The following is a 54,095-nucleotide window of genomic DNA, read 5'->3' as shown; positions in this document are numbered from 1 at the left end:
GTCGCAGCGGTGGGGGAGGCCTGTCGGCACACCGACCGGTCACCGAAGGCACTCACTGCGGCTGCCGCTGCGGCTGCGCAAACGGTGGCAGCCGCAGCGGCTTCAGCCCCTCGTGATTTCCGGGCCATTCTCGCCGCCCAAGGCCCAGGCGCCGCAGCCGGGGCTGGTGGGGGCGCAGCAGCCGGTCCTCGCCCTGATCGGGGCGGCCCCACACCGTAAAGCACGGGTATCTCTCTTTTAAACAAAACAGCACAGACATGGACGAACTGATTGAAGCCATCTGGCATAGCGAAGACGGTCAGAGCATCCGGGACATCATCCAGCGATTGCAGCAACATGGCGCAGATCTGAATACGCCGAATCCCTATGGACGGACGCCCGCACACCTGGCGGCTCAGAAGGGCCATGCGGAAGCCATTGCTGCCCTGGGTGTTGCCGGTGCAAACCTGAATGAGGTGGACCACTATGGAAGGACAGACGCCCATCGACCTGGCGGGAATCCATGAGCATGAGCTCGTGTTCAATGCCTTGTTCGTCTACAACCAGAGTCGGCTCATGACGGCGGTGGTCGATGCCCTTGGGGACAGCGCCGACACATCCGCCCGCAATCTGGCAGGTGACCTGAAGTGCCCCGTCATGCTCGAGGCGTACACCACGCATGGCGAGACGCGCCCTGTCAGGCTGCCCGACGGCGCCGTGAATGCCGCGACGGGACGCCCTGTTCCCGGGAGCGTGCTATCCGCATTGGCCGCGCGCAATTGCATGCGCCCGGATCTGGACGGCGACCTTGGTCGGCCGCCCCCTACCGACCCCCTCAACCGGAATCGCTTCACTGAAGCCGATGCAGAAACCTATCTGGCTTCTGATGCGTTCCTTCTCGGGGATACCGTTCGCGTGGCCCTGGTCGGCGCCGTGTGGGAAGCCTGCGAGCGCACCGACAAGACACCCGCGGCGATCGCTGCGGCAGCGACAACGGCCGCAGCCTCAGTCGCAGCACCAGCGGGCCCTGTTGCAGCGCCTGCCAGTGCCGCCAGTACCGCCGTTCCTCAGTACCAGGCCATTCTGGACGCCAGCGCCGCACGAAGTGCATCCGGGCCGCAAGCTGGTGCAGCAGGCCCTCGCCGCGATCAGGGCGGCGCCGCCATGTGACTGCTTGCCCCTGCCCGTCAATCCGTTCGACCTGCATGGCGTCTGAAGCTGTGCCGCCCTGCACACCTGGCGGCCGGCATAAATTGGCAGCAAAACTCAAACCCTCTGCCAAAGCGGCCCCACTGCACACGCCTGCGGGCCACCGCTCGGCAGAGCAACCGCAACGCTGAGAAGGCAGGAATGAACGAAGAACTGGCGGATGCCCTCCGCACTGGCGATACGGCGACGGCTCTGGCACTCATTGTTCAAATGCAGGCTGCTGGAGCAAGTTTGAACGTGGCAGCGCCGAATGGAATCACTCCCACCCACCTGGCTGCCGAGCATGGCCATTCTGAAATGATCGCCGCACTTTTCGCGGCGGATCCGGAACTGGCCGTGAACGCGCTAAACGACGAAGGGTGGACGCCCGCCCACCTCGCAGCTCAGCGCGGCCATGCGGGAACGATCACCGCCCTGCATGCAGCAGGGGCGGATTTGAACGCGACGGGACCAGATGGATGGGCCCCCGCCCACCTCGCTGCTCAGTACGACCGTGCGGGAACGATCACCGCCCTGCAGGGGGCAGGTGCGAACTTGAACGCGGCAGATCTGCATGGATGGTCCCCTGCCCACTTGGCGGTCGAGTTTGTCAGCGAGGCAGCAATCACCGCTTTGCATGAAGCAGGCGCGAATCTCGATGCGGCTGGTCCGAATGAACGAACACCCGCCCACATGGCGGCTCAGGACGACCATGCGGGAATGATCAGCGCCCTGCATGCGGCCGGCGCAAATTTGAATGCGATAGGACCGGAAGGAAAAACCCCCGCCCACCTCGCTGCAGAGCATGGCTGCGGCGAAGCGATCACTGCGCTGCATGAGGCTGGTGCAGATCTGAACGCGCGAGATGAGCACGGGCAGACGCCCATCGACCTGGCGGGAATCCATGAGCATGAGCTCGTGTTCAATGCCTTGTTCGTCTACAACCAGAGCCGGCTCATGACGGCGGTGGTCGAGGCCCTTGGGGACTGCGCCGACACATCCGCCCGCAATCTGGCAGGTGACCTGAAGTGCCCCGTCATGCTCGAGGCGTACACCACGCATGGCGAGACGCGCCCTGTCAGGCTGCCCGACGGCGCTGTGAATGCCGGGACGGGGCGCCCTGTTCCCGGGAGTGTGCTGTCCGCATTGGCCGCGCGCAATTGCATGCGCCCGGATCTGGACGGTGACCTCGGTCGGCCGCCCCCTACCGACCCCCTCAACCGGAATCGCTTCACTGAAGCCGATGCAGAAACCTATCTGGCTTCTGATGCGTTCCTTCTCGGGGATACCGCTCGCGTGGCCCTGGTCGGCGCCGTGTGGGAAGCCTGCGAGCGCACCGACAAGACACCCGCGGCGATCGCTGCGGCAGCGACAACGGCCGCAGCCGCAGTCGTAGCACCAGCAGTTCCTGTTGCGGCGCCTGCCAGTGCCGCCGGCGCTGCCGTTCCTCAGTACCAGGCCATTCTGGACGCCAGCGCCGCACGAAGTGCACCAGGGCCGCACGCTCGCACAACAGGCCCTCGCCGCGGTCAGGGCGGCCCCGCCATGTGACCCGCGCGGGCGCTCGGAGCGCGCGCCGCTAGGTCAAGCGCTCGGAGCGCTTGCTCGCGTGGTCCCGGCTGGTGGCCAGCATGCGAATGAGCGCGCGGTTGGCGTGCTCCAGGCTCACGTCGTGCCGATGGCAGATGGCGGGCACGCGGTGCAGCTGGCCGGGCTCGCCCAGCGCGCGCGCCACATCCAGCAAGGGGTGGTAAGGCCCGTCGTGGCGCAGCAATGCGTCGAACACGCGGCCGGCCAGCGGCAGGCGGTGCAGCAGGTCGCCCAGGGGCTGGTGGAGCAGGCGGTCGAGCTGGGCCAGCAGCGCGGTGGTGTACACCTCGCCACGCAGGTTGTCGTCGGAGCCGGTGGCCAGCAGGTGCTGGGCGAGGCGTGAGCGCATCACCATGGCGTAGCGCACGGGGTGGAGGTCGCGGTCGGGTTCGCTGCTGGGCAGTTGTTCCACGAGCCAGCGGCCGAGTTCGCGGAAACCCAGCATCATCAGCGCGTGGCGCAATGAGGCGATTTCATGGCGCAGGCCGTAGGCTGCCGAGTTCACGAGCAGCAGGATGCGGTAGACCAGCACCGGGTCTTGCCGCACCAGGCGTTCCAGGTGTTCGAGCGAACCGTCTTCATCTTCGGTGGCGCGCAGCACCTGGCGGATCACGTCGCCGTCGTAGTTCAGGGGCTGGTGGCGGTGGGCGTACAACACATCGGTGTCGGGCCAGCCGAGCACGCCCCAGGCACCGGCCTGGTCCAGGCACTGGCGCGCCAGCGTGGCACTGGTGATGCCTTCCACCAGCTGGCCATTCAGCCCCGACGGGGGCGCTGATTCGGCACCGAGGCGCAGCAGGTTGCGCGTGTCCACCGGGGCCACGCCCTGCCCTCGCACCGCTTCCAGATCGGTCCGGCGCAGCAACTTGTGGCCGCGCCTGGCAGCCGCTGTGAGGCGGGCGAGTGCTTCGGGGTCTTCGTACCAGGTGCCGGGCACTTCCAGCCAGGTGTTGTGCACCGGCGGGCAGACCATGGCCTGTTGCAGCAGCTTCGGGCTTTCCACCGCGAGGATGAGCACTGGCGCGCTGGCGGGCCAGTCGTCGCCGAGCGCCTGCATGAGGTGCGTGGCATCGACCGATTCCGGGTGCACCGCGCGCACGCCCAGGCGCACCGCCGCCAGCTCGCGCGAGCGGTTCCACACGGGCTCGTAGCCCAGCGCAACACTGTCCAGAACGGTGTGACTCAGCATGAACAGAACGCCCTCATCCGATCGCAGAGAACAGCGAGAGGCGCTGCACCTGCGCATACGACTTGATGGCAGCTTCCAGACCCAGCTCCTGCGATTTGAAGTCCGAGAGGCCTTGCACCATGTCCATTTCTTCCAGCCTGGCTTTCTCGGCTTTCAGGTCCACGCTGCGGTCTTCCATGAGGCCATTGAGCGAATCGGCCCGGTTGAGCCACTCGCCGGCGCGGCCGCGCGCCAGCAGCACACGGTCGTGGCCTGCGTCGAGCTCGGTCATGGCGCGCGCCAGCTGCTGCGACAGCGCACCACTGTTGCCGGCGGTGCCGCTGCGCAGCGCGTCCACCGCGCTCTGCACCACCTGGAAAATATCGGTCGGTCCGCTCACCGGTGCCACGTCGATGCTGTCGCCGGCGGCGGGCGTGCCACGCATCTGCAGCGACAGGCCGTCGAAGCTGACGGTCGCGCCCGCCACGTAGGGCACACCGGTGTGGCCGGCCACCGGCGTGCCGGTGGTGGTGTTGGTCACGGTGTACTGCAACACACCGGCCACGTCGGCGATGTCGATGCGATAGTCGTCGCCGGTGAGCAGGGTGGGATCGGCCACCGCGCCCATGTCGGTGCTGAGGCCACCGGTGTTGCCCGGGTTCAGGCCGATGGTGAAGCTGCCATTGCCTTGCGGCACGCGCATCCAGATGGCCTCGCCATCGAGCGCCTGCGGCAACGAGGCGGCTCCCGCTGCGGCCTGGCCGCGCTGGCCCTGAAACTGCACACCGGAACCACTGGGGCCATAGAGGTCCACAAACGGCGTGGCCGCACCACCCAGGCCGCCATACAGCGTGCGCCCGGCGTTGTCCTTGCGGTTGGCCACGCTGATGAGCTGTTCGCGCAGGCCTTCGAGCTGTTTCGCCACGTCTTCGCGTTCGCTGGCGGTGAAGGTGGCGTTGCCGGCGGTCACGAGCAGGTCGCGCACCTTGATGATCAGCTCGCTCGATTCGGCCAGGCCGCTCTCGGCCTGCTGCAGGCTGGTGGTGGAAGCGTCGAGCGCGCGCAGGTCGGCCTGGGTGCGCGAGAGGCGGTTCGCGGCGGTCTCGGCCAGCGTGGCGGCCACCGGGTCGTCGCTGGGTCGCAGCACGCGCTTGCCGGTGGCCAGGTTTTCCTGCAGTTTGGAGAGCTCGGCCTGACGCCGCGTGAGCAGCGCCACGGTGTTGTCGTAGGCGTTGGCGGTGGAAACTCGCATGGTCTTCTTCCTTATCGGCCGATCGATTGCAGGAGGCTGTCAAAGGTGTTTTGCGCAACCTGCAGGAACTTGGCCGAGGCCTGGTAGGCCTGCTGGTATTGCAGGAGCCGCGCGGCCTCTTCGTCCAGGTTCACGCCGGCCACGTTGGCGCGGGCGGTCTCGGCGGTGGTGGCCACCTGGCTGGAGAACTCTGCCGCGAACTGCGCACCCTGCACGCGCGTGCCCACATCGGAAAAAAGGCTCACGTAGCCATCGGCCAGCGCCACGCCTTCAAAGGTGGCGCGGTCGCGCAGAGCAAGCATGGCGGTGGCGTTGCCGGCGTTCTGGCTGGTCGAGCCCGGCGGCGCTGCACCCACGCTGAAGCTGTCGCCGGCGGTGGGGCTGCCGCGCAGGGTGAGGCTCCAGCCGTTGAAGACCAAGGCCTCGCCGGGCGTGAAGTTGTAGCTCGCCGGCGGACCCGGGTTGTCGGGCGCGGGGTTGCCCGGGCCGAGGCCCGTGGCGGTGAAGCTGCCATCGGCAAGGAAGGTGATGGTCACCGGATCGGTGAGGTTGGCCGATGCGCTGCTGGCGTAGAGGCTTTCCACGCTCAGGCCGGAGTTGTTGCCGGTGCCGGGCGTCACCAGCACCGGGCTCGCGGCGGCCAGGCGATCGGGCGAGCCGATGGCGAGCTGCAGGTTGCGGGCGGCGGCCTCGAAGGGTCGCACCCGGAAGCTGTCGCCCGGCACGGCGCCAGCGGTGTCAAGGTTGAAGGTGAGGCCATCGACCTCGGTCGGCAGTGCGGGCACCGACGTGACGTTGCCGTCGGACAGGCGCACCACGCTGACGCCCGCCGCCTCGAAGCGCACTTCGTAGTCCGACGCCATCAGCGCCGCCGGGTTGCTCACGCTGGCGCTCACAGCGCCGGTGCCACCGTTGGCGGCCGCGGCAGTGCCCTGCGTGGCTGGGAGAGGCACAAAGAAATTCTGGCCCGGGTTGCCCTGCAGATCCACGCCCAGCGCGTGCTGGGCATTGACGGTGCTGGCCGTGGCCAGGGCCATGCGGCCCAGCAGGTTCTGCACGTCGACCAGATCCTTGTTGAGGAAGTTCATCAGCCCTGAGAGCTCGCCTCCGCCCAGCGTGGCGCTGTCGATCGGCGTGGTCACGCCACCCTGCACGAACGCGATGCCGACGCGCGAACGGTCGGCCGGGTCGCGGGTGACGGCGAGCTGGTTCGCGGTCTGGCCCAGCACCAGAGGCTGGCTGCCGCCTACAAACACGCTGACGGTGCCGTTGTTGGCCTGCACCGTGCTGATCTGCACCTGTTTTCCGAGGTCGCGCAGGAGCTGGTCGCGCTGATCGAGCAGATCGTTGGGCACATGCGTCTGGCCGCCGGCCTCGGTGATGCGCTGGTTGATCCGGGCCAATTCCTTGGCCATGGCGTTGATCGAATTCACCGAACCACCGACCTGCTGCTGCGTGCTGGCGGCCAGCGCATCCAGCGTACCTGCGGTGTTGCGCAGGCGAGAGGCAAATTCTTCAGCGCGCGCAATGGTGACCACGCGCGCCGTGAGGTTGCCGGGCGAGGACGACACATCGCTCCAGGCATTGAGCATGTCGTTCATGGCAGCACCCAGGCCGCCGGTGCCGGTGGGGAACGCGGCCTCCAGTTGCTCCAGTCGGGCCAGGCGCAGCGCATCGGACGCCGCCACCGCGCCGCTGGTGCGCGCCTCGCGGGTCAGGAATTCGTTGTGTGCGCGCTCCACCGTGGCGATGTCCATGCCCTTGCCGAAGTAGCCATTGCCCATCTTCTGGTAGCCGGACGATACGAGCTCCACGTTCTGCCGCGAATAGCCCGCGGTGTTGACGTTGGCGATGTTGTGGCCGACCACCTGCAGGGCCGCCAGGTTGTTGGTGAGCGCGCGGGTGGCGATGTTCAGCGATGACATGAATGACGTGCCTCTTTCAGCCCTGCGCGCGCTGCAGGTTCAGGGTGGTGTTGATGGCGCGGCTCAGTTTGGCGGCGTATTGGGGATCGGTGGCGTAACCCGCCTTCTGCAAACCGCTGGCAAAGCCCTGCACCGAACCGAGCTGCTCCATCACCTGGCCGTAGCGCGGGCTCTGGCTGATGAGCTGGGCGTAATCGCGAAAGGAATCGGCGTAGGAGTCGTAGGCGCGGAACTTCGCCGTGACCTTGCGCGCCTCGCCATCGATGTATTCGGTGGTGGTGATCTCGGCCACCTTGCCCTTCCAGTTGCCCGTGGCCTTGATGCCAAAGAGGTTGTGCGATGGCGCGCCATCGGCGTGGCGGATTTCGCTGCGGCCCCAGCCGGTTTCGTGACCGGCCTGGCCAATCATGAAGCTGGCCGGAATGCCCGATTCGCGCGCCACTTCGGCAGCGGCCGCGCTGTGCTCTTCCACAAACCCGGCCTGGCGCGGGCCGGCGCTGGCGCGACCCACGGTGCTGGCTTCACCGGTCTTGGGCAACGGGCCGGCCTCGGCATCAACACCTTTCATCTGGCGCGCCAGCTGGCGTTCGATGGCTTCCGAGAGCCCGCCCGGCAGGCCCGAGAGCTGCACCGAAAACTGCTGATCCAGCAAGTCCGTGCCCATGTCGCTGCCTTCGCCATCCATCAGGCCCGACTTCTGCGTGGCCTCGCGCATGCTCTTGATGAGCTCGCGCATGAACAGCGATTCAAACTGCTTGGCGGCTTCCTTGAGCGCGGCCTTGTCGTTGCCCTTGCCCGAGCCGTAACGCAGCGCGTTCAGCGCTGTCGGGTCGGCGGCGAGGCCTTGCGGCGTCAGGGGCGACATGCTCATGATCAGATCACTTCGAGCTCGGCGTTCATGGCGCCCGATGCCTTGATGGCCTGCAGGATGGCGAGCAGGTCCTGCGGTGTGGCGCCGAGCGAATTGAGCGCGCGAACCACGTCGGAGAGTTGCGGCGCGGCATCGATCTTGATGAGCGAGCCCTTGTCCTGGCTGATCTGGATGTTGGCCTTCTCGGCCACCACGGTCTGCCCACCGACCGACAGCGGATTGGGCTGGCTGATGACGGGCGTGGAGCTGATGCTCACCGACAGATTGCCGTGCGACACCGCGCAGGCGCTCAGGGTGACGGCCTGGTTCATGACGATGGAGCCGGTGCGCGAATTGATGATGACGCGCGCCATTGGCACGGCGGCATCCAGCCGAACCTCTTCCACCCTGGCCAGAAATCCCACGCGGGCCGACGGATCGGCCGGCGCACGCAGGCGCACCACGCGACCGTCCACCGCGCTGGCCACGCCGGCCCCCATGGTCTTGTTGATGGCGTCGGTCACCCGGCTGGCGGTCTGGAAATCGTTGGTGCTGAGGCCGAGGTCGATGGTGTCGCCGAGCGCAAACGGTGTGGCCACCGCGCGCTCCACCTGCGCGCCGCCGGGCACACGCCCCGCGCTCAGGTGGTTGATCTGGACCTTGCTGCCTCCAGCCGAAGCACCCGCGCCGCCGACCAGCAAGTTGCCTTGTGCGAGCGCATAAATTTCACCGTCCGCGCCCTTGAGCGGCGTGGTGATGAGCGTGCCGCCACGCAGCGACTTGGCGTTGCCGACAGAGGAGACGGTGACATCGATCGTCTGGCCCGGCTGGGCGAAAGCGGGCAGCTGCGCCGTGACCATGACGGCCGCCACGTTCTTGAGCTGCATGTTCGCACCCGGCGGCAACGACAGGCCGAGTTGCTGAAGGTAGTTGTTCAGGCTCTGCGAGGTGTAGGGCATCTGCGTGGTCTGGTCGCCCGTGCCGTCGAGACCGACCACCAGGCCGTACCCCGTGAGCTGGTTGGAGCGCACGCCCTGCACCGACGCTATTTCCTTGACGCGGATGGCCTGCGCCGCGGCAGGCAAGGCCACCGTCAGCAAGAGCAAAGCCAGCGTGCGCATGAGAGGAGAAAAGAGTTTCACCGCGAGGTTCCTATGACGAGAGGCCGTGGTCCATTGTGGTTCTGGGTCAGAACGGCAGAACCGTCAAAAAGAACCGTGCCAGCCAGCCAATTGAGAGCGCTTCGCCCTGCGCGCCGCGCCCGCGCGACTCGATGCGTGCGTTGGCCACCTGCGTGGAAGCCACCACGTTGCCGGGCCGGATCTGTTTTGGATCGACCGTGCCGGAGAAGCGCAGCACGTCCACGTTCTGGTTCACGCCGATCTGCTTTTCCCCCACCACCAGCAGGTGGCCGTTGGGCAGCACTTCCTGCACCGTGGTGGTGATGGAGCCCGAGAACGTGTTGGCGCTCTGCGTGCTGCCGTCGCCCGAGAACTTGTTCGACGAATTGGCGCCCACATCGAGCTTGCCCAGCAGCGAACTGCCCGGGCTGATGAAAGGAATGGCCGACACGCCGGCAGCGGCCTCACCACTGCGGTCGATGGAGGCCGACGAGCTCTGGCTGGCGCTGATGCGCTCGGTGATCTGGATCGTGAGCGTGTCGCCAGGCAGGCGCGCGCGCGGGTCTTCAAACGCCGGCCGGTAGCTGGCCGCCTGGAACAGGCCACCGCTGGGCGACACCGTGGTGGCGGGCGCGGCAAGCGTGGGCGCCTGCGCATACCGCACCGGCGCAGCGGGCACCAGATCGACCTGAGGCGTGCGCTGCAAGGTCTCGCAACCCGTGGCGAGCACGGCGAGCAGCAAAGTGAGGGCAATGCGCATGGCGGGTCCTTACAGCTGGCTCAGGCGCTGCAGCATCTGATCCGAGGTTTGAATGGCCTTGGAATTCATCTCGTACGCGCGCTGGGTCTGGATCATGGTCACCAGCTCCTGCACCACGTTGACGTTCGACGTCTCCACGAAGCCCTGCATCAGGGTGCCCATGCCGGCCGAGCCGGGAGCGCCGTTGATGGGGTTGCCCGAAGCCAGGCTTTCGGCATACAGGTTCTGGCCCATGGGTTCCAGGCCGGCCGGGTTGATGAAGCTGGCCAGCTCGATCACGCCCACCTGCTGCGGCGCGGCGTTGCCGGGCATCTTGATGGTGACCACGCCATCGCTGGAAACGGTGATGCTCTGCGCTTCGGCTGGCACGGTGATGCCGGCGGTGAGCGGGTAGCCGCTGGAGGTGACGATGCGGCCTTGCGCATCGGGCTTGAAGCTGCCATCACGCGTGTAGGCGGTGGTGCCGTCGGGCATTTCCACCTGGAAGAAGCCGTTGCCGTTGACGGCCAGGTCCAGCGGGTTGTCGGACTGCTGCATGCTGCCCTGGCTGAAGTTGCGCGTGGTGGCCACAGTGCGCACACCCAGGCCCACCTGCAGACCGGTGGGCAGCTCGGCCTGCTCGGCCGAATTGGCACCCACCTGGCGCAGGTTCTGGTACATGAGGTCTTCAAACACCGCGGTGGCCCGCTTGAAACCGGTGGTGGACACGTTCGCCAGGTTGTTGGAGATCACGTCCAGCTGCATCTGCTGCGCCTGCATGCCGGTCTTGGAAATCATCAGGGAATTGATCATGGTGTTTCTTCCTTGTTCAGCCGTTCATGCTGAGGAGTTGGCTGGCGGTCTTGTCATTGGTTTCGCCGTTCTGCAGCATCTTCATCTGCACCTCGAACTGGCGAGCGACGGCGATCATGCCGATCATGGCTTCCATGGGATTCACGTTGGAGCCTTCGATGGCGCCGTCCTGCAGGCGGGCCACATCGCTGGCGGGCAGCGGGTCGCCCTCGACGCCGCGAAACAGGCCGTCCGCGCCGCGTCGCAGCGGGTTGTCTTCATCGGGCACCACCATCTTCAGGCGCCCCACGGTCTGCGGCGGTTCTTCGCCCACGCGGGTGCTCACGGTGCCGTCGGTGGCAATGTCCACGCGCGCACCTTCGGGCACCACAATCGGTCCGCCGTCACCCAGCATCGGCATGCCCTGCGGGTTGACCAGGGTGCCGTCGGTGTTGACTTCAAGCGCACCGGCGCGAGTGTAGGCCTCGGTGCCGTCGAACGCCTGCACGGCGAAGTACGCATTGCCCTGCGCGGCCACATCGAGGTTGCGCCCGGTCTCGGTGACCGCACCCGGCAGGTTGGAGTGGCCCGCCGTGGCCTCGAGTGCAAACACGCGCGTGGTCGCACCGTCGCCGCGCACCGGCACGGCGCGAAAGGTAGAGAGCTCGGCACGGAACCCGGGCGTGGACGCGTTGGCCAGGTTGTTGGACAACACCTGCTGGCGATGCTGCGCAGCGTTGGCGCCGGTCATCGCGGTGTAGATCATGCGGTCCATGCGGGGCTCCTTGGATTCGATTCAGGTCAGGCGTGCATCAACGCATGTTGAGGAGCGTGCTCAACACCTGGTCCTGCGTCTTGATGGTTTGCGCGTTGGCCTGGTAGGCGCGCTGCGCGGTCATCATGTTCACCAGCTCGCCGGTGAGGTCGACGTTGGAGTCTTCCAGCGCGCCAGCGCGAATGCCACCGAAGTTGCCGGAGCCAGGTTCGCCGCGCACCGGTTCACCGGAAGCGAAGGTGGACGACCAGTTGCCACCGCTGGAGGGCGAGAGGCCCTGCGTGTTGCGGAAGTTGACCAGCGCCACCTGGCCGGCCGCGCGCGTCTCGCCGTTCGAGTAGCTGCCGGTGACCACACCGCTCTCGTCGATGGTGAGGCCCACGAACTCGCCCGGGTAGTAACCGTCCTGGTCGAGGTTGTGCACCGCGAAGCTGGTGCCGTACTGGCTGGCCTGGGTGAGGTCGAGCGTGACCGGGAATGTGACGGTGGGATCGTTGGGCGAGGCCAGGGTGATCGTGGGCATCGGCGTGATGGAGGCCGGGTCGAGCGAACCATCGGAGTTGAAGTTCAGCTCCAGCGGAGGGGCGAAGGGCGTGGGCGCTCCGCCGTTGACGGTGGTGTAAACCTCCCAGGTGTTGTTCGCCGTCTTGGTGAACGCCAGGCCCACCGGCACTTCCATGCCTTGCGGGTCGTAGGCCACGATCGAGGTGCCGTAGGTGGTGATGGGGGTAGGCGGCGTGACGGTGGAAGCAATCGGCGCGCGGGCGTCGAGGTTGAACTCGGCCATCACGTTGCTGGTCTGGCGCGCCGGGATCGGAGCGCCGGTGGGCAGCGAAAGCGGCTGGCTGTCGAAGCTCAGGCGGTTGCCATCGGAGTCGGTCGGATAGCCCATGAGGCGGCCGCCCTGCTGGTTGATGATGTTGCCGTCGGGATCGAGCTTGAACATGCCGGCGCGGGTGTAGGCCATCGTGCCGTTGGGCTGCGTCACCTCAAAAAAGCCGTTGCCGTTGATGGCGAGGTCCAGGTCGTTGCCTGTCACGGTGATGTTGCCCTGCGTGAACAGCTGCGACACGGTGGCCACCGTCACGCCGATGCCCTTGTTGCTGCCACCAGCGGCATTGACCGAGCTCGCGTAGAGCTCGGCGAACTCAGCGCGCGAGGTCTTCATGCCGACCGTGTTGGCGTTGGCGATGTTGTGACCGATGACGTCGAGGTTGCGGCTGGCGCTGTTCAGACCGGAGAGACCTTGCTGGAATGCCATGGTGATGTCCTTGAGGGGGAAACGAGGTGAGAAATGGGGTGAGGAATACGGATGGGCCTGGCGTTCACATGAACGCGAGAACCTGGTCGTAGGTGCGCGAGCTGCCGTCCTGCAGCAGCATCTGGATGGAGCCCGATGAGAAGCTCACCGAATCGACCGACAGGCGTTGCAGCGCCAGCGCGCTGACCGACTGGCTGCCATTGAGCGCACGCACCTGGAAACCCTTGACGGTGGCCGGGTCGATGCCGGCGGCATTCCAGTCGAAGCCGTGCAGGCCGGCGTTCATGGCGCCCATCTCCAGCGTGTCGATCACTTCGCCGTTGGTGCCCATGATGTCCACGCGCACTTCGGTGGCGTTGGCGTCGAGCGAGAAAGCGGCCTTGGCGTTGTCCCCCTTGAAGGCGAGCGTGGAGCCGGGCAACAGCGCTTCGCGGCCGATCAGCGAGGTGCCCTGCAGCTGCGTGGCCGAGGAGAACTGCGTGGCCATGCCCTTGAGCGTGGCATTGAGTTCCTGGATGCCGCTGACCGTGTTGATCTGCGCCATCTGAGTCGTCATCTGCGCGTTGTCCATCGGGTTCAGCGGATCCTGGTTGTTCAGCTGCGCCACCAGCAGCTTCAGGAAGCGGTCTTGCGAGGCCGCCGGGTCCATGTTGTTCTTGGCGGACGTGCCGGTGGTGCTGCCCGGCGTGGTGCCGAGCGAGGTGAGGTCGAGGGGCTGGATGAACATGGTTTATTGACCCATCTGCAGGGTCTTGAGCAGCAGCGACTTGGCCGTGTTCATGACCTCGACGTTGTTCTGGTACGAACGCGAGGCGGAGATCATGTTCACCATCTCCTCCACCGGGTTCACGTTGGAATGGGTCACGTAGCCTTCGCCATCGGCGCTCGGGTGAGCGGGCTGGTATTCGCGGCGGCCTGGCGTCTGGCTCTCCACAATGTCCTTCACGGACACGCCGGCATTGCCCTGCCCGCCCATGGGCTCGGTCTGGAACAGGATGTGGCGCGCCTTGTAGGTCTGGCCGTCCGGCCCGGCCACCGCGTCGGCGTTGGCCAGGTTGCTGGCCACCACGTTGAGGCGCTGAGACTGCGCGCTGACCGCGCTGCCCGAGACACCGAAAATGGAAAACATCGACATGGCTGGTTCCTTTCAGGTCACTGGCCGGTGATGGCGCTGAGCATCGTCTTGACATGCCCGTTGATGAAACGCAGCGTGGATTCGTAGCGCACGCTGTTGTCCACGAAGCTGGCACGCTCGCGGTCGAGATCGACCGAGTTGCCGTCCTGGCTGGGCTGGGTCTGCACCGTGTAGGCCAGATCGGGTTTGCCGCCCTGGCCACCGCCGAGGCTCATGTGCCGCGCATCGGTGGCGGCCACGCTGGAACCACCCAGACCGCCGGAAGCGTTCTTGAGCGCCTGCGCAAAGTCGAAATCGCGCGCCACGTAGCCCGGGGTGTCGGCATTGGCGATGTTGCTGGCAATCACCTGCTGGCGCTGCGAGCGCAGCAACAGGGCGTTGGCATGGAAGTCCAGCTTCGCGGTCATCTGTTCAAGCATGTTCACCTCTGCACGGGTTGGGTGGCCGGTACCGGGACCGGGGCGTGAAGGAATTATGGAAATCTTGAGGGTCGGCAATGCGCCGAACAAGCGCCGCTTTGCAAGGCATTTCCCGCCTTTGCACTGGCCCAGCCGCGCCTAAAGTGCTCCCCTGACCCCCGCCAGAACACCCCAGGAGATGCCCATGTCGAACGCCGTTTGCACCCCACGCCGCGCCGCCCCTGGCGCGAACTGGCCTGGCCTGCTGCTGGCGTTCCTGTGCCTTTTCCTGTTCCTGTTCGTGGGCAACGCGGCCCGTGCCAGTGAAGCCGGGGTGCTGGAGCAGACCGCACGCGACTGGATTCAACCCGCCCTGGCCGCCGCCCTGCCTGCCGATGGCACCGCCCCGCTGCGCACCGAAGTGGATGTGGGCTCGCTCGACAGCCGCCTGCGACTGGCCCCCTGCGACAAGGTGGAAGCTTTCATGCCGCCGGGCTCGCGCCTGTGGGGCCGCAGCCGCATCGGCCTGCGCTGCGTGGAAGGGGCGCGCCGCTGGAGCGTCTATCTGCCCGTGACCGTGAAAGCATTCGGTCCCGCCTGGGTGCTCAAGCGTCCCGTGGGCGCGGGCGCCACCCTCACTCAAGAAGATGCCGAACTGTCCGAAGTGGACTGGGCAGCCCACCGTGCGGGTGTGCTGGCCGCGCCGGAACGCTGGGTGGGCCAGGAGACTGCTTTTGCACTCACCCCGGGCCAGGCGCTGCGCGAGCACATGGTGCGTCCCATGAAGGCCTTTGAAGCCGGCGCGCAGGTGCGGGTGATGGGGGGCAGCGGTGGGTTTCGCATCAGCGCCAGCGGCCAGGCCATGACCACCGGCCTGGTGGGCCAGAACGCCCGGATTCGATTGCCCGGCGGCAAGGTGGTCAATGGCCTGGTGCAGGCCGACCAGACCGTCGAGTTGGCACTTTGAGCCGGGCATCTGCCACCTGCTCCGGGCCGTGACGGATTGCGCAAGACTGCGCAGCAAATATGTTTAAAGTTCGCTCAACCCCGGTCGATAGTTTCATGACATTGCCCTGAAACCAGGGTCTGGAGCGTGAAATGAAAGTCGATTCTTCACCCGATTCGTACATTGGTTCCGTCGCCGGCGGCCCGCAGAAGGCGGCCGACAAGCCCGTCGCCGGCTCGCCTGCCGCCACTGGCGCTGCCTCTGGCGCGCCTGCAGCGGCCGGCGTCACCGTGACGCTATCGCCTTCCACCGTCTCGGCCATGGGCCCGGGCGGCGGCGGTGAAGTGTTCAACGCCGAGAAGGTGGAAGCCATGAGGCAGTCGATCGCCAACGGCACGTTCCAGGTGAACGCCGAAGCCATCGCCGACAAGATGCTGGCCAATGCGGCCGAAATGCTGTCAGGGGCACGAGCCTGATTTTTTAAACCGAGCCATCGCCATGAACCACTCGCCTGCGAACAACGCCCACCCCTGGATCGCCACGCTGCAAGCCAGCCTGGACACCCTGGAAACCGCGTTGCTCAAGGGCGATGCGACTGGCGTCGAGCTGGCCAGCGCGACCATGCAGTCGGTGCTGCAGCAGGCCCCCAAGACCAGCGAATTCGCCGCGCCCGGGAGCACCCTGCGGCACGACATGCAGAACGCCGCCCAGCGCTTCGCCCAGTTGCGCTCGGCCGTGCTGCGCGCCAACGCCCAGAGCGAACGCGCCGTGGGCAGCCTGCTGCCCCAGCAGGCCCTGCAGCAGCAACCCACCTACGGCCGCATCGTCAAGCCCAACGCCATGGGTGGCGCAGGCCGGGGTTTCCTGCGCGCCTGAGCGGTACCTTCTCCATGAAAAAACGGCCCCTTGAGGGCCGTTTTGTTTTTCTGGGGACACGGGTCAAAGACAGTCACGCCAGCCCATCCAGATACCCCTCGATAGCCTCGTTCACCAACTCCGCGTGGGTGATCGGCCCCATGTGGCCGAGCCGGTCGAAACGGCGCATCTCCACCTGAGGCAGCGCTGAGCCCAGCAGGCGCGCCACGCCATGCGCCGAGGCGGTGGACCGCTCGCCCACCATGTAGAGCACCGGCACCTGCAACCCTCGAAACGCCGCCAGCGGTGTGGGCTCGGTGATCAGCGCGTGGGCCCAGCGGCGCACCGCCCGGACCGAAGCGGCCATGGCGGGTTTGCGTTCTTCGGGGGTCTTCTGCCAGCTGCCGGGGGCCATCCAGTAATCGATGAAATGGCGCGCGGCCGCGTCCTCGTCGCCGGCGTCCAGCGCGGCGGCCGCCGCAGCCACCGCATGGCGAATGCCGTCGGCCTCGTTGGGGGAGGGTCGCTCGGCCTCCAGCAGCGAGAACAGCGTGGGTTCGTACAGCACGAGGGCGCGCACGCGCTGCGGGTTGGCCAGGGCGGCGATCAGTGCAATGGCCGCGCCATACGAATGCCCCACCAGCACCAGCGGAGAGCCAGCCCGCTCGAGCGCAGGCTCCACGAAGTCCACTTCATCGCGCAACGAGATGGTGCGGTCGGACGACCAGTCCGGGCTTTTGCCCGAGCCGTACGAATCGGGCGCCACCACCCGGAAGCGTGGCGAGAGGCGATCCATGAGGCTGCGCCACTGGCTGGACGAACTGGCATTCGAATGCAGGCACACCACCCCTGGGCCGTCGCCAGCCTCTCGGAAGAAAGGCTGTGGCCGTGTCATGTTCAACGGTTCTGCTGGACCCAGCGGTTGAACGCGTTGAAGAGCGGATAACGCGCGTTCTGGTCGTTCACGCCAGCCCACACGAAATCCAGATGGACCTCGCTCACGAACACCTCATCCAGCGTGTCGGGGTTGATGGCCACGAGCTGCAGGTAGGTCTTGTTTTCTCGCGGGACGCGCTTGAAATGCACCCACAGGAAAGGCTTGTAGGCGCGGTAGAGCTTGTTCAGGCCGATCGGCTCGTTCAGGCTGGGCACCTGCTCCTGCAGGCGGTTGGCGATCACGATCTTCTGCAGATCGTCGTAGCTCACCACCTGGTCGAAGTAGCCCAGGGCGCGCATCTGGTCCACGGCGTAGGTGCCGCCACCCGATACGAAGGCCATGCCCTTGTGCTGTGCGAGCGCAAACTTGCGGGAAGTGACCACAGTGGCCTCGATGACGGTGCCCTTCTCCGACTTGATGAGTCCGGTTTGCGGGTCGACGGGCGCCACCTTCAACTGGGTGCCGCAGCCGGCAACGAGGAGGGAGACGAGTGCGAGGGCGAAGAGGTGCAAGCGCATGGAAACCTTCATTCAAAAGACACTGCCAGCGTGGTCAGCGCTCTGGATTATCTGGCAGCACCCTGGCCGGCGCGCGTGCGAAACAGCACGACCTAGCCTCGGGTTTCCATGACCAGCTGCGTCTGCGACACCACCGCACACAGCTTGCCCTGGGCGTTGGTGATGCGGGTCTCCCAGACCATCGTGGTGCGGCCCCGGTGCAGCGCCACGCTCTCGCCCTTCACCGTGGTGCCCACCTTGGCCCCCGCAATGAACTTGGTGCTCGAATCCGTGGTCGTGGTGTGGTGACCCGGTGCCAGATTGATCACCGTGCCGACCGCACCCAAGGTGTCGGCGAACGCCATGTAGGCGCCGCCATGCATGATGCCGCCGGCGGTGCACAGGTCGGGCCGCACCTCCAGCTCGGCCACCACGCGGTCGGGCGCCAGTTCCAGCAGCCGCACGCCCATGAGGCCAGGAAACAGGGGATCGAGAAGTTTTTGAAGGGCCTGAATGTCGATCATGGAATGCACGTTGGCAACGTGAGTGTTGAAGAGAACCGGGAAGGGATGCGGTGTCAGAGCCAGCGACGCGGCACCGCGCGCCAGGGCATGCGGTCCCAGAGCGCCTGGCCCCACCAGCCTCCTCCCAGCAGGCCGGGTACCACCGGCTCCGGCGCACCCAGGGAACGCAGGCGCACTTCCACGTCCGTCAGCCCCAGCTGCCGTGCGGCCTGCACCGGCGTGACACCGTCGAACTCGGAATGCAACAGCGGATTGGCTCCCTCGTCCAGCAGCAGGTGGGCCACCGCCGGCTGCCCCGCGAGGATGCAGGCCACCAGCGGCGTCGAGAGAAACTCGGGGTGCGCGTAATCGAGGTCCACGCCATTCCTGGCGTGGTAACGCACCAGCTCGATCTCTCCTTCGCACGCGGCGTTGAACAGTTCCTTCCAGTCTCCACCCGACATGCAGCTTCCTTTCGCTTCAGCACCAGTCCAGGAAAATTTCGCTCACTCTAAAGGCAGAGGCGAGTGACTGCAATGGGTGAAGGTTCAGGCGGCGGGCTGGCCGCGCGGCTCAGTGCTCGCGCAGTTTGGCCCGAAGTCTTGCAATCGACTGGCTGTGCAGCTGGCAGATGCGCGACTCGGTCACGCCGAGCACGGCGGCGATTTCCTTCAGGTTCATGTCGTGCTCGTAGTACATGCTCATGATCTGCTGCTCGCGCTCGGGCAGCACCTTGATGGCGGCCACGAGCGCGGTGCGCATGCGGTGGTCCTGCAGCTTCGCCGATGGGTCGGCCTCGTGGTCGCCCATGTGGCGATCCAGGAAGCCGTCGTCGTCGTCGCCATTGCCACTGATGTCTTCCAGGTACACCAGCTGGGTGCCGCGCACCTTGGCCAGCAGGTGCTGGTAGTCGGGCAGGGTCATGCCCATTTCTTCGGCAATCTCGCTCTCGCGCGGCACGCGGTGCAGCTTCTGCTGCAGGCGGTTCACGGCCTGCTCGATGTCTTTCTGGCTCTTGCGCGATCCGCGCGACATCCAGTCGCCTTCGCGCAGTTCGTCGATCATGGCGCCGCGAATGCGCTGGCTGGCAAAAGTCTCGAACTGCACGCCCTGCGTGGGCTCGAAGCGCGCGATCGCTTCCGTCAGGCCGATCATGCCGACCTGGATCAGGTCGTCCAGCTCCACGCTGGGCGGCAGCTTGGCGATCATGTGGTGGGCGAGGCGGCGCACCAGCGGGCTGTACTTCTTCAGCTGGTCGTCGCGGTTGAGGGTCCCTTTGGCGGTGTACATCTTCAGCTCCACAGAGGTTGGGTCGCACTCGCTCGACCCGCTTGCCATCCACCCGGCACAAGGCCGTGGTATCCGTTGTTGTCGTTGCCTGTCTTGCGGCCGCGCTCGATGGCACCGGCCTGCACGCGCCGCGCCCAGCTGGCGGCAGGCCAGGTATCGAGGGCCAGGCCCAGGTGGCGTTGCGCGGTGTCGGCCACGGTGTTCACCACCAGTTGCAGCGCGGCCGGCGCGCCGCTGGCCAGTGGCGCGAGCACCGGCGCCAGACCTGCCGTGTGCAGCAGCTTGACGGCGCCATAAGCGTCGATGCTGGATTGCGGCTGCTCGATCACCGGCACCAGGGCGCGAGCACCCAGGCCCGGCAGCAGGCCGGCAAGATCGAACGCCGGGGCAAACAGCAGCACCAGCACACCCGAGGCGAATGGCGCCAGCAAGCGCGACACCGCCGCCTGCGCACCGGCGGCTTGCGCGGTTTCGCGCAGCGTCAGCAGCCCCTGGGCGCCGGGCATCACGAGCCAGTCGGCGCCGTCGGCCGAGCGCTCCAGATTCGCGATGGACGCATCCTGCAATGCGCGCAACAAGCCCAGGTGGCTGCCATCGCGCGATTCGCGGGTGGTGGATTCGTGGGCCGTGGCATCCACCACCACGACCGCGCGACCCTGGGCAGCCAGCGTGCCGGCCAGGGTGCACAGCCACTCAAAGGCGCGCGCCGGCTGGGCCGGGCTGGCCACGGGCACCAGGGCGGCACTGCCCGTGGGCACTTCGGCGCGCAGGCCAGCGGCCTGGTCGAAGCCGGGTTCAAACATGCGAAGCCCCCAGCGTGATGCCACTGGCCGATGCCGGCGAGAAATAGAAACCCATGTCGGTGGCCTGAGGGTCGTAGGCGGATTTGCCCTGCGTCACCATGGACTGGCGCACCAGCGCGGCGGCGTCGGCGTTCTGCCAGTCTTCCGGCACGCGCTGGCCGTTGGCCACGCCGCGCAGCGTCACGCCATGGCGAATCAGCGCGTCCAGCGCCGGGCCGAGCTTGACGGCTTCGTCCACCTTGGAGAGCACCACACCATGCAGCTTGCTGGACTTGAAGGTGGTGAGCACCTCGTCGAGCGTGTCGCCCTGGGAGCCGGCATTGAGCACCAGGGTCTTCTTGACCGAGGGCATGTCCAGCAGGTCGAGCATGTCCTGCACGCGCTGGTCGCGCTGGCCCAGGCCGGCGGTATCGATGATGACCATGCGCTTGCCCGAGAGCAGGTTGAGCAGGTCCTTGAGCGCGGCGCGGTCCTGCGCCTGGTGCGCCACCACGCCGAGCATGCGACCGAAGGCGCGCAGCTGTTCGTAGCCAGAAACGCGGTAGGTGTCGAGCGTGACCAGACCCACGCTGCCCGCGCCGAACTGCTTGACGCACTGGGCCGCCAGCTTCGCCGCGGTGGTGGTCTTGCCCACACCGGTGGCGCCGATCAGCGAGATCACGCCACCTTCATCACACAGGCCTGCACCGGGTGCCGCCACCTTCACATTGCGGGTCACCACGTCCATGAGCCAGCGCACCGCTTCGGGCGCGGCGGCATCGGCCGGCACGCGTTCGAGCACGGCGCGCGACATCGCGGGCGAAAAGCCAGCGCGAATCAGCTTGAGCATGAGGTTGGACTGGATCGGGTTCTGCCGCGACGAGCCCAGCCACGCCAGCGTGTTGAAGCGCTCCTCGATCATGTCTTTCAGAGCCGAGAGCTCCACCGCCATGCGGCTGTCCTCCTGGTTGCCGAAGCGGGTCGACGGCTGCGAGTCTTCCCAGGCGGGCTCGGGGTTCGCACGGGTGCGGATCGGCTGCGGGGCGCGTGGCAACAAGGCTTCCGGGTCGTTGAAGCGCGGCACGGGCACGCTGATGGGCTCGGCGGCGGGCATCGGCGTGGGTGCCTGCTGCACGGGTGCGGGCTGCGCCACGGCGGCGCGGCGGGGCGGATCGAAAGGCTCGGGCGCGGCAGCGCTGGCGCCGTCGTGCAGCGCGGCGCGGCGCTTGCGCAGCATGCGTTCACGCACGTAGTCCTGGAACGAGAGCGTGCTCATCGCCATCGCCTCGGTGTCGCTGGACACGGAGTCGGTGGTGGCGGGCGTTGCCATGGGCTTGGCGCGGGCAGCCGGTGCAGGGCGCTGGGCCGGCGCAGGCGCGGCACCGTGACCGGACAGCGAGGCCAGGCTTTCCTCGGCGGCGGCCATCACCTCGAAGCCTTCACCGGTGGATCGCGTGGAGAGAATGACGGCGCTGTCGCCGAAAGACATGCGCGCCTTGGCCATGGCCTCGCGCGAGGTGGGGGCGGTGAAACGCTGGATGTTCATGCTGCGAGTTCTCCAAGAATCGGGCCGATGCGGATGAGGTGGGTTTCAGGAATTTCGCTGTGCGCCAGCACCTGCAGGCGCGGTGCCGCCCGGCGCAGCAGGCGCGACATGGCGTTGCGGATGGCGTCGGGCACCAGCAGGCAGGCGGGCACGCCCTTCTCTTCCTGCCGGTTGGCGATGTCGGTGGCGGACTTGCTCAGCATCTCGGCCACGCCGGGGTCAAGAGCGCCGTTGGCGGCTCCGGATAGGGCCTGCATCAGGAGGCGTTCCAGGCCAGGTTCGATGGCAATGACTTCCAGTTCCTTGACCGGGCCATAGATCTGCTGAACGATGGCCGGTGCCAGGGCCATGCGCACACGGCGGGCCAGCTCGACCGGGTCGGTGGTGGCGGTGGCGTGCTCGGCCAGCGATTCGATGATGGTGCGGATGTCGCGCACATGCACCGACTCTTCCAGCAGCAGCTGCAGGACTTTCTGGAAGGTGGCAACGGGGACCATCTTGGGCACGACTTCTTCGATCAGTTTGGGGGCCAGGCGGGTGACGTGTTCAACCAGGTCCTGGGTCTCCGTCCGGCTGAGCAATCGCGCGGCCTGGACTTGCATCAAGTGTGAAAGATGCGTCGCCAGCACAGTCTCGGAATCAACCACCGTAAAACCGGCCATTTGCGCGCTCTCGCGCTGCTTTTCATCGATCCAGTGCGCCGGCAGGCCGAAGGCCGGGTCGGTGGTGGGTGTGCCGATCAGCGGCGTACCGATGCCACCCGGATCGATGGCCAGGAACATGCCGGGGAACACCTCGCCCTCGCCCACCACCACGCCGCGCAGCGTGATGCGGTAGCCGCTGGGGCGCAGCTCCAGGTTGTCGCGCACATGCACGGCCGGCGGCAGGAAACCGACTTCCTGCGCGAACTTCTTGCGCACGCCCTTGATGCGCGTGAGCAGGTCGCCCTGGCGCGTCTTGTCGACCAGGGCAATGAGGCGGTAGCCGAGCTCCAGGCCGAGCAGATCCACCGGCTGCAGGTCTTCCCAGGTGGCTTCGCCGTCGCCTTGCGGTGCAACCACCTCGGGCACGGGCGCGGGCCGGCTTTCGACCTGGTGGCGCCACCAGGCGAGCGCGCCGAAGGCGGCCGAGAACATCAGGAAGAACAGGTGTGGCATGCCGGGCACCACGCCGAGCGCGAAGAGGACGGCGGCCACGATGCCGAGCACCTTGGAGGACAGGAACATCTGTTCCATCACCTGCACGCCCAGGTCGGCGTCCTTGCCCACGCGCGACACCACCATGGCCGCGGCCACCGAGATCAGCAGCGAAGGAATCTGCGCCACCAGCGCGTCGCCCACCGCCAGCAGGATGTAGCTGTCGGCTGCCTGGCCCATCGAGAGCCCGTGCTGCATCATGCCGACGGCGAAGCCACCAATGATGTTGATGATCAGGATCAGGATGCCGGCGATGGCATCGCCGCGCACGAACTTGGAGGCACCGTCCATGGAGCCGAAGAACTCGGCTTCTTCGCCCACTTCGGCGCGCCGGCGCTTGGCTTCCTTCTCGTCGATCAGGCCGGCGTTCAAATCGGCGTCGATCGCCATCTGCTTGCCGGGCATGGCGTCCAGGGTGAAGCGCGCCGACACCTCGGCGATGCGCTCGGAACCCTTGGTGATCACCACGAAGTTGATCACCACCAGAATCACGAAAACAATGAAACCGACCGCGAAGTTGCCGCCGATCAGAAAGTGACCAAAAGCCTCAATGACCGCGCCAGCCGCGCCGGGGCCGGTGTGGCCTTCGAGCAGCACCACGCGGGTGGACGCCACGTTGAGCGAGAGGCGCAGCAGCGTGGTGAGCAGCAGCACGGTGGGGAACACCGAGAAATCGAGCGGGCGGCGCATGTAGGCCGCCACCATCATCACCACCAGGGCGAGTGCGATGTTGAGCGTGAAGAAGGTGTCGAGCAGCCAGGTGGGCAGCGGCAGCACCATCATGGAAAGAATGGTGATGACCAGCATGGGCGCGGCCAGGCCACCGGCCCAGGACGCATTGCGCCGGAACCATTGCTGCACGGGTTGCAGAAAGTTCATTCAGAGGCCTCCGGGGCGGGTTTCTTGAAATGCGGATCGAGTTCGGGCGGCACCTGCGGCGTGGGCATGTCGCCAGGCATGGCGCCCACGCCCTTCATGGCGGCCTTGAGCTGGTAGACGTAGGCCAGCACCTGGGCGACGGCGGTGAAGAGGGCCGATGGAATTTCGTTGTCGATCTCGGCGTGGGCATACAGCGCGCGCGCCAGCATGGGCGACTGCAGCACCGGCACCTTGTGCTCGCGCGCCACGTCGCGGATCTTCATGGCGATGAGGTCGGCGCCCTTGGCGATGACGCGCGGCGCGTTCATGGACGCTTCGTCGTAGCGGATCGCCACGGCGTAGTGGGTCGGGTTCATCACCACCAGGTCGGCCCTGGGCACGGCACCCACGCTGTTGCGCTGGGCCATTTCGCGCTGACGCGCGCGCCGCTGGGACTTCACATGCGGGTCGCCTTCGGCTTCCTTGTGCTCGCGTTTCACTTCGTCGTGCGACATGCGCAGGCGGTGGTTGTGCAGAAACTTCTGCGCGGGCACGTCGATGACGGCAAAGAACACCACCACCATCAGGAGCAGGCCCACGCCGAGCGTCATCCAGCTGCCAAGCTGGCCGAGCGCGGATTCGAGGGGCTGCATGACGAGGGTGCCGAAACGTTCGACGTGCGAGGCGATGAACTGCCAGGCGACGACGCCGACCACGGCGGTGATGCCGGCGAGCTTGGCGGTGTCGACCAGTTGCTGTCTGGAGAACAGCCGGCCGATGCCGGCGAGTGGGTTGATGCGATTGAGGTCGGGGACGATGGGCTTGGTGCTGAGCGCCCAGCTGCCCGAGGCCACCACAGCCGCCATGGCGATGGCGAGCACGATCAACCCCAGAGGCAGGTAGAGCATGAGGCCTTGCGAGAAACCGTCGACCAGGCGTTGCAGGGCCAGCTCGGGCTGCTGCAGGGCCTGATGATCAAAGGTCAGCTGGTTGCGCAGGCTGGTGCGAAGCTTTTCGAAGCCCATGGGCGCGAAGGCCAGCAGCACCAGGGCACCACCGCCGAGCACGGCCAGGTTGGACAAATCTTTGGAACGCGCAACCTGGCCATCGTCGCGGGCCTTTTTCAGGCGCTGCGCGGTGGCGGGTAAGGTCTTGTCCTGACTGGAAGATTCCATGGCTCGGTTTCATGCGATCGATGAAACCGATTCTGGAAGTTGGGGCGGAAAACTAAAGGGGAATAAGACGGGGTACGGGGGCTCTTTTCTGGCCTGCACCTCGCTGGCTCGCGGACGTCAGGCGCTCTGCGCTCTTTAGAAGCCCAGGCTGGCCAGCAGGTCGTCTACCTGCTTCTGGTCGCTCACCACGTCGGTGCGACCTTCCGGGTTGACCACTGGACCTGCCAGTTCGATGGCGTGGTCCTGGCCCGGCTGGCCTGCAGGTGCCGACTGCAGCAGCAGGCTCAGCAGTTGTTCTTCGATGGTGCCGGCCAGTTGCACCACGCGGGCGATCACCTGGCCTGTGAGGTCGTGGAAATCCTGCGCCATCATGATGTCGGTCAGGCGGGCGTCAGTCTTCTCGCTGGTGGCCACCATCTCTTCCGACCATTCCAGCAGCTCCGGCATGGCACGCGCCAGGCCGGGCACGCGGGTGATGGTGGCGCTCAGCTGGCGGCCGCGTTCAGCAATCAGGCTCTGCTCGGATTTGGCCAGCTCGACGTGGTTGAGCACTTTTTCGGCGGCCTCGCCTGTGAGCCGGGCGATGTACGAGAGGCGGCTCTGCGCGTCGGGCAGCTGGTCGACCGTGCCCTTGAGCTTGTCGGTGTAGCCCAGTTCCTTCAGGGCCTCATGCAGCTGGCGGGTGATGGAGCCGAGCTGGTGGAACATGGCGGGGCTGCCTGAAGCAGCTTCTTCTTCGCGGTGGTTCATGGTGCGGTGCTCCCTCAAAGGCCGAGCTTCTTGAAGATGTTCGCGAGCTTGTCTTCCAGCGTGGCCTTGGTGAAGGGTTTGACGATATAGCCGGCTGCGCCGTTCTGCGCGGCCATCACGATGTCTTCCTTGCGGGCTTCGGCCGTGACCATAAGCACCGGCAGGTGCTTGAGCTTTTCGTCCTTCTTGATCTCGGCCAGCAGCTCGAAGCCGTTCATGTTGGGCATGTTGATGTCGGAGACGACGAAGTTGAACACCCCGTTGCGCAGCTTCGCCAACGCGGCAACGCCGTCTTCGGCTTCGTCGGCATCGGCATGGCCAATTTCCTTGAGCAGGTTGCGCACGATGCGGCGCATGGTGGAGAAGTCGTCAACGATCAGGAATTTCATCGGGCTGGTCATGGAAGCCTCCGTGGGAGGAAAGAAACGGGGGGAATCGGGGCGGGCATCTCAGGCGCCAGGCCGTGTGGGGGTTTTCGTCAGTTCAACGGGAATCTGAAGCGCGGCGGTCTCGGGGGCATCGCTGACGGCCTTCGACTCAGCCACGGGGGTGGGTTTGGGTGTCGGTGTCGGGGTGGTTGCCGGGGTGGGCGCCACCACGGGGGCGGCTGGCGCCGTGCCTTGCAGCATGCGTTCCTCGGCGTCACGCGTCATCACCACGATGCTGATGCGGCGGTTGATCGGGTCGTTGGGTGTCTCGGGGCGCAGCAGGCGGCTGGAGGCCAGGCCTTCCACGCGGCGCAGCTTGTCGGCGGGCAGCCCGCCAGCCACCAGCTCGCGGCGCGAGGCATTGGCGCGGTCTGCAGAGAGCTCCCAGTTGCTGTAGCCACGCTCGCCACTGCCATAGGGTGTGGAGTCGGTGTGGCCGGCCACGGCGATGCGGCTCTCCACGTCGCCGAGCGCGGTGCCGATGGCGCGCAGGATGTCGCGCATGTAGGGCTTGACCAGTGCCGAGCCGGTGTCGAACATAGGGCGGTTCTGCTGGTCCACGATCTGGATGTGCAGGCCATCGGCGGTCTTCTCGAGCTGGATCTGCGAACCGTATTCCGCGAGCTTGGGATCGTTCTTGATCAGGCTGGCGATCTTTCTCTCCAGCGCATCGGTGCGCACATCGTCCTTGCGCATCTGCTCAGCCCGCGCCATCTGGGCGCCGAGCATCTTGGCCGCGCGTTCGGAATCGCCGCTGTCCATCTGGCCAAAGGCCTTGCTCAGGTCGCGTCCGCCACCGGGCAGGATGCTGCTGCTGTTGCCGGTGCCGGGGCCGCCCATGAGTGAGACCTTGACCGGGTTGGCAAAGTAGCTGGCGATGCCCTGCAACTCGCCCTTGGCGGTGGAACCCAGCAGCCACATGAGCAGGAAGAACGCCATCATGGCGGTCACGAAGTCAGCGTACGCAATCTTCCACGCGCCACCATGCGCCGCATGCCCACCCTTCTTGATGCGCTTGACGATGATCGGTTGAAGTTTTTTGCCGTCCCCAGCCATGATGCAATTCCCTGATGCCTTACTTCTTCTTGACGTGGGTTTCGAGTTCGCTGAAGGTCGGTCGCACGTCGGCGAACAGGACCTTGCGACCGAACTCGATGGCGGTGAGGGGTGCGTAGCCCTGCATGCTCGAGAGCAGCGTGGTCTTCACGCACAGCAGTTCCTTGGCGCTTTCTTCCACCTTCTGGTCCATCAGGCCCCCGAGTGGCTCGAACACACCGTAGGCCAGCAGAATGCCGAGGAAGGTGCCCACCAGGGCGGAGCCGATCATGGCGCCCAGCACGGCGGGCGGCTGGCCCACCGAGCCCATGGTGTTCACCACACCGAGCACGGCGGCCACGATGCCGAAGGCGGGCAGGCCACCCGCCAGGCGGCCGATGGCGGCCACCGGCGCGTGGGCTTCCTGGTGGTGGGTCTCGATCTCCGCGTCCATCAACGACTCGATCTCGTGCGCGTTGAGGTTGCCCGACACCATCATGCGAAGGTAGTCGGTGATGAACTCGACCACGTGGTGGTCGGCGGCGATGGTGGGGTACTTCTTGAACAGCGCCGATTCGTGCGGGTTTTCCACATCCTGCTCGATCGCCATCAGGCCTTCCTTGCGGGCCTTCTGCAGGATGTCGAACTGCAGCGCGAGCAGTTCCATGTAGCGGGCCTTGGTGTAGCGGCTGCCTTTGAAGCAGGTGGCCAGGCCCTTGAACGAGGCCTTGACCACTTTCATCTGGTTGTTGATCAGGAACGCACCCAGGGCGGCGCCCAGGATGGTGGTCATCTCGAAGGGCAAGGCCTTGAGCACCACGCCGATGTTGCCGCCGTGGAGTATGAACACCCCAAAGATGCAGATCATCGAGACCACGAAACCAATGATGACGAACATGTTCTTGAACCTGAAAGGGGACGCAACGCCATCGGACGCGCGTGACTTGGAGGGTTTCCTTTTCTATCGACCAACTCTAGGGGCGATTGAGTCAGCCCATAAACGCGAAATGGACCCACATCGGGGTCCATTTCAAGTTTTGGATATGGGTGCCGTTCAGTGCAGGCGGAGACCGCCGTTGGCGTTGCCCTTGCCGGCGCGTGCGGGTGGCTGGCACAGGCCGCAGACGAAATGCCGGTTCTCGTAGGGCTCGGTCACGAAGTGGCCACCGCAGCAGGAGCACTTGGTCAGCGTGAGCATGCCGTTGTCGACGAACTTCACCAGGCGCCAGGCGCGGGTGACGGAGAGCAGCGGCTCGATGGCGCTGGCCTGCATCTGTTCGCTGTAGAGACGGAAGGCCTTGATGACCGTGTCGATCTCTTCGAGCTCACTCGTCTTGGAGAGGTACTCGTGGATGTTGAGGAACAACGAGGCGTGGATGTTGGGCTGCCACGTCAGGAACCAGTCGGTGGAGAAAGGCAATTGGCCCTTGGAAGGTGATTTGCCGGCCACTTCCTTGTACAGGCGCAACAGGCGTTCGTAGGAAAGGCTGGTTTCGTACTCCAGCACCTGGAGGCGCGCACCGAGCTGAATCAGGGAAACCGCGCGTTCGATGTCACGCGATTCGTTGAGGATGCTCTTGCCTGCGGCCATGGTGGGCTCCTGGAGAAGAATGAGAAAGTGAGAGAAGGCAGATCAGTTGGCGGTGGCAGCCATGGATTCGGCGAACTTGCCGGCCATCAGGATGCTGGCGTGCAGTTGCGTGGTGGTGCTGTTGTCCACCTTCTTCACGTTGTGGCTGGTCAGCAGGTTCCACACCAGGTCGTCGTCCACACGGAAGCGGCACAGCAGCATGTTGCTCGACGCGATCTTCAGCAGCTGCGCGGTGGAGAGCATGCCCAGCAGGTCGGCGGCTTCTTCGGTGACGCCCAGGCGGTAAAGGGCTTCGGCGCGGTCCTTGCGGATCAGGTTCTGCGCCAGCATGAGGTAGGTCAGATTGGCTTCGCGGATTTCGGCCAAAAGTTGTTCGCTGTCCATGTGGGGCTCCTTCGGTGGAATCTGGTTGCTGGCGAAGTGCCTGCTGTTTGCTGATTCGATGTGTGTAATTGTGTCGAGCGGTAAAGATTCTTGAATCGGCGAAACGCTGTAAGCGCTGTCAGGTGCGCAATGTGGCGTTGTCAGCGCAATGCCTACACCTTTGGTTCTCAGTTCCGGCCCTTTCGTGACGGCTTGCACGAACCAGAGGCCGAAAGAGGCGAACTGACAGGCTCCGCACGGCCTGTTCGGGGCAATGAAAAACAAGCAGCGCTAAAGAATCCCTGCATGTCACCGAAATTGAAACCAACGAACTTCTAAAACAGGTTCGTCGTCCGGCAAGTGCAAGCGGCGAGACGGTGACAGACCCCCGGGGGGTACGCCGATGAGATACGCCCAGCTCCGGTCATGGCGGCCAGCCTTCTGGCTGGCGTTGAGATTGGCAGCAATGCCGGATTACTTTTTATTCACCTTTAGGAGTTAGTTATGACGACCATCAACACGAACGTTCAGTCCCTGAATGCACAACGCAACCTGGCCACCTCGGCCGGTTCGCTCTCCACCTCCATGCAGCGCCTGTCTTCCGGCCTGCGCGTGAACAGCTCGAAGGACGACGCCGCTGGCCTGTCCATCGCCACCCGCATGGACGCTCAAGTGCGTGGCATGAACGTGGCCATCCGCAACTCCAACGACGCGATCTCTTTCGCACAGACCGCCGACGGCGCGCTGGGCAAGATCGGCGACGCGCTGCAGCGCATGCGTGAACTGGCTGTGCAGGGCGCCAACGGCGTGAACCAGACCGGTGACCTGGCCAACCTCGACGCGGAATACCAGCAGCTCGTGGCCGAAGTGACCCGCCTGGGCACCACCACCCGCTTCAACGGCACGGCCGTCTTCGGTGCCGCCATCACCTTCCAGGTGGGCGCTGACGCAGCGGACACGATCGCCGTGGCTGCCACGGCCGCCCCCACCATCGCCGGTGCTGTGGCCACGACCGCTGGCGCCACCGCCGCCATCGGCCTGATCGACACCGCCCTGGACACGGTCAACACCAACCGCGCCACGCTGGGTGCCGTGCAGAACCGTTTTGAATCGGTGGTGAGCAACCTGCGCATCGCGTCGGAGAACCAGGCTGCTGCCCGCGGCCGCATCATGGACGCCGACTTCGCCACGGAAACCGCCAACCTGTCGCGCGGCCAGATCCTGCAACAGGCCGGCACCGCCATGGTGGCCCAGGCCAACCAGCTGCCCCAGGGCGTGCTGGCCCTGCTGCGCTGATCGGTTTCCCGATCCGCAAAAGCGCCGCGCGCCTGCGCGTGGCGTCCCGGGCGGCGAAGCACACCGTTGCTTTCGCCGCCTCGGGCTTTGCGGGATGCACAGACCGCATGCAACCGCGTGCGGTGCGTCCATCCTGAGGAAGCGAACATGGCCACCATCTCATCTCCCGGCATCGGCAGCGGCCTCGATGTGCAAAACATCGTGTCGCAGCTGGTCGCGATCGAAAAAGCGCCGCTCAAGCAGCTGGAGACACAGGCCACCTCGTTCAAGACCAGGCTCTCGGTCTACGGCACCATCAAGTCCCAGGTGTCGGCCCTCGGCGACGCCGCAGCCAAGCTCTCCACCTCGGCCGGCTGGAATGCGGTCACCAGCACCTCATCCAACCCCTCTGCCGTGAGCGTCACGGCCGCTGCGGGTGCCGCCGCCACCGGGCTCACGCTTGAGGTGCAGCAACTCGCGCGGGCGCAATCCACCGCGTCCACCGCCGTGGCCACCGGCAGCGCCATGGGCGCAGGCACCATGACCATCTCGCTCGGCACCTGGGCAGGCGGCGCCTTCACCGCTGGCACCGGCACGCCGGTGAACATCACCATCAACCCCGGCGAGGACACGCTCACCACCATTGCTGCCCGCATCAACGAAGCCGGCGCCGGCGTGAGCGCCACCGTGCTGCGCGACGCCTCGGGCGAACGCCTGCTGATGCGCTCGTCCACCACCGGTGAAGCCAACGGCTTTCGCATCGAGGTCGCAGAGTCCGGCGGTGCCGGCCTCTCTCGCCTGGCGTACGACCCGGGCGTGGCCACTGGCATGGGCCTCACTCAGACAGCGCAGAACGCGCTGGCCACCATCAACGGCGTAGCCGTGGTCTCGGCCACCAACCGCATGACCGACACCCTGCCCGGCCTCACCGTGCAGCTCTCGCAGGTGACGACCGCACCGGTCGAGATCGACGTGAGCATCGACCCCGAAGGTGCGCGCAAGAACATTCAGGCCTTTGTGGACGCCTACAACACCCTGACCAAGACGCTGGCCGATGCCACCAAGTTCGATCCGACTTCCAAGGCGGCGGGCGCGCTTCAGGGCGATTCCACCGCAGTCGGCCTGCAGAACGCGCTGCGAAGCATGATGCGATCGGTCAGCGCCAGCAGCCCGTTTTCGCGCCTGGCCGATGTCGGCATCGAGGCCAAAAGCGGCGGCGAGCTGAGCATCAACGCCACCCGGTTCGACGCTGCCCTGACCACCAACTATGAAGGCCTGCGGCAGTTGTTCACCGTGGCCAACGAGAGCCCCACCGCACAGGGCTTTGGCCTGAAGATCCGGACCTTCGCGCAGGGCCTGATCGACTCCGACGGCGTGGTCAGCGCCCGTTCGGAAGCGATCCAGAATGCGCTGACGCGCAATGGCAAGGAGCAGGACAAGGTGAATGACCGCGCCGCGCGCGCCGAGGTGCGCCTGCTGGCCCAGTACAACGCCATGGACGCCAACGTGGGCAGGCTCAGTGGGCTGAACGCCTTCGTCACCCAGCAAATCGCGCTCTGGAACAAAAACACGGCTTGACGCGGAGCACCCCCCTGCGCCGCTTACGCGGCTTCCCCTCTCTCTGACGCGCCTTCGGCGCTTGGAGGGGGGACGACAGCTTGCGCCGGCGCAGCCGTCCCTTGCTGTCTCTGGATAGGGCTGCTGCATGTCGACGGGAAGACAAACATGAACTTTTCGCCTCCATTTCATCGCCCGGAACCTACAGTCGCGCGGTCGCTTGCCGATACTGAAAGGTATCAAGCACAAGGAACCGAAGCCATGTTCACCTCTGTCAGCACACGCGCCTCATCGGCCTACAAACGGGTTGCCGCCGAGACCGGCGTGCAGGGCGCCGACGCGCACCAGCTGGTGGGCCTGCTGTTCGATGCGCTGGTGCAGACGCTCAACCACGCGCGTGGCGCGCTGGAGCGTGGCGAGATCGACATCAAGGGTGCTTCGCTGGTGAAGGCCGTGCGCATTCTGGAAGAAGGCCTCAAGGCGGGTCTGAACCTGCGCGAAGGCGGCGAGCTGGCCGGTAACCTGCACCGCCTCTACGACTACGGCATCCAGCGCCTGACGCACGCCAACCTGCGCAACGACGGTGCGGCCATCGCCGAGGTGGTGGACCTGATCGAACCGATCGCCCAATCCTGGCAACACATTCGAAGCGCGGTGCCCGCGCGGGGAGTCTGATCATGGAACACGGATTGCTCGACTACTACAAGGCGATCGAGAACACGAGCCGCCAGATGCTGGAAGCCGCCCAGACCGAAAACTGGGATCAGGTGGTGCGCCTGGAAGGCGCCTGCGCCGTGCTGATCGCGCAGTTGCGCCACAAGTCCCGCAGCGCCGATCTGGCCCCCGACGAGCGCAAGGAGAAGGTGAAAATCATGCAGCGCATCCTGCGCACCGACGCCGAAATCCGCTGCCTGGCCGAGCCGTGGCTGAACGACCTCTCGCAGCTGATCGACCGCAACCAGCCGCAGCCGATGCACTGAGTGAGCGGAATCAGACGCTCATGTTCATGATGTCGGAATAGGCTTGAACCATCCGGTTGCGGACGTGCAAGGTGGCCTGGAAACCCACCTGGGCCTTCTGCATGGCCAGCATGGTTTCTTCCAGGCTGACCTTGGGGTTGCCCAGCTGAACCTGGGTCTGCAGGCGCGAGGCGTCTTCCTGTGCCGCGCTCACGCCCTTGAGGGTGGCCTTGAAGCTGTCGGCAAAGCCGGCATCCACGCCACCGGCGGCGCCGGGGCGCTTGAGAGCAGACTGGCCGATGCCGGTGAGGGCCTGGCTGGCGACAGAGGCAATGCGCATGTCCATGGCGGACTCCTTCGACTTTGAATCAACGCCTTGATGCTAGGCGCCGGCCCGCCCGCAAGGGACGGGAATAAGGGCACAAAGCACCGCCTTTTCACGGCTATGGCCGGGGCGACGGGACCGAATAATCGACTGCAACAGGGTGTATCCCGCCCTGGAGTCGACCCCATTTCACCCGAGCATCGAACCCATGAGCACCACCGCAGTTGCCGAACTGGACATCCAGCCCGCGAACAACCGCAGCGCCTTTGGCGAGGGATTCGCCCGCATGGACGCGTCGCAGAAGCTCAAGCTGGGCCTCGGCGCGATGGCCCTGCTGGCGATTGCGCTGGCCTTCTTCTTCATGGGGCGTCAGGCCGACTGGCGGGTGCTCTACGCGAACCTGGGCGACAAGGACGGCGGCGCCATCGTGGCGCAGCTCTCGCAGATGAACGTGCCCTACAAGCACGCCGAGGGTGGACAGGCCATCATGGTGCCGGCCGACAAGGTGCACGACACGCGCCTGCGCCTCGCTTCGCAAGGCCTGCCCAAGGGCTCGGTCACCGGCTTCGAGCTGATGGAATCCAACCGCTTCGGCATGACGCAGTTCCAGGAGCGCCTGACCTTCCAGCGCGGCCTGGAGGGCGAACTCACCCGTTCCATCCAGTCGCTCTCCTCGGTGCAGGCCGCGCGCATTCACCTGGCGCTGCCGAACCAGAACGGCTTTTTCCGCGAGCAGCAGAAACCCAGTGCCTCGGTGCTGCTCACGCTGCACCCCGGCCGCACGCTGGACCGTGCCCAGGTGGCCGGCATCGTGCACCTGGTGGCATCCAGCGTGCCGGAGATGAACCCCAAGGCGGTCAGCGTGGTGGACGACGCGGGCAACCTGCAGTCTTCCCCGCCCGACTCACAGGCGCAGGGCGCCGACACCCAGAAGCTGCAGTACGTGCAACAGCTCGAACAGCTCTACACCCGCCGCATCACGGAGATGCTCGAGCCACTGGTGGGCCGCAACAACGTGAAGGCGCAGGTGAGTGCCGAGGTGGATTTCTCGATGGTTGAGTCGACCAGCGAGCAACACAAGCCCAACCAGGGCAACGAACCCAGCGCGGTGCGCAGCCAGCAGACCGTGGAAGACGGTTCTGCCGCCAGCGCCCGCCCTTCCGGCGTGCCCGGCGCGGTGAGCAACCAGCCGCCCGCCACCGGCACCGCCCCCATCAACGGCGCGGCCGCGCCCACCGGTGTCACCGGCCAGAGCACCGACAAACCGGGCTCGATGCGTCGCGAATCGGTGGTGAACTACGAGGTCGACAAGACGGTGAAGGTGGTGCGTGAATCCAGCGGCCAGATCAAACGCCTGAGCGCTGCCGTGGTGATCAACCACCGCACCGCCACCGACAAGGCGGGCAAGGAAACCACCACGCCCATCCCTGCCGCCCAGCTGGAACAGATGACCGCGCTGGTGCGCGAGACCATCGGCTTCAACAAGGACCGTGGCGACTCGGTGAACGTGGTCAACGCCGCGTTCAACGTGGAACGCACCAGCGAGGTGAGTGAGCCAGCATGGTGGCAGCAGTCCGACAACCAGGACCTGCTGCGCAGCCTGGCCTGGCCGCTGGGCATGGTGGGCATGGGCCTGCTGGTGCTGATGGGCCTGGTGCGCCCGAGCCTGAAACTGATCAAGACCCCGGTGGCCGCCCGCGCCAACACCCCGCTGCAGCCGCTGAGCGCCGTGCTCAACGAAGCGCCCGAGCGCCCGGGCCTGCCCATGCCCGCCAGCAACCAGCCCACCGCAGAAACGCAGCGCATCGCAGACGCCAAACGCCTCGCCCTGGAAAACCCCGCAGCGGTGGCCAACATCGTCAAGGGCTGGGTGAATGGCGAAGCGCCCGCCTGACCGTTCATCGCAGCACCTCACCGGAAAACGATCATGGAAGACACGGGAATCCAGGACGCGGCCATTTTCCTCATGTCGCTGGGCGAAGAGGAAGCGGCCGAGGTGTTCAAGCACCTCTCGCCCAAGGAAGTGCAGAAGCTGGGCGAGACCATCGCCAAGACGCGCTCGGTCTCGCACGACCGGGTGGACCAGGTGATGCAGAAGTTCGCCAGCGAGGCCTCTTCGCAAAGCCTGCTGGTGTCGGACACCGACAACTACGTGCGCGCCGTGCTCAAGCGCGCGCTGGGCGACGACAAGGCCTCGCTGCTGATCGACCGCATCCTGCAAGGTGGCGACGTGTCGGGCATCGAAAGCCTGAAGTGGATGGACCCGCTGTCAATCGCCGAGCTGCTGCGCAACGAACACCCGCAGATCGTGGCCGCCATCCTGGTGCACCTGGAATCCGACCAGACCGCAGGTGTGCTGAAGAATTTCACCGAGCGCACGCGCAACGAAGTGATGCTGCGCATCGCCACGCTCGAAGGCATCCAGCCCACGGCCCTGAAAGACCTCAACGAGGTGCTCTACAAGGTGCTGGCCGGTGGCGACAAGATCCGCAAGACCTCGATGGGGGGCGTGAAGACCGCCGCCGAGATCATCAACATGATGGGCACGCAGATCGAGAACTCGGTGATCGACTCGATCCGCGAGTTCGATCCCGATCTGGCTCAGAAGATCATGGACAAGATGTTCACCTTCGAAGACCTGCTCAAGCTCGACGGCAAGTCGATGCAGATGGTGCTGAAGGAAGTGGCTTCCGATTCGCTGGTGATTGCGCTCAAGGGCGCCACCACCGAGCTGCGCGACCTGGTGCTGGGCAACATGTCCACCCGCGCCGCCGAGGCGCTGCGCGAAGACCTTGAATCGCGCGGGCCGGTGCGGCTCTCGGAAGTGGAAGCGCAACAAAAGGAAATCCTGAAGGTGGTGCGCCGACTCTCCGACGAAGGCCAGATCGTGATCAGCGGCGGAGGCGAAGATGAAGCCTTCGTCTAAGCCCAATCCGCATTCGCGCTTCATCCCGCGCGAGGAAATCGATGGCGTGGCCGCGTGGCATTTTTCAGCTGTGGATGGCAGCGCAGACACCAGCGCAGGCTCCGATCAGGAGGGCGTGACGACCGAGGTGTTGCAGCAGGCCCGGCAGCAGGCACACGCCGAGGGTTTCGCGCGCGGCCACGATGCCGGTGCGCAGGAAGTGCGCGACGCGCTGGAAGCGACGCTGCGCAAGACCGCCGAAGAAACCGCCGTGCGCATGGCGCAATTGCTGCGCAACACGCGCGATCACCTGAAGAAGAGCGAAGACCAGATCTCGCGCCAGATTCTCGAAATCGCCTGCGACCTGGCGCGCCAGGTGGTGCGCCGCGAATTGCAGAGCGACACCAACCCACTCAAGCCGGTGATTGCCGAGGCGCTCTCGCAACTGGTGGACGACGGCCTGCCCGCCACCGTGCGCATGAACCCCGGCGACCTCACGCTCATGAAGGGCGCGCTGCAGGAAACCCTGTCCAGCCCGGTGCCCGAGTTCGTGGCCGATGCCAGCGTGAGCCCCGGTGGCTGCCTGATCGAGTCGGCCACCATGGCGGTGGACGCCACCATCGAGAAGCGCTGGGCCCGCGCTGTGGGCAACCTCGGCTTGAACGCCAACTGGAACCCGGAGAATGCCGATGTCTGACAGCGTGTTCGGTGCCGAGAGCCGCTGGGGTCATTTCATGGAGGACGTGCGCGCCAACGCCAAGGTGGACACCCCGCTGGAAGTACGAGGCACGCTCACCCGCCTGGCCGGTCTGGTGCTGGAGGCGGTGGGCCTGAAGGTGCCGGTGGGCTCGCAGTGCCTCATCAGCAACGGCCGCAAGGAACCGGTGCTGGCCGAGGTGGTGGGCTTCTCCAACGACCGCGCTTTCCTCATGCCCGCTGGCGACACACACGGCCTGGCCAGTGGCGCCAGCGTGACGCCGCTGGCGCCCTACCGCACCGTGCCGCGCGTGGGCCACGCCAACAAGCCGCCTTCGCCGGACGACCGGGGCACGCTTCGCCTGCCACTGGGCCGGGGCCTGCTCGGCCGCGTGGTCGATTCGCACGGCAACCCGCTGGACCACCAGGGCCCGATTCTGAACGTGGACATCGAACCGATGGACCGCGCTCCGCTCAACGCCATGGACCGGGCTCCGGTGCGCGAACCGCTGGACACCGGCGTGCGCGCCATCAACGCCCTGCTGACCGTGGGCCGTGGCCAGCGCATCGGCCTGTTCGCCGGCTCCGGTGTGGGCAAGAGCGTGCTGCTGGGCATGATGGCCCGCTACACCAAGGCCGATGTGATCGTGGTCGGCCTGATCGGCGAGCGCGGCCGCGAGGTGAAGGAATTCATTGAAGACATTCTGGGCGCCGAGGGCCGCAAGCGCTCGGTGGTGGTGGCTGCGCCGGCCGACGCGCCGCCGCTGGTTCGCATGCAGGGCGCTGCCTACGCCACCGCCATTGCCGAGCGCTTCCGCGACGATGGTCTGGACGTGCTGCTGCTCATGGATTCGCTCACCCGCTACGCCATGGCGCAGCGCGAGATTGCGCTGGCCATTGGCGAGCCCCCAGCCACCAAGGGCTACCCACCCTCGTGCTTTGCCAAGCTGCCGCAACTGGTGGAGCGCAGTGGCAACGGCCCCAATGGCGTGGGCTCCATCACCGCCTTCTACACCGTGCTCTCCGAGGGCGACGACCAGCAGGATCCGATTGCGGATGCCGCGCGCGCCATTCTGGACGGCCACATCGTGCTCTCGCGCTCACTCGCCGAATCCGGCCACTTCCCCGCCATCGACGTGGAGGCCTCGGCTTCGCGCGTGATGCACAACGTGGCCGGTGCCGTGCACCTGGAACTCGCGCGCCGTTTCCGTGGCCTGTATTCGCGCTACCTGAAGAGCCGCGATCTGATCCAGCTCGGCGCGTACGTGCCGGGCAGCGACCCCGAGACCGACCGCGCCATCGTGCTCTACCCCGCCCTGCAGCGTTTCCTGATGCAGGACATGTTTGAGGCGGCCACGCTGCCGGACAGCCTGCAGCAACTTCAGGCCGCACTGCAGGAAGAAAAGGCGTCGCCACAGCGTCAGGCGCGCCCCCATCACAACCCCTATGAAGGACAACAGGGATGACGACGATCCAGACGCTGAACAAGGTGGTGGAGCTGGCCGAGAAGCGGCGCGACGAGGCGATGGGCAACCTGGGCCGCATGCAGCGCGAGTTGCAGATTGCGCAGGACCAGATGGACCAGCTCAGTGCCTACGCGCAGGAATCGCAGGCGCGCTGGCAGGTTCGCAGCAGCGTCGGTGTGGACACGGCCTTGCTCATGCACCACCGCCAGTTCATGCAGAAGATCGACCACGCCATGGAGTTTCAGCGCGGCGTGCTGGGTGAACGCCAGGCCATGATCGAACGCAGCCAGGAACAGGTGCACGCGGCCGAACGCGACCTCGCCGGCCTGCGCAAATTCACCGAGCGCAAGCAGCAGGCCATCACGCACCGGGCCGAGCGCCAGGAGCAGAAGCAGACCGATGAATTGGCGCTGGCCATCCACCTGCGCCAGAGCCTGGCGCAGGCCCAGTCGCGCAACGAAGGGCACGCCCGATGAGCACCGCCAACGCCGTTTCCCGACCCGCCGAGTCACAACGTCCGGCGCAGTCCGCTGCGCACAGCAAGGCGGCGGCCGAGAAGCCCGCCGAGCCCGACCTGTTCGCCAGCTTGCTGAATCTGGTGAGCGACACCCGCCTGGAGCCGGACGCAACGCCCCTGCCAGCCGAGCCGTCGGCCACCGACGCTCCTGCAGAGGACGCCGAAGAGCCGAATCCGCTGACCGCCCTGCTCGCCTGGGCCACGCCAGCCAGCGCGGCCGCCACACCCGCGAACACCGGCAGCAGCAACACCACCCCAGCCAGCGCCACTGCAGCGCCCGCCAGCACCACAGCGCCAGCGCTCGGCAAAGAAACCGCCCTGCCCACCGCAGGCAAGCCCGAGGCGGGCGGCTTGGACATCACCGGCATGACGCCAGTGGTGGACGAAAAAATCGCCACTGCCGACTTGGCCGCACCGGCCAGTGCACCCGCGCGGCCGGCCTTCGCCACCCCGGCGGCCCGCCCCGCCTTTGCCAGCCGCATGGAAACACCGGCCCAGGCGGGCGCGCCCGCCATGGTGTGGCAGCGCGGCGCGGTGTCCAGCACCGATGCGTTGCAGCAGCAGTTCGCCAGCCAGGCCGTCCAGCAACCGCACCACGCGCCGCTGGCCAGCGTGCGCAGCACGGTGGCGCTCGACGAGCGCTTCACCCTCACCAGCGTCCTCAACACGTCGACCACGCCGCGCGAGGCCGGCGCCGAACTGGTGCTGCCCGGTGGCGGTGGCGCACGCACAGCGGCCTTTGAAGCCGCACCCGGCGTGGCAAGCCCCACGGGTGCCGAAGGCGGCGCCACCGGCGACAGCACGGGCGGATCGTCCGGCGATACCCTGCCTGGCGACCAGACGGGGCAAGGCCAGGACGGCACGCGCGCCGAACGCGAAGCCGAAGGCCCCACCGTCAGCCACTGGGGCACGCAGCACCTGCGCCACGCCAGCCTGCGCGTGGGCGAATCCGGCACCGATGCCATCGACATCCAGCTCTCCATGAAGGGCCAGGAGGTTCAGGTGGCTTTCCAGAGCGACAACGCCGAAGCCCGCGCCAGCCTGCGCGAGAGCGCCAGCGACACCCTGACCGAGCTGCTGCAGCGCAGCGGCATCCAGCTGGGCAACGTGTCGGTGGGCACGCAGGGGCAACAGCAAGGTGGCCACAGCCCGCACACGCCCACGGTCACCCGGGGTGAGACGATCGGAAAAGCAGAACCCGCCGTGGCCACGCCTCCGTCTCCACGCCCGTCTCCCCGCGCCGACGGCAGCCAGCCGCTCGACCTTTTTGTCTAGGCAAAGCGCCCCCACGCTCCACCGCTTCGCGGGTCGCTGCCCCCACGGTGGCTGGGCCAGCCTTGGGGCGGCCCGGCGGTTGGCCCGTTCTCCCTAGCTCTGGAAAGACCGCCTTTTCGGGTGCTTTTCCAGTGAATACCCCAGGGGCCCCACCCCAATAATTCCTTCAACCCCACACGCATTCCGCGTGTTTGCCGAAGGAAATCCATGTCCGCCGCTGCCGCCGCCACTGCCGCCACCGCCGCCGCTCCCGAAGCGCCGAAGAAGAAGAGCAAAAAGCTGCTGTTCATCATCGTCGGCGTGGTGGTGCTGGCGCTCGCCGGCGCAGGGGGTGCGCTGTTCATCCTGAAGAAGAACACCGCCGACGAACACGGCGATGAAGAGGCGGCAGCCGAAGAGAGCCACAAGTCCAAAACCCCGCCCACCTTCCTGCCGCTGGAGAACATGGTGGTCAACCTGGCCGATGCCGGTGGCAACCGTTTCGTCCAGCTCGGCCTGACGCTGCAGCTCCAGGACAGCGCCACCGAAGCCGCCGTCAAGGTCTACCTGCCGAGCATCCGCAGCCAGATCCTGGTGCTGATCTCGCAGCGCACCGCCGAAGAAATGCTGCAGGTGCAGGGCAAGGAAAAGCTCTCGGCCGACATCATCGCCACGGTGTCCAAGGAGATGGGCTACACGAGCGCCAAGGCGGGTGCCAAGGCCCAACCGAGCCCGGTTCAGGCCGTGCTGTTCTCCAGCTTCATCGTTCAATAAACAGGACGACACGCCATGGCCGATTCGTTTCTGTCCCAGGAAGAGATCGACGCCCTGCTCGAAGGCGTCACGGGCGAGAGCCAGAAGCTGGCCAAGGAAGAAGTGCCCACCGATGGCGTGCGCAACTACAACCTCTCGAGCCAGGAACGCATCGTGCGTGGGCGCATGCCCACCATGGAGATCGTCAACGAGCGCTTCTCGCGCAACCTGCGCCTGGGTCTTTTCAACTTCATTCGCCGCAGCCCCGAGATTTCGGTGGGTGCGGTGCAGGTGCAGAAATACAGCGCCTTCCTGCGCGAGCTGGTGGTGCCCACCAACTTCAACATCATGGCCATCCGCCCGCTGCGCGGCAACGGCCTGGTGGTGTGCGAGCCCACCCTGCTGTTCGGCGTGATCGACAGCCTGTATGGCGGCAACGGCAAGTTTCACACCCGCATTGAAGGCCGCGATTTTTCCCCCACCGAACAGCGCGTGATCAACCGCCTGGTGGACGTGGTGGCCGAGGAATACAAGAAGGCCTGGCGCGGCGTGTACCCGATCGAGCTGGCCTACCAGCGCTCGGAAATGCAGCCGCAGTTCGCCACCATCGCCACGCCGAGCGAGATCGTGGTGTCCACCAGCTTCACACTGGAGATCGGCGACATCTCGGGCTCACTGCACATCTGCATTCCCTACGCCACGCTGGAGCCGATCCGCGACGTGCTGTATTCCAGCGTGCAGGGCGACGCCATCGAGGTGGACCGCCGCTGGGTCAAGCTGCTGAGCCACGAAATCCAGGCCGCCGAGGTGAGCATGGTGGCCGAGCTGGCACAGACCGAGGCCACGGTGGAGCAACTGCTGGCGATGCAGATCGGCGATTTCATCGAGCTCGACCGCATGCCCACGATCAAAGCCCATGTGGATGGCGTGCCGGTTTTTGAATGCCAGTACGGCACCCACAAGGGCAAATACGCACTGCGCGTGGAACGCAACCTGCGCGGCATCGACGCGAACTGGCTGGGAGATTCGTATGTCAACTGAGACCACCAACACCATGAACGACGCCGTCACCGACGACTGGGCACAGGCCCTGGAAGAACAGGCCGGCTCGGCCAACGCACACGCCGATGGCGCGCCCGAATTCGAGGCCAACGCAGTGCCGGTGACCCCCAGCGCGAGCAACCCGATGCAGGACATCCAGATGGTGCTGGACATTCCGGTGCAGCTCTCGGTAGAACTCGGTCGCACCCGCGTGCCGATCAAGTACATCCTGCAGCTGGCACAGGGCTCCATCGTGGAACTCGACGCGCTGGCCGGCGAACCCATGGACGTGCTGATCAATGGCTACCTGATCGCGCAGGGCGAGGTGGTGGTGGTGAACGACAAGTTCGGCATCCGCCTGACCGATATCGTCACCCCGTCCGAGCGCATGCGGCGCGTAAGCCGCACCTGATCCCAATACCGAGCCCGACATGCTGCAAAACGCGATTCCCGCGCTGCTTCTGCTCGCCCTCATGGTGGGCATCGCCTTCGCCCTGAAGTGGGCCCGGGGCCGCCTGCCCGGCGTGGCCGGCCAGGGCAACGGCCCGGCGCTGCGAGTGCTCTCCAGCCTCTCGCTGGGGCCGCAGCAGCGCGTGGTGACGGTGCAGGTGGGCCAGGGCGACGAGCGTGTGTGCCTGGTGCTGGGCGTGGCGCCGGGTGGCGTGAGCGCGCTGCACCAGATGACCATGCCATCAGAACCCGAAATCCAGACACCCGGCCAGATGCCCGCAGCCACCGGTTTTGCTGCGCGCCTGGCCCAACTCACGAAAGCGCCTCATGCGCGTTGAAACCGCACTGCGGCTCCTTGGTGCGACCGTCCTGGTGTTGCTTGGTGCCAGCGCCTTTGCCCAAGGCGCGCCTGCCGCACCCACCGGCCCCTCGCTGCCGCTCATGGTTGGCCAGGGCGCGGGTGGCAACACCTACTCGGTGCCGATCCAGACGCTGCTGTTCTTCACCGCGCTGTCTTTCCTGCCGGCGGTGCTGCTGCTCATGACGGGCTTCACCCGCATCGTGATCGTGCTGTCGCTGCTGCGCCAGGCACTGGGCACCCAGTCCGCGCCGCCCAACCAGGTGATCGTGGGGCTGTCGCTGTTCCTCACGCTGTTCGTGATGGGCCCGACGCTGGACAAGGTTTACGCCGACGCCTACGACCCGTATTCAAAGAACGCCATCAGCTTCGAGCAGGCACTGGAACGCGGCCAGGCCCCCATGCGCGCCTTCATGCTCAAGCAGACGCGCCAGTCCGACTTTGAACTTTTTGCCAAGCTGGCCAAGCTGCCCAACGACGTGACCGCCGAGACCGCGCCGTTCCGCGTGCTGGTGCCGGCCTTCGTCACCAGTGAGCTGAAGACCGCGTTCCAGATCGGCTTCATGATCTTCATCCCCTTCCTGGTGATCGACATGGTCGTGGCTAGCGTGCTGATGTCGCTGGGCATGATGATGCTGTCGCCGGTGCTGGTGGCCCTGCCATTCAAGCTCATGCTGTTCGTGCTCGCGGATGGCTGGAATCTGTTGATCGGCTCGCTCGCCGCTTCCTTCGCCACCTAGGACAAGACCATGGACCCCCAAGCCGCCCTCACGATGGGGCAGAACGCCCTCTTCCTGCTGCTCATGGTGGCCGCGCCGGTGCTGGGCACGGTGCTGGGCATCGGCCTGCTGGTGAGCCTGTTCCAGGCCATCACGCAGATCAACGAAGCCACGCTGGCCTTTGTGCCCAAGCTCATCGGCGCCATCGCGGTGTTTGCCATCGCCGGCCCGTGGATGATGACCACCATGGTCGAGTTCATCCGCAACACGATCCTGTCAATCCCGAACTACGCGATATAGATGGAACACCCCCGCCGCGCTTCGCGCGACCCCCTCAAGGGGGCGACACCAGAGGCCCGGCGAAGCCGGTTCCTCGGTGTCTCTCGAGGGGACACAGCGCACCGGACAGGCTGATCATGCCAACCTTCACCGAAGCTCAGGTGATGGCGCTGGTCTCGCCGGTGTTCTGGCCGTTTCTGCGCATCCTCGCGGTGTTTTCCAGCGCGCCGATTTTCTCTGCGCGGTCGGTCCCCATGCGCACGCGTGTGGCGCTGGCTTTCATCGTCGCGGTGTGCGCGCAGGCCGGGATGCCCGAGCAACCCATGGTGGCCCTCACCGACCCCGGCGCCTTCGCGGTGGTGATGCAGCAGGTGGTGGTGGGCGTTGCCATTGGGCTGGCGGTGCGCATCGTGTTCGCTTCGGTCGAACTGGCCGGTGAACTCATTGGCCTGCAGATGGGTTTGAACTTCGCCGGTTTTTTTGATCCGTCCACCAACTCGCAGTCGAGCACGGTGGGCCGCTTCTTCGGCAACACCACCATGCTGCTCTTCGTGGTGCTCAACGGCCACCTCATGCTGATCGGTGCGGTGATCTCCAGCTTCGAGCTGTTCCCGGTCGGCGCGAGCGCCTTCGAGTCGATCAACCGCATGCGCCTGCACGAGCTCGGCGCGGTGGTGTTTCGCTACGGTCTGTGGATCGCGCTGCCCATGATCGGCATGCTGCTGTTCATCAACATCGTGCTCGGCTTCGTCTCGCGCATCGCACCGCAGATGAACGCCTTCGCCATCGGCTTCCCGCTCACGCTGTCGGCCGGTCTGCTCGGCATTGCGTTCACCTTGCCGATGCTCGACGCACCGGTGATGGCGCTCATGAAGCTCGCCACCGAGATCTTCACCGGCGGCTGAGGCGGGCGGCCTGGCGCTGCGGCGGCCTTCTGTTCCACCGCTGAAAAAGTCTTTTTCGACGACAGGCTGGTCAGGCCAGCATGGCCTGCATACAGTAGCGCCACTTCGCAGACCAACCGGTATTCAACCGGTCAGGCGCGTCACATCTACAAATCGGAGACAACGCCATGGATCTGGATCTCAGAGGAAAACTCGCGCTCGTTTCGGGCTCCACGCGAGGCATCGGCCTGGCCAGCGCCACCGGCCTCGCCCGCATGGGCGCCGAGGTCATCGTCAATGGTCGCGCGGCCCCCGCCGTGGCCGAAGCCGCCGCCAAGATCGTGGCCGCCGTGCCCGGTGCCAAGGTGCACCAGGCGGTGTCCGACCTCGGCACCGCCGAAGGTTGCGCAGCCATCATCGCCGCGCATCCGTCGGTCGACATCCTCGTCAACAACATGGGCATCTACGAGCCCAAGGGCTTCTTCGACATCCCCGACGAAGACTGGACGCGCATGTTCGAGGTGAACGTGATGAGCGGTGTGCGGCTCACCCGCCACTACCTGAAGGACATGCTGGACCACAAGGACTGGGGCCGCGTGGTGTTCGTCTCCAGCGAGTCCGCCATCTACGTGCCAAAGGAAATGGTGCACTACGGTTTCTCCAAGGCGGCGCAGATGTACATCGCACGTGGAGCGGCCGAATCCACCAAGGGCACCAACGTCACCGTGAACTCGGTGCTGCCCGGCCCGACCTGGGTGGAGATGGCACCGGTGCGGCTGGCGGCACGCGCCGCCAACATGGGCACCACGGCCGATGATCTGGCCGCGCGCACCTTCACCGAGCGCCGCCCTGCATCGCTGCTGCAGCGCTACGCCTCGCCGGAAGAAATCGCCAACCTCATCTGCTACGTGGCGTCCAAGGCATCGAGCGCCACCAACGGCGCGGCGCTGCGGGTCGATGGCGGCATCGTCACCAACCCTTTCTGACCTTCACGCCACCCTCAGGAGCCATGCCATGACGATCCACATGAAAGCCCCTCTGGAAATCGGCATCAGCGTGAAGGACGTGGACCGCGCCGCGGAGTTCTACGAAAAGGCGCTGGGCTTCCAGCGGATGTCCGAGGCCACGCTGGCGCCCGACCGCGCCGCACTCGCGGGCTTCGGCCCGGTGGCCTTTCGCATGGTGCGCATGCAGACCAACTACGGCGAGCGCATCAAGCTGCTGCAGTCCACGCCCGGCCCGGTGGGTGACCCGGCTGCAGAGACCATCCTGGGCCCGGCGGGCATCGCCTACCTGACCTTCGTGGTCGGCGACATCGAAGCCGCCATCGTCCGGCTGAAGGCGGCCGGCGTGAAGCTCATGAGCGATGCGCCGGTGCAGACGCGCCCGGGCACCCGCCTGCTTTTCTTCCGCGATTGCGAAGGCAACCCGCTCGAACTCGTGCAGTACGACGACCTGGCTGCCTACCGGCCCGACATCGCGCACTGAACGCCGGTTTTTCCTCTAGCAGACGGTCTGGCACAAGACCGCATTTCCAACCCCACCACCCTTGGAGACACCATGAACACACTGAACCGCCGCGTGGCCCTCGCCCTGCTGGTCGCCGCGCCCATCGCCCCCTTCGCCGCCCACGCCCAGGAATGGAAGCCCGATCGTTCGGTGACCATCGTGGTGCCCTTCCCGCCCGGTGGCACCGCCGACCAGGTGGCCCGTCTGGTGGCGGTGGAAATGGAGAAGTCGCTCGGCCAGCGTTTCGTGGTGACCAACCAGCCCGGTGCCACCGGCGCCATTGGCGCACGCGCCGTGCGCGACGCGCCCAAGGACGGCTACACCTGGCTCGGCACCGCGCACCGCCTGGTGGGCACCTACGGCATCATGGGCGACGTGAAGGTCGGCCTGGATGAGTTCCACCAGTTCCTGGCGATCACCAACGTACCCGTGATCAGCGTGGCCAGCAACTCGCCCTACAACGATTTCGGCGCCCTGCTCGCCGCGCTGAAGGACAAGCCCGGCCAGCTGACGGTGGGCACTGCCGGCCCGGCCACCAGCGGCCACTTCGCCATGGAAGCGGTGGCGCAGACCGTGAACATCAAGTACCGCCATGTCACCTACCAGGGTGGTGCGCCGGCGGTGCTGTCCACGGTGTCGGGCGAGACCATCATCAACGCCGAGCTGGCCAGCGACCAGGCCGAGATGATTCGCGGCAAACGCCTGAAGCCGCTGGCGGCCCTGAGCAATGCGCCGCTGGAGATCAAGGGCTACGGCTCTATTCCCTCCATCAAGCAGTGGATTCCCAACCTGCCGGCGGTGACCACACAGTTCGGCATCCTGATTCCGAAGGGCGTGCCGCAGAACGTGATCGACACCGTGACCAAGCTGTGGAACGAGAAGATCGCGAAGTCGCCCCAGCTGGCCACCTGGGCCGAAGACCGTGGCGCGCTGCTGACCGTGCTGGCCGGCAAGGCGGCGGAGGATGCCGTGACTCCGACCGTGGTGTCGTCGGCCTGGATGATGCACGCCGCCGGCCTCACCAAGGCCTCGCCCGAAACGATCGGCATCCCGCCTCTGGGACGCTGAAGCAGCGCCACACGCACGCCCGCGCATGAACCGCAAGGACATCGCCGCGGGCCTCCTGTTGCTGGCGATGGGCGCCTTTGCGCTGTTCGCCGGCCGGGGGCTCGCCCTGACGAACTTCGACGCCATGGGTCCGGGTTATTTCCCGCGCGCCCTGGCGGCCATGCTGTGCGTGCTCGGCGTGCTCATTCTCGCGGGCGGTCTGCGCAAAGGTCGTGCGGCCCGGCCGGGGCTGGACGCCGATGCCGGCGCCACACCCTGGCGCGCCATCGTCTCGATCAGCCTGGCCCTGCTGTGGTTCGGGCTCACAGTGCGCGTGCTGGGCCTGGGCCCGGCGCTCGTTGGTGCGGTGCTGCTGGCCTGTGCGGCCAGCCCGCGTTCCAGCGTTCGCTCCAGCCTGTTGCTGGCCACGGGCATGGTGCTGTTTTCCTGGTTGGTGTTCGTGTATTTCCTGCGGATGCCGGTCCCGATGCTGGGCACGTTGTTCACCTGACATGGAACTCCTCGACAACCTCGCCCTGGGCTTCGCCACCAGTCTGAGCTGGCAGAACCTGCTGCTGTGTTTTCTGGGCGTGCTGCTGGGCACGCTGGTGGGTGTGCTGCCGGGCATCGGGCCAGTGGCCACCATTTCGATGCTGCTGCCCATCACCTTCGTGATGCCGCCGGTGGCCGCGCTGATCATGATGGCGGGCATCTACTACGGCACGCAGTACGGCGGCTCGACCACCGCCATCCTCATCAACATGCCGGGCGAAGCCTCGTCCATCGTGACCGCGCTCGACGGCCACCAGATGGCGCGGCAGGGCCGGGCCGGCACCGCACTGGCCACCGCCGCCATCGGTTCGTTCTTCGCCGGCACCTGCGCCACCCTGCTCGTCGCACTGCTCGCGCCGCCGTTGACCGAACTCGCGCTCAAGGTGGGTTCACCCGAATATTTCGCGCTGATGGTGCTCGGCCTCATTGCCTCGATCACGCTGGCGCAGGGCTCGGTGATGAAGGCGCTCGCCATGCTGGTGCTTGGCGTGCTGCTGGGCACGGTGGGGCAAGACCTGGACAGCGGCACCGAGCGCTTCACCTTCGGCCTGCCCGAGCTGGCCGACGGGCTGGAGTTCGTGGCCATGGCCATGGGCCTGTTCGGCATCTGCGAGATTCTGCGCAACCTCGAGATCGGTCGCTCCCGCAGCCCCGAGGTGAGCGCCGTGGGCGGCCTCATGCCGACGCGAGAAGAATTCCGCCAGATGGTCAAGCCCATGCTGCGTGGCACGGCGCTGGGCTCTGCGCTGGGCGTGCTGCCGGGGGGCGGTGCCATCCTGGCGTCGTTCGCGTCTTACTCGCTGGAGAAAAAACTGGCGGAGCAGCCTCAGCGTTTCGGCAAGGGTGCGATCGAAGGCATCGCCGGGCCGGAGTCGGCCAACAACGCCGCCGCGCAGACGTCCTTCATTCCCATGCTCACGCTGGGCATTCCGGCCAGCCCGGTGCTGGCCTTGATGATCGGTGCGCTGATCGTTCAGGGCATCACGCCCGGCCCCACGGTGATGCTGCAGCAGCCCGCGCTGTTCTGGGGTCTGATCTGTTCCATGTGGCTGGGCAACGCCATGCTGCTCGTGCTCAACCTGCCCCTGGTCGGCATCTGGGTGCGGCTGCTCACGGTGCGCTACCACCTGCTCTATCCCATCATCGTGGGCTTCTGCTGCATCGGCGTGCTCAGCATCTCCAACAACGTGTTCCACGTCTATTCACTCATCGGCTTCGGCCTCATCGGCTACCTGCTGCTGCGGCTGGACTTTGAACCCGCCCCGTTGTTGCTGGGCTTTGTGATCGGCCCGCTGCTGGAGGTGAACTTCCGCCGCTCGCTGGTGCTCTCGGCCGGCGACCCGATCATCTTCCTTGAACGCCCGGCCACAGCGGCCATGCTGGGGCTGGCCGCGCTGGCCCTGATCGTGGCGGCCCTGCCGGCCATGCGCCGGCGGCGCGACCACGCTTTTGTCGAGTGAAGGTGTTCCGGGGCTGAAGTTGCGGCGTCCAGAAGCGACCGCCGGTCACCCCGCGCTACACAAGCGCGGCAGCGCGCCGAAACGGAAGCAACGATCGCCTGCGCATCCGCAGCGTGGTCTCTTCCTACAGGAGCCTTCATGAAACTTCGCACCCAGATCCTCTGCCTGGGCCTGGCCGGCGCCGCGCTGGTGTCGGCTGCGGGCGGCATCGGTCTGCTGGCCGTTTCGTCCATGGCGGTCAAGGTCGAGGCATCGGCCCTGTCGAGCCAGGCGCTGCAGGCCACGCTGAGCGCCGACATGATGCACGACGCCCTGCGCGGCGATGCCCAGCGCGCGCTGCTCGCCGCCATGAAAGGCGACGCCGCCACCATCGCCGCCGCGAGGACTGACCTGGACGATCACGTGGCGACCTTCGACGCCGCGCTGGCGAAGATCGCTGCCTCCGGCATCGACGACCGGTCGCGCAAGGCGCTGGAGAGCGCGCTGCCGGTGGTGAAGCAATACACGCAGGCCGCACAGGCGGTGGTGGCCGGCTCGACCCAGGGCGTGGCGCAGGCGGAAGCCCAGTTGCCGGCGCTGAACCAGGCGTTTGCGCAACTAGAAGACGCGCTGGAAGATCTCTCGGGAATGATCGAAGAAGATGGCGCCGCCATCTCCGAAGCCGCTTCAACAAGCGTCACACAATCCTTGTGGACGCTTGGCCTGGCGGTGCTCGTGGCCACGGTCACGCTGGTGCTGGGCGCGCTGTGGGTGGCCCGCCTCATGGCCATCCCCATGGGCCAGGCGGTGGCGGCCGCTGGGCATCTGGCTCAGGGCAACCTGGCCATGCCCATCGCGCTGGTGGGCAACGACGACACACGTCAATTGCTGGAGGCCCTGCGCACCATGCAGCAGCGCATCAGCGACACCGTGAGCCATGTGCAGGACAACGCAGCCCTGGTGTCGGAGGCCAGCGCACAGATCGCCCAGGGCAACACCGACCTGTCCACCCGCACCGAACAGCAGGCCTCGGCGCTGGAGGAAACCGCAGCGTCGATGGAAGAGCTGGACACCACCGTGCGCCTGACCGCCGACCACGCGCAGAAGGCCAACGCCCTGGCGAAGAACGCCTCGGAAGTGGCGGCCCAAGGTGGCGACGTGGTGGGCCAGGTGGTGGAGACCATGAAGGGCATCAACGACAGCTCGCGCCGCATCGCCGACATCATTGGTGTGATCGACGGCATTGCGTTCCAGACCAACATCCTCGCGCTCAACGCGGCGGTGGAAGCCGCCCGCGCTGGCGAACAGGGGCGTGGCTTCGCGGTGGTGGCTGCCGAGGTGCGCAACCTCGCGCAGCGCAGCGCGCAGGCGGCCAAGGAGATCAAGGGCCTGATCGACGCGAGCGTTCAGCGCGTGGCCAACGGCACGGTGCTGGCCGACCAGGCCGGTGTGACCATGCAGGGTGTGGTGGAAGCGATTCGCCGTGTGTCCGACCTGGTGGGTGAAATCAGCAGCGCCACCAGCGAGCAGAGCCAGGGCGTGGGCCAGGTGGGCGAAGCAGTCAGCCAGATGGACAAGGTCACGCAGCAGAACGCGGCGCTGGTGGAAGAAAGCGCCGCCGCCTCCGACAGCCTGAAGGCCCAGGCCCTGCAACTGGTGCAGGCGGTCGCCGTGTTCAAGATCAACCGGGAACCGCGCCTGACCATGTCGCTGAAAACCTGAGCGGCGTGGGCGCGGCCTCGCGCATGGCTTCCACAAAGCGCCGCAGGCGCACCGGGTAGAAACTGGCGTAGGGATAGATAAGGTGCAGCGGCAGCGGCGCCGCCTGCCACTGGGGCGCCAGTTGCACGAGGCGACCCTGTTCCAGGTCGTCGTTCAGCAACCACGCCGAGGCCACGCACACGCCCACGCCCATCACCGCGGCGTTGCGCAGCGCATAAAGGCTGTCGGTGCTCAGGCGCGGCCGGATCGCCACCTGCCGCGTCTCGCCCGAGACCGCGTGCGACAGCGCCACTTCGGTGCGGTAGTAGGTGCGCAGCGCCATCCAGGGCAGGCCCACGAGTTCGTCGGGGTGTTCGGGCACCGGCTGGCCGCGCAGCACGCCGGGCGCGGCCACCACGATGCGCGGCACGTCCATCAGCTTGATCGCCACCACCGAGGGATCGCGCACTTCGCCCACGCGCAGTGCGCAGTCGATGCCTTCGCCGATCAGGTCGCGTTCGTCGTCGCGCAGCAGCCAGTCGACATTGACGCGGGGATTGCGCTGCAGGAACTGGGTAAGCGGCCGCACGAAATGCTCTTGCCCCAGCGCGTGGGGCGCAAGCACCCGCAGGTTGCCTTGCGCCTCCTCACCCACGCCGCGCAGCTCGGATTCAAACGAGTCCCAGCTCTCCAGCAGGGTCTTGGCGCGCTCGAAGCAGCGCTCGCCGTCTTCGGTCAGGCGCATGCCGCGCGTGGAGCGCTGGAGCAGGCGCACGCCGAGGGTACGTTCGAGCGCCTGCAGCCGCCGGCTCACCGTGGGTTGCGTGGTGCCCATCTGGGCCGCTGCACCCGAGAGGCTGCCCGCCTCGACGATGCGAACGAAGGTCTGCATGAGGTCCAGGCGGTCGCCCGTGGCGCTTTCATTCATGCGCCGATCGTATATCTGAAGTGCCGTTTCTCGGTCTACCGGCTTTGGTTTCGCTGTGACAGACTCGCCGTCAATTAAAAACCAAGGGTTTACACCATGTCCGCCATTCCTTCCACGAATACGCTGGCTGCGCACACGGCGGGCGCCGGCCTCTCCAGCGGGCTGACCCTGCTGCTCGCCACGGGCGCCGGTCTCTCGGTGGCTTCGCTGTATTACAGCCAGCCCATGCTGGGGGTGCTGGGCGCAGACATCGGCGCCAGCAACCAGGCCATGGGCCTGGTGCCCACGCTGACCCAGCTCGGTTACGCGGCGGGCATCCTGTTCACCGCACCGCTGGGCGACCGGCACGACCGCCGCACCCTCATCCTGATCAAGGTCGTGCTGCTCGTGGTGGCCCTGCTGGCGGCAGCCGTTTCACCTTCCGTGGCGCCGCTGCTGGCGGCGAGCCTGGCCATAGGGGTGGCCGCCACGCTGGCGCAAGACATCGTGCCCGCCGCCGCCACGCTGGCGCCCGACGCCCAGCGTGGGCGGGTGGTGGGCACCGTGATGACCGGCCTGCTGCTGGGCATTCTGCTTTCGCGCGTGATCAGCGGCTTCACAGCCGAGCACCTGGGGTGGCGTGCCATGTTTTTCAGCGCGGCCGTCGCCACGGGGCTGCTGGGCCTGGCGCTGTGGCGCTTCCTGCCGGCCTTCAAGCCCACCACCACGCTGGCCTATGGCGCGCTGCTGGGTTCCATGCGACATCTGTGGAGCCTGCACCGCAGCGTGCGGTACGCCGCTTTGGCGCAGGGCACGCTGGCAACAGGCTTCGGTGCGGTGTGGTCCACGCTGGCGCTGTGGCTGCATGGCGAACCGTTCCATCTGGGCGCGGCAGCCGCGGGGGCCTTCGGCCTGGCCGGGGCTGCAGGCGCCCTGGCCGCGCCGGTGTTCGGCCGCCTGGCCGACCGGCACGGCGCTCAGCCCATCACGCTGCTCGGCGCGGGCGTGGCGGCGGTGTCGTTCGCGTCGATGGCGGCCATTCCCTGGCTGCCTGCAAACCTGCAACTCTGGTGGCTTGCGGGCTCCGTCATCGGGTTCGACCTGGGCTTCCAGGGCTCGCTCATCGCCCACCAGACCATCATCTACGGCGCAGACCCCGGTGCCCGCAGCCGCTTGAACGCCCTGCTGTTCGTGGCCATGTTCACCGGCATGGCGCTGGGCGCCGCAGTGGGCAGCGCGCTGTTTGCCCAGTGGGGCTGGGCCGGCGTCACCGCGCTCGCCACCGCATCGAGCCTGGCCGCGCTGGCGCTGCGGTGGCGCGCAGCCCGGGCTTGAAAAAGCCTCAGACCCCGCCCGTGGGGTGCGTGGGGTCCACCCACAGCACCTGCTCGGGTTTTTCCACCGGCTCGATGTCCAGGTTGACCGCCACCGCCTGGCCATCGCTGCGGCACAGCACGCATTCGAGCACCTCGGTGGCGCTGGCGTTGATCTCCTGGTGCGGCACGAACGGGGGCACGTAGATGAAATCGCCTGGGCCAGCCTCGGCGGTGAATTCGAGTTGCTCGCCCCAGCGCATGCGCGCGCGGCCACGCACCACGTAGATCACGCTCTCCAGCGGCCCGTGGTGGTGCGCGCCGGTCTTGGCGTTGGCGTGGATGGTCACCGTGCCGGCCCAGAGCTTCTGCGCACCCACCCGCGCAAAGTTGATCGCCGCCTTGCGGTCCATGCCCGGCGTGGACGGCACGTTGCCATCAAGCTGGTTGCCCGGGATCACGCGCACACCGTCGTGCTTCCAGGCCGGATCGTGGTGGTGAGGGTGATCGGGGGTGTGGTTCGTCATGGGGATGGACGGAAAGGGGAATCCGCAGTGTGCCATCCGATGCGCCCCGCATGGCCGAAAATAGCCCCCTGCCCTGAATTCGATGGAGATTTCGCCTTGCCATTGCCACCGCCCCAAGCCCGCACGCCCATGCACAACCGCCGCGTGCACTACCAGGGCTTCCGCCGCGACGATGGCCTGTGGGACATCGAAGGCGAGCTGCACGACAGCAAGCCGCACGACATCGATCTGAAGGCCGGCGAACACATCCCTGCCGGTGAGCCGATTCATCACATGCGGCTGCGCGTCACCTTCGACGAAGCCATGGTGATCCGCGACATCGCAGTGGCCATGGACGCTTTTCCCCACGATCCCTGCCCGCAAGCCATGCCCCCGATGCAGGGCATGGTGGGCGAGGTGCTGGGGCGCGGCTGGCGCCACACCATCCAGCGCCATCTGGGCGGCATTCAGGGTTGCACACATCTGCGCGAACTGCTGTTCAACCTGGCCACCGCCGCGTTCCAGACGCGCACCGGCGTGTTCTCCCCCTCCAGCGACGGTCGCCCGCCGGCCCACCTGGGCCAATGCGTGGGCTGGGACTTCAACGGCCCGGTGGTGGAGAAGGTGTATCCCATGTTCTTCCGCTGGCAGCCGCCCGCACGCGACACCGGCGCTTGACACCGCCCCACGCGCTCGCGTGAAATGCCGCCCGTGGATTCACCACAGGAGGCGGAAAAATGAAGAAGAGAAACTGGATG

63 protein-coding genes (2 of these 63 only partly in view) are annotated in these 54,095 nt (G+C 66.4%); 33 read left to right on the top strand and 30 right to left on the bottom strand.

Annotation, left to right across the window (positions count from 1 at the left end):
- The 4 genes from CAP37_RS01945 to CAP37_RS01930 form a co-directional block, all read left to right on the top strand.
- On the top strand, positions 1–219 hold the end of the coding sequence (locus CAP37_RS01945) for an ankyrin repeat domain-containing protein (RefSeq protein WP_179190111.1). The gene continues 837 nt to the left of window position 1, outside the view; the window shows 219 of its 1,056 coding nt (coding positions 838–1,056); the start codon falls outside the window, past its left edge; the stop codon is at positions 217–219.
- A gap of 38 nt (positions 220–257) precedes the next feature.
- Positions 258–506, top strand: coding sequence for an ankyrin repeat domain-containing protein (locus CAP37_RS01940; protein ID WP_086122617.1), 249 nt, complete (start codon positions 258–260; stop codon positions 504–506).
- Positions 451–1,149 (top strand): hypothetical protein, encoded by a 699-nt coding sequence (locus CAP37_RS01935; protein ID WP_179190110.1) that lies wholly within the window; start codon positions 451–453, stop codon positions 1,147–1,149. Before CAP37_RS01940 ends, CAP37_RS01935 begins: the two co-directional genes overlap by 56 nt.
- A gap of 180 nt (positions 1,150–1,329) precedes the next feature.
- A complete protein-coding gene (locus CAP37_RS01930; protein WP_086122615.1) occupies positions 1,330–2,718 on the top strand; it encodes an ankyrin repeat domain-containing protein in 1,389 nt (462 codons plus the stop codon).
- A gap of 28 nt (positions 2,719–2,746) precedes the next feature.
- On the opposite strand, the gene CAP37_RS01925 is transcribed toward CAP37_RS01930, so the two are convergent.
- The 12 genes from CAP37_RS01925 to flgB all read right to left on the bottom strand — a co-directional run bounded on the left by CAP37_RS01925 (position 2,747) and on the right by flgB (position 14,194).
- On the bottom strand, positions 2,747–3,946 hold the full coding sequence (locus CAP37_RS01925; RefSeq protein WP_179190109.1) for an HDOD domain-containing protein: 1,200 nt from the start codon (positions 3,944–3,946) through the stop codon (positions 2,747–2,749).
- A gap of 13 nt (positions 3,947–3,959) precedes the next feature.
- Positions 3,960–5,177: a flagellar hook-associated protein FlgL gene (flgL, locus tag CAP37_RS01920; RefSeq protein ID WP_086122613.1), complete on the bottom strand. Its 1,218-nt coding sequence runs from the start codon at positions 5,175–5,177 to the stop codon at positions 3,960–3,962.
- Positions 5,178–5,188: 11 nt separating this feature from the next.
- Entirely contained in the window at positions 5,189–7,102 is a 1,914-nt protein-coding gene (gene flgK, locus CAP37_RS01915) for a flagellar hook-associated protein FlgK (protein WP_086122612.1), read from the bottom strand.
- 16 nt (positions 7,103–7,118) lie between these two features.
- A complete protein-coding gene (gene flgJ / locus CAP37_RS01910) occupies positions 7,119–7,973 on the bottom strand; it encodes a flagellar assembly peptidoglycan hydrolase FlgJ (RefSeq protein WP_086122611.1) in 855 nt (284 codons plus the stop codon).
- 2 nt (positions 7,974–7,975) lie between these two features.
- Positions 7,976–9,073 carry a flagellar basal body P-ring protein FlgI gene (locus CAP37_RS01905; protein WP_086122610.1) on the bottom strand — a complete coding sequence of 366 codons (1,098 nt, stop codon included), beginning with the start codon at positions 9,071–9,073 and terminating at the stop codon, positions 7,976–7,978.
- 67 nt (positions 9,074–9,140) lie between these two features.
- Positions 9,141–9,833 carry a flagellar basal body L-ring protein FlgH gene (locus CAP37_RS01900; RefSeq protein WP_086122609.1) on the bottom strand — a complete coding sequence of 231 codons (693 nt, stop codon included), beginning with the start codon at positions 9,831–9,833 and terminating at the stop codon, positions 9,141–9,143.
- Positions 9,834–9,842: 9 nt separating this feature from the next.
- Positions 9,843–10,625, bottom strand: a complete 783-nt coding sequence (gene flgG, locus CAP37_RS01895; protein WP_086122608.1) for a flagellar basal-body rod protein FlgG — start codon at positions 10,623–10,625, stop codon at positions 9,843–9,845.
- 16 nt (positions 10,626–10,641) lie between these two features.
- Positions 10,642–11,379 (bottom strand): flagellar basal-body rod protein FlgF, encoded by a 738-nt coding sequence (flgF, locus tag CAP37_RS01890; protein WP_086122607.1) that lies wholly within the window; start codon positions 11,377–11,379, stop codon positions 10,642–10,644.
- A 37-nt stretch (positions 11,380–11,416) separates the two neighbouring features.
- Positions 11,417–12,640: a flagellar hook protein FlgE gene (gene flgE / locus CAP37_RS01885; protein WP_086122606.1), complete on the bottom strand. Its 1,224-nt coding sequence runs from the start codon at positions 12,638–12,640 to the stop codon at positions 11,417–11,419.
- 64 nt (positions 12,641–12,704) lie between these two features.
- Complete coding sequence (locus tag CAP37_RS01880; RefSeq protein ID WP_086122605.1) at positions 12,705–13,367, bottom strand: flagellar hook assembly protein FlgD; 663 nt, start codon at positions 13,365–13,367, stop codon at positions 12,705–12,707.
- Positions 13,368–13,370: 3 nt separating this feature from the next.
- Positions 13,371–13,775: a flagellar basal body rod protein FlgC gene (gene flgC, locus CAP37_RS01875; protein WP_086122604.1), complete on the bottom strand. Its 405-nt coding sequence runs from the start codon at positions 13,773–13,775 to the stop codon at positions 13,371–13,373.
- 17 nt (positions 13,776–13,792) lie between these two features.
- Positions 13,793–14,194 (bottom strand): flagellar basal body rod protein FlgB, encoded by a 402-nt coding sequence (flgB, locus tag CAP37_RS01870; protein ID WP_086122603.1) that lies wholly within the window; start codon positions 14,192–14,194, stop codon positions 13,793–13,795.
- A 184-nt stretch (positions 14,195–14,378) separates the two neighbouring features.
- On the opposite strand from flgB, the gene flgA reads away from it, so the two are divergent.
- The 3 genes from flgA to CAP37_RS01855 all read left to right on the top strand — a co-directional run bounded on the left by flgA (position 14,379) and on the right by CAP37_RS01855 (position 15,995).
- Positions 14,379–15,140 (top strand): flagellar basal body P-ring formation chaperone FlgA, encoded by a 762-nt coding sequence (flgA, locus tag CAP37_RS01865; RefSeq protein WP_179190108.1) that lies wholly within the window; start codon positions 14,379–14,381, stop codon positions 15,138–15,140.
- Between the two features lie 131 nt (positions 15,141–15,271).
- On the top strand, positions 15,272–15,595 hold the full coding sequence (gene flgM / locus CAP37_RS01860) for a flagellar biosynthesis anti-sigma factor FlgM (protein ID WP_086122601.1): 324 nt from the start codon (positions 15,272–15,274) through the stop codon (positions 15,593–15,595).
- A gap of 22 nt (positions 15,596–15,617) precedes the next feature.
- Positions 15,618–15,995: a hypothetical protein gene (locus CAP37_RS01855; RefSeq protein WP_086122600.1), complete on the top strand. Its 378-nt coding sequence runs from the start codon at positions 15,618–15,620 to the stop codon at positions 15,993–15,995.
- A gap of 73 nt (positions 15,996–16,068) precedes the next feature.
- On the opposite strand, the gene CAP37_RS01850 is transcribed toward CAP37_RS01855, so the two are convergent.
- The 15 genes from CAP37_RS01850 to flhD all read right to left on the bottom strand — a co-directional run bounded on the left by CAP37_RS01850 (position 16,069) and on the right by flhD (position 28,946).
- On the bottom strand, positions 16,069–16,869 hold the full coding sequence (locus CAP37_RS01850) for an alpha/beta fold hydrolase (RefSeq protein WP_086122599.1): 801 nt from the start codon (positions 16,867–16,869) through the stop codon (positions 16,069–16,071).
- Positions 16,870–16,871: 2 nt separating this feature from the next.
- On the bottom strand, positions 16,872–17,429 hold the full coding sequence (locus tag CAP37_RS01845) for a hypothetical protein (protein WP_086122598.1): 558 nt from the start codon (positions 17,427–17,429) through the stop codon (positions 16,872–16,874).
- Between the two features lie 92 nt (positions 17,430–17,521).
- Positions 17,522–17,932, bottom strand: coding sequence for a PaaI family thioesterase (locus tag CAP37_RS01840; RefSeq protein ID WP_086122597.1), 411 nt, complete (start codon positions 17,930–17,932; stop codon positions 17,522–17,524).
- A gap of 53 nt (positions 17,933–17,985) precedes the next feature.
- Positions 17,986–18,375: an ankyrin repeat domain-containing protein gene (locus CAP37_RS01835; protein ID WP_179190107.1), complete on the bottom strand. Its 390-nt coding sequence runs from the start codon at positions 18,373–18,375 to the stop codon at positions 17,986–17,988.
- Between the two features lie 109 nt (positions 18,376–18,484).
- On the bottom strand, positions 18,485–19,201 hold the full coding sequence (locus CAP37_RS01830) for an RNA polymerase sigma factor FliA (protein WP_086122596.1): 717 nt from the start codon (positions 19,199–19,201) through the stop codon (positions 18,485–18,487).
- A gap of 2 nt (positions 19,202–19,203) precedes the next feature.
- Positions 19,204–20,004 (bottom strand): hypothetical protein, encoded by an 801-nt coding sequence (locus tag CAP37_RS01825; RefSeq protein WP_086122595.1) that lies wholly within the window; start codon positions 20,002–20,004, stop codon positions 19,204–19,206.
- A complete protein-coding gene (gene flhF / locus CAP37_RS01820) occupies positions 19,997–21,529 on the bottom strand; it encodes a flagellar biosynthesis protein FlhF (protein WP_086122594.1) in 1,533 nt (510 codons plus the stop codon). Before flhF ends, CAP37_RS01825 begins: the two co-directional genes overlap by 8 nt.
- A complete protein-coding gene (gene flhA / locus CAP37_RS01815; protein WP_086122593.1) occupies positions 21,526–23,604 on the bottom strand; it encodes a flagellar biosynthesis protein FlhA in 2,079 nt (692 codons plus the stop codon). The genes flhF and flhA overlap by 4 nt, the downstream gene beginning before the upstream one ends.
- Positions 23,601–24,758 carry a flagellar biosynthesis protein FlhB gene (gene flhB, locus CAP37_RS01810; RefSeq protein ID WP_086122592.1) on the bottom strand — a complete coding sequence of 386 codons (1,158 nt, stop codon included), beginning with the start codon at positions 24,756–24,758 and terminating at the stop codon, positions 23,601–23,603. Before flhB ends, flhA begins: the two co-directional genes overlap by 4 nt.
- Before the next feature lie 135 nt (positions 24,759–24,893).
- Positions 24,894–25,508, bottom strand: coding sequence for a protein phosphatase CheZ (locus CAP37_RS01805; protein WP_086122591.1), 615 nt, complete (start codon positions 25,506–25,508; stop codon positions 24,894–24,896).
- A gap of 14 nt (positions 25,509–25,522) precedes the next feature.
- Positions 25,523–25,909 carry a chemotaxis response regulator CheY gene (cheY, locus tag CAP37_RS01800; RefSeq protein ID WP_086122590.1) on the bottom strand — a complete coding sequence of 129 codons (387 nt, stop codon included), beginning with the start codon at positions 25,907–25,909 and terminating at the stop codon, positions 25,523–25,525.
- A 48-nt stretch (positions 25,910–25,957) separates the two neighbouring features.
- A complete protein-coding gene (gene motB / locus CAP37_RS01795; RefSeq protein WP_086122589.1) occupies positions 25,958–26,992 on the bottom strand; it encodes a flagellar motor protein MotB in 1,035 nt (344 codons plus the stop codon).
- Between the two features lie 19 nt (positions 26,993–27,011).
- Entirely contained in the window at positions 27,012–27,869 is an 858-nt protein-coding gene (motA, locus tag CAP37_RS01790; protein ID WP_086122588.1) for a flagellar motor stator protein MotA, read from the bottom strand.
- Between the two features lie 156 nt (positions 27,870–28,025).
- Positions 28,026–28,562 carry a flagellar transcriptional regulator FlhC gene (gene flhC / locus CAP37_RS01785; protein ID WP_086122587.1) on the bottom strand — a complete coding sequence of 179 codons (537 nt, stop codon included), beginning with the start codon at positions 28,560–28,562 and terminating at the stop codon, positions 28,026–28,028.
- Positions 28,563–28,604: 42 nt separating this feature from the next.
- The gene (gene flhD, locus CAP37_RS01780; RefSeq protein WP_086122586.1) at positions 28,605–28,946 is read right to left on the bottom strand and encodes a flagellar transcriptional regulator FlhD; all 342 of its coding nucleotides are present in this window, start codon (positions 28,944–28,946) and stop codon (positions 28,605–28,607) included.
- 483 nt (positions 28,947–29,429) lie between these two features.
- Between flhD and CAP37_RS01775 the strand changes: the two genes are divergently transcribed.
- From CAP37_RS01775 to CAP37_RS01760, 4 genes are all read left to right on the top strand, one after another.
- Entirely contained in the window at positions 29,430–30,221 is a 792-nt protein-coding gene (locus CAP37_RS01775; protein WP_086122585.1) for a flagellin, read from the top strand.
- Positions 30,222–30,368: 147 nt separating this feature from the next.
- Complete coding sequence (fliD, locus tag CAP37_RS01770) at positions 30,369–31,778, top strand: flagellar filament capping protein FliD (protein ID WP_086122584.1); 1,410 nt, start codon at positions 30,369–30,371, stop codon at positions 31,776–31,778.
- A 240-nt stretch (positions 31,779–32,018) separates the two neighbouring features.
- A complete protein-coding gene (fliS, locus tag CAP37_RS01765) occupies positions 32,019–32,432 on the top strand; it encodes a flagellar export chaperone FliS (RefSeq protein WP_086122583.1) in 414 nt (137 codons plus the stop codon).
- A 2-nt stretch (positions 32,433–32,434) separates the two neighbouring features.
- Positions 32,435–32,737: a flagellar protein FliT gene (locus tag CAP37_RS01760; RefSeq protein ID WP_086122582.1), complete on the top strand. Its 303-nt coding sequence runs from the start codon at positions 32,435–32,437 to the stop codon at positions 32,735–32,737.
- A gap of 10 nt (positions 32,738–32,747) precedes the next feature.
- On the opposite strand, the gene fliE is transcribed toward CAP37_RS01760, so the two are convergent.
- Positions 32,748–33,062: a flagellar hook-basal body complex protein FliE gene (gene fliE, locus CAP37_RS01755; protein ID WP_086122581.1), complete on the bottom strand. Its 315-nt coding sequence runs from the start codon at positions 33,060–33,062 to the stop codon at positions 32,748–32,750.
- A gap of 187 nt (positions 33,063–33,249) precedes the next feature.
- On the opposite strand from fliE, the gene fliF reads away from it, so the two are divergent.
- From fliF to CAP37_RS22105, 19 genes are all read left to right on the top strand, one after another.
- Positions 33,250–34,935, top strand: a complete 1,686-nt coding sequence (fliF, locus tag CAP37_RS01750; RefSeq protein ID WP_086122580.1) for a flagellar basal-body MS-ring/collar protein FliF — start codon at positions 33,250–33,252, stop codon at positions 34,933–34,935.
- A 33-nt stretch (positions 34,936–34,968) separates the two neighbouring features.
- Positions 34,969–35,967: a flagellar motor switch protein FliG gene (fliG, locus tag CAP37_RS01745; RefSeq protein ID WP_086122579.1), complete on the top strand. Its 999-nt coding sequence runs from the start codon at positions 34,969–34,971 to the stop codon at positions 35,965–35,967.
- Positions 35,951–36,643: a flagellar assembly protein FliH gene (locus CAP37_RS01740; RefSeq protein WP_086122578.1), complete on the top strand. Its 693-nt coding sequence runs from the start codon at positions 35,951–35,953 to the stop codon at positions 36,641–36,643. Before fliG ends, CAP37_RS01740 begins: the two co-directional genes overlap by 17 nt.
- Positions 36,636–38,108 carry a flagellar protein export ATPase FliI gene (fliI, locus tag CAP37_RS01735; RefSeq protein ID WP_373271032.1) on the top strand — a complete coding sequence of 491 codons (1,473 nt, stop codon included), beginning with the start codon at positions 36,636–36,638 and terminating at the stop codon, positions 38,106–38,108. The genes CAP37_RS01740 and fliI overlap by 8 nt, the downstream gene beginning before the upstream one ends.
- Positions 38,105–38,584, top strand: a complete 480-nt coding sequence (gene fliJ, locus CAP37_RS01730) for a flagellar export protein FliJ (RefSeq protein ID WP_086122576.1) — start codon at positions 38,105–38,107, stop codon at positions 38,582–38,584. Before fliI ends, fliJ begins: the two co-directional genes overlap by 4 nt.
- Entirely contained in the window at positions 38,581–39,900 is a 1,320-nt protein-coding gene (locus CAP37_RS01725; RefSeq protein WP_086122575.1) for a flagellar hook-length control protein FliK, read from the top strand. The genes fliJ and CAP37_RS01725 overlap by 4 nt, the downstream gene beginning before the upstream one ends.
- A gap of 207 nt (positions 39,901–40,107) precedes the next feature.
- Positions 40,108–40,653, top strand: coding sequence for a flagellar basal body-associated protein FliL (gene fliL, locus CAP37_RS01720; protein WP_086122574.1), 546 nt, complete (start codon positions 40,108–40,110; stop codon positions 40,651–40,653).
- Positions 40,654–40,668: 15 nt separating this feature from the next.
- Positions 40,669–41,673, top strand: a complete 1,005-nt coding sequence (gene fliM, locus CAP37_RS01715) for a flagellar motor switch protein FliM (RefSeq protein WP_086122573.1) — start codon at positions 40,669–40,671, stop codon at positions 41,671–41,673.
- Positions 41,663–42,085: a flagellar motor switch protein FliN gene (gene fliN, locus CAP37_RS01710; protein ID WP_086122572.1), complete on the top strand. Its 423-nt coding sequence runs from the start codon at positions 41,663–41,665 to the stop codon at positions 42,083–42,085. Before fliM ends, fliN begins: the two co-directional genes overlap by 11 nt.
- A gap of 19 nt (positions 42,086–42,104) precedes the next feature.
- A complete protein-coding gene (locus CAP37_RS01705; protein ID WP_086122571.1) occupies positions 42,105–42,461 on the top strand; it encodes a flagellar biosynthetic protein FliO in 357 nt (118 codons plus the stop codon).
- Complete coding sequence (gene fliP, locus CAP37_RS01700) at positions 42,451–43,221, top strand: flagellar type III secretion system pore protein FliP (protein WP_086122570.1); 771 nt, start codon at positions 42,451–42,453, stop codon at positions 43,219–43,221. The genes CAP37_RS01705 and fliP overlap by 11 nt, the downstream gene beginning before the upstream one ends.
- Before the next feature lie 9 nt (positions 43,222–43,230).
- Positions 43,231–43,500: a flagellar biosynthesis protein FliQ gene (gene fliQ, locus CAP37_RS01695; protein WP_086122569.1), complete on the top strand. Its 270-nt coding sequence runs from the start codon at positions 43,231–43,233 to the stop codon at positions 43,498–43,500.
- Positions 43,501–43,616: 116 nt separating this feature from the next.
- The gene (gene fliR, locus CAP37_RS01690; RefSeq protein ID WP_086122568.1) at positions 43,617–44,384 is read left to right on the top strand and encodes a flagellar biosynthetic protein FliR; all 768 of its coding nucleotides are present in this window, start codon (positions 43,617–43,619) and stop codon (positions 44,382–44,384) included.
- A 167-nt stretch (positions 44,385–44,551) separates the two neighbouring features.
- Entirely contained in the window at positions 44,552–45,349 is a 798-nt protein-coding gene (locus tag CAP37_RS01685; protein ID WP_086122567.1) for an SDR family NAD(P)-dependent oxidoreductase, read from the top strand.
- 28 nt (positions 45,350–45,377) lie between these two features.
- Complete coding sequence (locus CAP37_RS01680) at positions 45,378–45,851, top strand: VOC family protein (protein ID WP_086122566.1); 474 nt, start codon at positions 45,378–45,380, stop codon at positions 45,849–45,851.
- A 72-nt stretch (positions 45,852–45,923) separates the two neighbouring features.
- Positions 45,924–46,940 carry a tripartite tricarboxylate transporter substrate binding protein gene (locus CAP37_RS01675; protein ID WP_086122565.1) on the top strand — a complete coding sequence of 339 codons (1,017 nt, stop codon included), beginning with the start codon at positions 45,924–45,926 and terminating at the stop codon, positions 46,938–46,940.
- A gap of 25 nt (positions 46,941–46,965) precedes the next feature.
- Complete coding sequence (locus CAP37_RS01670; protein ID WP_086122564.1) at positions 46,966–47,430, top strand: tripartite tricarboxylate transporter TctB family protein; 465 nt, start codon at positions 46,966–46,968, stop codon at positions 47,428–47,430.
- A gap of 1 nt (position 47,431) precedes the next feature.
- A complete protein-coding gene (locus CAP37_RS01665; RefSeq protein WP_086122563.1) occupies positions 47,432–48,931 on the top strand; it encodes a tripartite tricarboxylate transporter permease in 1,500 nt (499 codons plus the stop codon).
- 138 nt (positions 48,932–49,069) lie between these two features.
- Entirely contained in the window at positions 49,070–50,632 is a 1,563-nt protein-coding gene (locus CAP37_RS22105) for a methyl-accepting chemotaxis protein (protein WP_086122562.1), read from the top strand.
- On the opposite strand, the gene CAP37_RS01655 is transcribed toward CAP37_RS22105, so the two are convergent.
- Positions 50,592–51,539: a LysR family transcriptional regulator gene (locus CAP37_RS01655; RefSeq protein WP_086122561.1), complete on the bottom strand. Its 948-nt coding sequence runs from the start codon at positions 51,537–51,539 to the stop codon at positions 50,592–50,594. The two genes, CAP37_RS22105 and CAP37_RS01655, sit on opposite strands and share 41 nt — an antisense overlap.
- A gap of 96 nt (positions 51,540–51,635) precedes the next feature.
- Here CAP37_RS01655 and CAP37_RS01650 point away from each other — a divergent pair, with 96 nt between their 5' ends.
- Positions 51,636–52,853: an MFS transporter gene (locus CAP37_RS01650; RefSeq protein ID WP_086122560.1), complete on the top strand. Its 1,218-nt coding sequence runs from the start codon at positions 51,636–51,638 to the stop codon at positions 52,851–52,853.
- Positions 52,854–52,860: 7 nt separating this feature from the next.
- Here CAP37_RS01650 and CAP37_RS01645 read toward each other — a convergent pair whose 3' ends face one another.
- Entirely contained in the window at positions 52,861–53,358 is a 498-nt protein-coding gene (locus CAP37_RS01645) for a cupin domain-containing protein (RefSeq protein ID WP_086122559.1), read from the bottom strand.
- A gap of 129 nt (positions 53,359–53,487) precedes the next feature.
- Here CAP37_RS01645 and CAP37_RS01640 point away from each other — a divergent pair, with 129 nt between their 5' ends.
- Together CAP37_RS01640 and CAP37_RS01635 are read left to right on the top strand one after the other, a co-directional pair.
- The gene (locus tag CAP37_RS01640; protein ID WP_256926850.1) at positions 53,488–54,015 is read left to right on the top strand and encodes a DUF2889 domain-containing protein; all 528 of its coding nucleotides are present in this window, start codon (positions 53,488–53,490) and stop codon (positions 54,013–54,015) included.
- Positions 54,016–54,074: 59 nt separating this feature from the next.
- Positions 54,075–54,095 carry the 5' end (the start) of a cytochrome c gene (locus CAP37_RS01635; RefSeq protein ID WP_086122557.1) on the top strand. It continues 873 nt past the right edge of the window, so 21 of the gene's 894 nt are visible here — the first part of the coding sequence; the start codon lies at positions 54,075–54,077; the stop codon falls past the right edge of the window.

This window comes from Hydrogenophaga sp. IBVHS1 (assembly GCF_002127265.1).
In the GTDB taxonomy this organism is placed as follows: domain Bacteria; phylum Pseudomonadota; class Gammaproteobacteria; order Burkholderiales; family Burkholderiaceae_C; genus Hydrogenophaga.
Note: the sequence above shows the minus strand (reverse complement) of the source record. Positions and strands in the feature narration are given on the sequence as shown.

Coding starts and splice junctions, on each gene's coding strand:
- flgE (WP_086122606.1), bottom strand. CDS start 12,640: ATGGCATTCCAGCAAGGTCTCTCCGGTCTGAACAGCGCCAGCCGCAAC.
- fliE (WP_086122581.1), bottom strand. CDS start 33,062: ATGGACATGCGCATTGCCTCTGTCGCCAGCCAGGCCCTCACCGGCATC.
- motB (WP_086122589.1), bottom strand. CDS start 26,992: ATGGCTGGGGACGGCAAAAAACTTCAACCGATCATCGTCAAGCGCATC.
- flgJ (WP_086122611.1), bottom strand. CDS start 7,973: ATGAGCATGTCGCCCCTGACGCCGCAAGGCCTCGCCGCCGACCCGACA.
- fliN (WP_086122572.1), top strand. CDS start 41,663: ATGTCAACTGAGACCACCAACACCATGAACGACGCCGTCACCGACGAC.
- CAP37_RS01680 (WP_086122566.1), top strand. CDS start 45,378: ATGACGATCCACATGAAAGCCCCTCTGGAAATCGGCATCAGCGTGAAG.
- flhC (WP_086122587.1), bottom strand. CDS start 28,562: ATGGCCGCAGGCAAGAGCATCCTCAACGAATCGCGTGACATCGAACGC.
- flhD (WP_086122586.1), bottom strand. CDS start 28,946: ATGGACAGCGAACAACTTTTGGCCGAAATCCGCGAAGCCAATCTGACC.
- CAP37_RS01760 (WP_086122582.1), top strand. CDS start 32,435: ATGGAACACGGATTGCTCGACTACTACAAGGCGATCGAGAACACGAGC.
- flgM (WP_086122601.1), top strand. CDS start 15,272: ATGAAAGTCGATTCTTCACCCGATTCGTACATTGGTTCCGTCGCCGGC.
- CAP37_RS01825 (WP_086122595.1), bottom strand. CDS start 20,004: ATGTTTGAACCCGGCTTCGACCAGGCCGCTGGCCTGCGCGCCGAAGTG.
- fliS (WP_086122583.1), top strand. CDS start 32,019: ATGTTCACCTCTGTCAGCACACGCGCCTCATCGGCCTACAAACGGGTT.
- CAP37_RS01880 (WP_086122605.1), bottom strand. CDS start 13,367: ATGTTCATCCAGCCCCTCGACCTCACCTCGCTCGGCACCACGCCGGGC.
- CAP37_RS01775 (WP_086122585.1), top strand. CDS start 29,430: ATGACGACCATCAACACGAACGTTCAGTCCCTGAATGCACAACGCAAC.
- flgC (WP_086122604.1), bottom strand. CDS start 13,775: ATGTCGATGTTTTCCATTTTCGGTGTCTCGGGCAGCGCGGTCAGCGCG.
- CAP37_RS01670 (WP_086122564.1), top strand. CDS start 46,966: ATGAACCGCAAGGACATCGCCGCGGGCCTCCTGTTGCTGGCGATGGGC.
- fliP (WP_086122570.1), top strand. CDS start 42,451: ATGCGCGTTGAAACCGCACTGCGGCTCCTTGGTGCGACCGTCCTGGTG.
- flhF (WP_086122594.1), bottom strand. CDS start 21,529: ATGAACATCCAGCGTTTCACCGCCCCCACCTCGCGCGAGGCCATGGCC.
- CAP37_RS01640 (WP_256926850.1), top strand. CDS start 53,488: ATGCACAACCGCCGCGTGCACTACCAGGGCTTCCGCCGCGACGATGGC.
- CAP37_RS01845 (WP_086122598.1), bottom strand. CDS start 17,429: ATGCGCTTGCACCTCTTCGCCCTCGCACTCGTCTCCCTCCTCGTTGCC.
- CAP37_RS01725 (WP_086122575.1), top strand. CDS start 38,581: ATGAGCACCGCCAACGCCGTTTCCCGACCCGCCGAGTCACAACGTCCG.
- flgB (WP_086122603.1), bottom strand. CDS start 14,194: ATGCTTGAACAGATGACCGCGAAGCTGGACTTCCATGCCAACGCCCTG.
- CAP37_RS01740 (WP_086122578.1), top strand. CDS start 35,951: ATGAAGCCTTCGTCTAAGCCCAATCCGCATTCGCGCTTCATCCCGCGC.
- motA (WP_086122588.1), bottom strand. CDS start 27,869: ATGTTCGTCATCATTGGTTTCGTGGTCTCGATGATCTGCATCTTTGGG.
- fliG (WP_086122579.1), top strand. CDS start 34,969: ATGGAAGACACGGGAATCCAGGACGCGGCCATTTTCCTCATGTCGCTG.
- flgL (WP_086122613.1), bottom strand. CDS start 5,177: ATGCGAGTTTCCACCGCCAACGCCTACGACAACACCGTGGCGCTGCTC.
- CAP37_RS01850 (WP_086122599.1), bottom strand. CDS start 16,869: ATGACACGGCCACAGCCTTTCTTCCGAGAGGCTGGCGACGGCCCAGGG.
- CAP37_RS01655 (WP_086122561.1), bottom strand. CDS start 51,539: ATGAATGAAAGCGCCACGGGCGACCGCCTGGACCTCATGCAGACCTTC.
- flhA (WP_086122593.1), bottom strand. CDS start 23,604: ATGAACTTTCTGCAACCCGTGCAGCAATGGTTCCGGCGCAATGCGTCC.
- CAP37_RS01905 (WP_086122610.1), bottom strand. CDS start 9,073: ATGCGCACGCTGGCTTTGCTCTTGCTGACGGTGGCCTTGCCTGCCGCG.
- CAP37_RS01675 (WP_086122565.1), top strand. CDS start 45,924: ATGAACACACTGAACCGCCGCGTGGCCCTCGCCCTGCTGGTCGCCGCG.
- CAP37_RS01650 (WP_086122560.1), top strand. CDS start 51,636: ATGTCCGCCATTCCTTCCACGAATACGCTGGCTGCGCACACGGCGGGC.
- CAP37_RS01805 (WP_086122591.1), bottom strand. CDS start 25,508: ATGAACCACCGCGAAGAAGAAGCTGCTTCAGGCAGCCCCGCCATGTTC.
- fliF (WP_086122580.1), top strand. CDS start 33,250: ATGAGCACCACCGCAGTTGCCGAACTGGACATCCAGCCCGCGAACAAC.
- fliJ (WP_086122576.1), top strand. CDS start 38,105: ATGACGACGATCCAGACGCTGAACAAGGTGGTGGAGCTGGCCGAGAAG.
- flgG (WP_086122608.1), bottom strand. CDS start 10,625: ATGATCAATTCCCTGATGATTTCCAAGACCGGCATGCAGGCGCAGCAG.
- CAP37_RS01685 (WP_086122567.1), top strand. CDS start 44,552: ATGGATCTGGATCTCAGAGGAAAACTCGCGCTCGTTTCGGGCTCCACG.
- cheY (WP_086122590.1), bottom strand. CDS start 25,909: ATGACCAGCCCGATGAAATTCCTGATCGTTGACGACTTCTCCACCATG.
- CAP37_RS01930 (WP_086122615.1), top strand. CDS start 1,330: ATGAACGAAGAACTGGCGGATGCCCTCCGCACTGGCGATACGGCGACG.
- flgF (WP_086122607.1), bottom strand. CDS start 11,379: ATGGACCGCATGATCTACACCGCGATGACCGGCGCCAACGCTGCGCAG.
- CAP37_RS01925 (WP_179190109.1), bottom strand. CDS start 3,946: ATGCTGAGTCACACCGTTCTGGACAGTGTTGCGCTGGGCTACGAGCCC.
- fliQ (WP_086122569.1), top strand. CDS start 43,231: ATGGACCCCCAAGCCGCCCTCACGATGGGGCAGAACGCCCTCTTCCTG.
- fliR (WP_086122568.1), top strand. CDS start 43,617: ATGCCAACCTTCACCGAAGCTCAGGTGATGGCGCTGGTCTCGCCGGTG.
- CAP37_RS01940 (WP_086122617.1), top strand. CDS start 258: ATGGACGAACTGATTGAAGCCATCTGGCATAGCGAAGACGGTCAGAGC.
- CAP37_RS01900 (WP_086122609.1), bottom strand. CDS start 9,833: ATGCGCATTGCCCTCACTTTGCTGCTCGCCGTGCTCGCCACGGGTTGC.
- CAP37_RS01855 (WP_086122600.1), top strand. CDS start 15,618: ATGAACCACTCGCCTGCGAACAACGCCCACCCCTGGATCGCCACGCTG.
- CAP37_RS01935 (WP_179190110.1), top strand. CDS start 451: ATGAGGTGGACCACTATGGAAGGACAGACGCCCATCGACCTGGCGGGA.
- CAP37_RS01840 (WP_086122597.1), bottom strand. CDS start 17,932: ATGATCGACATTCAGGCCCTTCAAAAACTTCTCGATCCCCTGTTTCCT.
- fliI (WP_373271032.1), top strand. CDS start 36,636: ATGTCTGACAGCGTGTTCGGTGCCGAGAGCCGCTGGGGTCATTTCATG.
- CAP37_RS01665 (WP_086122563.1), top strand. CDS start 47,432: ATGGAACTCCTCGACAACCTCGCCCTGGGCTTCGCCACCAGTCTGAGC.
- CAP37_RS01830 (WP_086122596.1), bottom strand. CDS start 19,201: ATGTACACCGCCAAAGGGACCCTCAACCGCGACGACCAGCTGAAGAAG.
- flgA (WP_179190108.1), top strand. CDS start 14,379: ATGTCGAACGCCGTTTGCACCCCACGCCGCGCCGCCCCTGGCGCGAAC.
- CAP37_RS01645 (WP_086122559.1), bottom strand. CDS start 53,358: ATGACGAACCACACCCCCGATCACCCTCACCACCACGATCCGGCCTGG.
- fliL (WP_086122574.1), top strand. CDS start 40,108: ATGTCCGCCGCTGCCGCCGCCACTGCCGCCACCGCCGCCGCTCCCGAA.
- flhB (WP_086122592.1), bottom strand. CDS start 24,758: ATGGAATCTTCCAGTCAGGACAAGACCTTACCCGCCACCGCGCAGCGC.
- fliD (WP_086122584.1), top strand. CDS start 30,369: ATGGCCACCATCTCATCTCCCGGCATCGGCAGCGGCCTCGATGTGCAA.
- fliM (WP_086122573.1), top strand. CDS start 40,669: ATGGCCGATTCGTTTCTGTCCCAGGAAGAGATCGACGCCCTGCTCGAA.
- CAP37_RS01705 (WP_086122571.1), top strand. CDS start 42,105: ATGCTGCAAAACGCGATTCCCGCGCTGCTTCTGCTCGCCCTCATGGTG.
- flgK (WP_086122612.1), bottom strand. CDS start 7,102: ATGTCATCGCTGAACATCGCCACCCGCGCGCTCACCAACAACCTGGCG.
- CAP37_RS22105 (WP_086122562.1), top strand. CDS start 49,070: ATGAAACTTCGCACCCAGATCCTCTGCCTGGGCCTGGCCGGCGCCGCG.
- CAP37_RS01835 (WP_179190107.1), bottom strand. CDS start 18,375: ATGTCGGGTGGAGACTGGAAGGAACTGTTCAACGCCGCGTGCGAAGGA.